The sequence below is a fragment of the Vreelandella sp. H-I2 genome, assembly GCF_052959335.1.
This window is the reverse complement of sequence record NZ_JBRAMC010000009.1, coordinates 1-57671: the sequence shown is the minus strand read 5'-3', so window position 1 is coordinate 57671 and position 57671 is coordinate 1. Positions and strand designations below refer to the sequence as shown.

53 protein-coding genes (1 of these 53 running past the window's edge) are annotated in these 57671 nt (G+C 52.3%); 19 read left to right on the top strand and 34 right to left on the bottom strand.

What is annotated here, in order from left to right; all coding sequences use genetic code 11:
* Both ACUVOF_RS19810 and ACUVOF_RS19805 read right to left on the bottom strand, forming a co-directional pair.
* On the bottom strand, window positions 1-751 hold the 5' portion of the coding sequence (locus ACUVOF_RS19810; protein ID WP_447045978.1) for a c-type cytochrome. The gene continues 131 nt to the left of window position 1, outside the view; the window shows 751 of its 882 coding nt (coding positions 1-751); its start codon is at window positions 749-751; its stop codon lies beyond the left edge, outside the window.
* 190 nt (window positions 752-941) lie between these two features.
* Entirely contained in the window at window positions 942-1745 is an 804-nt protein-coding gene (locus tag ACUVOF_RS19805) for a GNAT family N-acetyltransferase (RefSeq protein WP_447045977.1), read from the bottom strand.
* A 288-nt stretch (window positions 1746-2033) separates the two neighbouring features.
* Between ACUVOF_RS19805 and ACUVOF_RS19800 the strand changes: the two genes are divergently transcribed.
* The 3 genes from ACUVOF_RS19800 (at window position 2034) to ACUVOF_RS19790 (ending at window position 4837) form a co-directional block, all read left to right on the top strand.
* A complete protein-coding gene (locus ACUVOF_RS19800; RefSeq protein ID WP_447045976.1) occupies window positions 2034-2714 on the top strand; it encodes a response regulator transcription factor in 681 nt (226 codons plus the stop codon).
* A complete protein-coding gene (locus tag ACUVOF_RS19795) occupies window positions 2711-4108 on the top strand; it encodes an ATP-binding protein (RefSeq protein ID WP_447045975.1) in 1398 nt (465 codons plus the stop codon). The genes ACUVOF_RS19800 and ACUVOF_RS19795 overlap by 4 nt, the downstream gene beginning before the upstream one ends.
* 129 nt (window positions 4109-4237) lie before the next feature.
* Window positions 4238-4837: a CBS domain-containing protein gene (locus tag ACUVOF_RS19790; RefSeq protein WP_447045974.1), complete on the top strand. Its 600-nt coding sequence runs from the start codon at window positions 4238-4240 to the stop codon at window positions 4835-4837.
* A gap of 104 nt (window positions 4838-4941) precedes the next feature.
* Here the strand turns inward: ACUVOF_RS19790 and nhaD are convergent, their stop codons facing one another.
* The 4 genes from nhaD to ACUVOF_RS19770 all read right to left on the bottom strand — a co-directional run bounded on the left by nhaD (window position 4942) and on the right by ACUVOF_RS19770 (window position 10047).
* A complete protein-coding gene (nhaD, locus tag ACUVOF_RS19785) occupies window positions 4942-6408 on the bottom strand; it encodes a sodium:proton antiporter NhaD (protein WP_447045973.1) in 1467 nt (488 codons plus the stop codon).
* A 224-nt stretch (window positions 6409-6632) separates the two neighbouring features.
* Window positions 6633-8009, bottom strand: coding sequence for a bifunctional UDP-N-acetylglucosamine diphosphorylase/glucosamine-1-phosphate N-acetyltransferase GlmU (gene glmU, locus ACUVOF_RS19780; protein WP_447045972.1), 1377 nt, complete (start codon window positions 8007-8009; stop codon window positions 6633-6635).
* Window position 8010: 1 nt separating this feature from the next.
* Complete coding sequence (locus ACUVOF_RS19775; protein WP_447045971.1) at window positions 8011-9153, bottom strand: FAD:protein FMN transferase; 1143 nt, start codon at window positions 9151-9153, stop codon at window positions 8011-8013.
* Between the two features lie 93 nt (window positions 9154-9246).
* The gene (locus ACUVOF_RS19770; protein WP_447045970.1) at window positions 9247-10047 is read right to left on the bottom strand and encodes an undecaprenyl-diphosphate phosphatase; all 801 of its coding nucleotides are present in this window, start codon (window positions 10045-10047) and stop codon (window positions 9247-9249) included.
* Window positions 10048-10250: 203 nt separating this feature from the next.
* Here ACUVOF_RS19770 and ACUVOF_RS19765 point away from each other — a divergent pair, with 203 nt between their 5' ends.
* Window positions 10251-11444: a cation diffusion facilitator family transporter gene (locus ACUVOF_RS19765; protein ID WP_113270191.1), complete on the top strand. Its 1194-nt coding sequence runs from the start codon at window positions 10251-10253 to the stop codon at window positions 11442-11444.
* Between the two features lie 31 nt (window positions 11445-11475).
* On the opposite strand, the gene mgtE is transcribed toward ACUVOF_RS19765, so the two are convergent.
* From mgtE to argC, 19 genes are all read right to left on the bottom strand, one after another.
* Window positions 11476-12852, bottom strand: coding sequence for a magnesium transporter (gene mgtE / locus ACUVOF_RS19760; RefSeq protein WP_113270192.1), 1377 nt, complete (start codon window positions 12850-12852; stop codon window positions 11476-11478).
* Window positions 12853-12989: 137 nt separating this feature from the next.
* Window positions 12990-13418, bottom strand: a complete 429-nt coding sequence (locus tag ACUVOF_RS19755; protein WP_447045969.1) for a F0F1 ATP synthase subunit epsilon — start codon at window positions 13416-13418, stop codon at window positions 12990-12992.
* Window positions 13419-13442: 24 nt separating this feature from the next.
* Window positions 13443-14822 carry a F0F1 ATP synthase subunit beta gene (atpD, locus tag ACUVOF_RS19750; protein WP_113270194.1) on the bottom strand — a complete coding sequence of 460 codons (1380 nt, stop codon included), beginning with the start codon at window positions 14820-14822 and terminating at the stop codon, window positions 13443-13445.
* 74 nt (window positions 14823-14896) lie between these two features.
* Window positions 14897-15784: a F0F1 ATP synthase subunit gamma gene (atpG, locus tag ACUVOF_RS19745; protein ID WP_447045968.1), complete on the bottom strand. Its 888-nt coding sequence runs from the start codon at window positions 15782-15784 to the stop codon at window positions 14897-14899.
* Window positions 15785-15852: 68 nt separating this feature from the next.
* On the bottom strand, window positions 15853-17397 hold the full coding sequence (gene atpA / locus ACUVOF_RS19740; RefSeq protein ID WP_447045967.1) for a F0F1 ATP synthase subunit alpha: 1545 nt from the start codon (window positions 17395-17397) through the stop codon (window positions 15853-15855).
* 16 nt (window positions 17398-17413) lie between these two features.
* Window positions 17414-17950 (bottom strand): F0F1 ATP synthase subunit delta, encoded by a 537-nt coding sequence (locus ACUVOF_RS19735; RefSeq protein ID WP_447045966.1) that lies wholly within the window; start codon window positions 17948-17950, stop codon window positions 17414-17416.
* Between the two features lie 11 nt (window positions 17951-17961).
* Window positions 17962-18432 (bottom strand): F0F1 ATP synthase subunit B, encoded by a 471-nt coding sequence (locus tag ACUVOF_RS19730; protein ID WP_447045965.1) that lies wholly within the window; start codon window positions 18430-18432, stop codon window positions 17962-17964.
* Window positions 18433-18508: 76 nt separating this feature from the next.
* A complete protein-coding gene (gene atpE, locus ACUVOF_RS19725) occupies window positions 18509-18736 on the bottom strand; it encodes a F0F1 ATP synthase subunit C (protein WP_022521051.1) in 228 nt (75 codons plus the stop codon).
* Between the two features lie 75 nt (window positions 18737-18811).
* A complete protein-coding gene (atpB, locus tag ACUVOF_RS19720; protein ID WP_447045964.1) occupies window positions 18812-19639 on the bottom strand; it encodes a F0F1 ATP synthase subunit A in 828 nt (275 codons plus the stop codon).
* A gap of 32 nt (window positions 19640-19671) precedes the next feature.
* On the bottom strand, window positions 19672-20064 hold the full coding sequence (locus tag ACUVOF_RS19715) for an ATP synthase subunit I (RefSeq protein ID WP_447045963.1): 393 nt from the start codon (window positions 20062-20064) through the stop codon (window positions 19672-19674).
* Between the two features lie 229 nt (window positions 20065-20293).
* On the bottom strand, window positions 20294-21223 hold the full coding sequence (locus ACUVOF_RS19710) for a ParB/RepB/Spo0J family partition protein (RefSeq protein WP_113270200.1): 930 nt from the start codon (window positions 21221-21223) through the stop codon (window positions 20294-20296).
* Between the two features lie 48 nt (window positions 21224-21271).
* Window positions 21272-22039 carry a ParA family protein gene (locus ACUVOF_RS19705; RefSeq protein ID WP_447045962.1) on the bottom strand — a complete coding sequence of 256 codons (768 nt, stop codon included), beginning with the start codon at window positions 22037-22039 and terminating at the stop codon, window positions 21272-21274.
* Between the two features lie 34 nt (window positions 22040-22073).
* Window positions 22074-22733 carry a 16S rRNA (guanine(527)-N(7))-methyltransferase RsmG gene (gene rsmG, locus ACUVOF_RS19700; protein WP_447045961.1) on the bottom strand — a complete coding sequence of 220 codons (660 nt, stop codon included), beginning with the start codon at window positions 22731-22733 and terminating at the stop codon, window positions 22074-22076.
* Entirely contained in the window at window positions 22730-24634 is a 1905-nt protein-coding gene (gene mnmG / locus ACUVOF_RS19695; protein WP_447045960.1) for a tRNA uridine-5-carboxymethylaminomethyl(34) synthesis enzyme MnmG, read from the bottom strand. Before mnmG ends, rsmG begins: the two co-directional genes overlap by 4 nt.
* Before the next feature lie 610 nt (window positions 24635-25244).
* Window positions 25245-26003 (bottom strand): amino acid ABC transporter ATP-binding protein, encoded by a 759-nt coding sequence (locus ACUVOF_RS19690; protein WP_447046049.1) that lies wholly within the window; start codon window positions 26001-26003, stop codon window positions 25245-25247.
* A 23-nt stretch (window positions 26004-26026) separates the two neighbouring features.
* Window positions 26027-26698 carry an amino acid ABC transporter permease gene (locus ACUVOF_RS19685; RefSeq protein WP_447045959.1) on the bottom strand — a complete coding sequence of 224 codons (672 nt, stop codon included), beginning with the start codon at window positions 26696-26698 and terminating at the stop codon, window positions 26027-26029.
* 118 nt (window positions 26699-26816) lie between these two features.
* Window positions 26817-27593 carry a transporter substrate-binding domain-containing protein gene (locus tag ACUVOF_RS19680; protein ID WP_447045958.1) on the bottom strand — a complete coding sequence of 259 codons (777 nt, stop codon included), beginning with the start codon at window positions 27591-27593 and terminating at the stop codon, window positions 26817-26819.
* Between the two features lie 149 nt (window positions 27594-27742).
* A complete protein-coding gene (gene erpA / locus ACUVOF_RS19675) occupies window positions 27743-28096 on the bottom strand; it encodes an iron-sulfur cluster insertion protein ErpA (RefSeq protein ID WP_113270206.1) in 354 nt (117 codons plus the stop codon).
* Between the two features lie 103 nt (window positions 28097-28199).
* Window positions 28200-29234, bottom strand: a complete 1035-nt coding sequence (gene argC / locus ACUVOF_RS19670; protein WP_447045957.1) for an N-acetyl-gamma-glutamyl-phosphate reductase — start codon at window positions 29232-29234, stop codon at window positions 28200-28202.
* Between the two features lie 207 nt (window positions 29235-29441).
* Between argC and ACUVOF_RS19665 the strand changes: the two genes are divergently transcribed.
* The 5 genes from ACUVOF_RS19665 (at window position 29442) to ACUVOF_RS19645 (ending at window position 34285) form a co-directional block, all read left to right on the top strand.
* Window positions 29442-31277 carry a chloride channel protein gene (locus ACUVOF_RS19665; protein WP_447045956.1) on the top strand — a complete coding sequence of 612 codons (1836 nt, stop codon included), beginning with the start codon at window positions 29442-29444 and terminating at the stop codon, window positions 31275-31277.
* A gap of 9 nt (window positions 31278-31286) precedes the next feature.
* Window positions 31287-31718 carry a protoporphyrinogen oxidase HemJ gene (hemJ, locus tag ACUVOF_RS19660; RefSeq protein ID WP_113270209.1) on the top strand — a complete coding sequence of 144 codons (432 nt, stop codon included), beginning with the start codon at window positions 31287-31289 and terminating at the stop codon, window positions 31716-31718.
* Window positions 31718-32527 carry a bifunctional hydroxymethylpyrimidine kinase/phosphomethylpyrimidine kinase gene (gene thiD, locus ACUVOF_RS19655; RefSeq protein ID WP_447045955.1) on the top strand — a complete coding sequence of 270 codons (810 nt, stop codon included), beginning with the start codon at window positions 31718-31720 and terminating at the stop codon, window positions 32525-32527. Before hemJ ends, thiD begins: the two co-directional genes overlap by 1 nt.
* Window positions 32528-32562: 35 nt before the next feature.
* Entirely contained in the window at window positions 32563-33843 is a 1281-nt protein-coding gene (hemL, locus tag ACUVOF_RS19650) for a glutamate-1-semialdehyde 2,1-aminomutase (protein WP_447045954.1), read from the top strand.
* 172 nt (window positions 33844-34015) lie between these two features.
* Window positions 34016-34285, top strand: coding sequence for a hypothetical protein (locus ACUVOF_RS19645; RefSeq protein ID WP_447045953.1), 270 nt, complete (start codon window positions 34016-34018; stop codon window positions 34283-34285).
* Between the two features lie 87 nt (window positions 34286-34372).
* Here ACUVOF_RS19645 and ACUVOF_RS19640 read toward each other — a convergent pair whose 3' ends face one another.
* On the bottom strand, window positions 34373-35062 hold the full coding sequence (locus ACUVOF_RS19640) for a LuxR C-terminal-related transcriptional regulator (RefSeq protein ID WP_447045952.1): 690 nt from the start codon (window positions 35060-35062) through the stop codon (window positions 34373-34375).
* 278 nt (window positions 35063-35340) lie between these two features.
* Here ACUVOF_RS19640 and rdgB point away from each other — a divergent pair, with 278 nt between their 5' ends.
* From rdgB to ACUVOF_RS19620, 4 genes are all read left to right on the top strand, one after another.
* A complete protein-coding gene (rdgB, locus tag ACUVOF_RS19635; RefSeq protein ID WP_447045951.1) occupies window positions 35341-35949 on the top strand; it encodes an RdgB/HAM1 family non-canonical purine NTP pyrophosphatase in 609 nt (202 codons plus the stop codon).
* Window positions 35942-37126 carry a radical SAM family heme chaperone HemW gene (gene hemW / locus ACUVOF_RS19630; RefSeq protein WP_447045950.1) on the top strand — a complete coding sequence of 395 codons (1185 nt, stop codon included), beginning with the start codon at window positions 35942-35944 and terminating at the stop codon, window positions 37124-37126. Before rdgB ends, hemW begins: the two co-directional genes overlap by 8 nt.
* 47 nt (window positions 37127-37173) lie before the next feature.
* Complete coding sequence (locus ACUVOF_RS19625) at window positions 37174-37848, top strand: OmpA family protein (protein WP_447045949.1); 675 nt, start codon at window positions 37174-37176, stop codon at window positions 37846-37848.
* Window positions 37849-37936: 88 nt separating this feature from the next.
* Window positions 37937-38782, top strand: coding sequence for a 23S rRNA (adenine(2030)-N(6))-methyltransferase RlmJ (locus tag ACUVOF_RS19620; protein WP_447045948.1), 846 nt, complete (start codon window positions 37937-37939; stop codon window positions 38780-38782).
* Window positions 38783-38831: 49 nt separating this feature from the next.
* Here ACUVOF_RS19620 and mnmE read toward each other — a convergent pair whose 3' ends face one another.
* From mnmE to rpmH, 4 genes are all read right to left on the bottom strand, one after another.
* Window positions 38832-40202: a tRNA uridine-5-carboxymethylaminomethyl(34) synthesis GTPase MnmE gene (gene mnmE / locus ACUVOF_RS19615; RefSeq protein WP_447045947.1), complete on the bottom strand. Its 1371-nt coding sequence runs from the start codon at window positions 40200-40202 to the stop codon at window positions 38832-38834.
* A 136-nt stretch (window positions 40203-40338) separates the two neighbouring features.
* A complete protein-coding gene (gene yidC / locus ACUVOF_RS19610) occupies window positions 40339-42030 on the bottom strand; it encodes a membrane protein insertase YidC (RefSeq protein ID WP_447045946.1) in 1692 nt (563 codons plus the stop codon).
* A gap of 121 nt (window positions 42031-42151) precedes the next feature.
* The gene (gene rnpA / locus ACUVOF_RS19605) at window positions 42152-42544 is read right to left on the bottom strand and encodes a ribonuclease P protein component (protein ID WP_113270222.1); all 393 of its coding nucleotides are present in this window, start codon (window positions 42542-42544) and stop codon (window positions 42152-42154) included.
* A 13-nt stretch (window positions 42545-42557) separates the two neighbouring features.
* Window positions 42558-42692, bottom strand: a complete 135-nt coding sequence (rpmH, locus tag ACUVOF_RS19600; RefSeq protein WP_008959105.1) for a 50S ribosomal protein L34 — start codon at window positions 42690-42692, stop codon at window positions 42558-42560.
* Window positions 42693-43226: 534 nt separating this feature from the next.
* On the opposite strand from rpmH, the gene dnaA reads away from it, so the two are divergent.
* From dnaA to gyrB, 4 genes are all read left to right on the top strand, one after another.
* A complete protein-coding gene (gene dnaA / locus ACUVOF_RS19595; protein ID WP_113270223.1) occupies window positions 43227-44693 on the top strand; it encodes a chromosomal replication initiator protein DnaA in 1467 nt (488 codons plus the stop codon).
* A 64-nt stretch (window positions 44694-44757) separates the two neighbouring features.
* A complete protein-coding gene (dnaN, locus tag ACUVOF_RS19590; protein ID WP_447045945.1) occupies window positions 44758-45861 on the top strand; it encodes a DNA polymerase III subunit beta in 1104 nt (367 codons plus the stop codon).
* A gap of 129 nt (window positions 45862-45990) precedes the next feature.
* A complete protein-coding gene (recF, locus tag ACUVOF_RS19585) occupies window positions 45991-47094 on the top strand; it encodes a DNA replication/repair protein RecF (RefSeq protein ID WP_447045944.1) in 1104 nt (367 codons plus the stop codon).
* Between the two features lie 51 nt (window positions 47095-47145).
* Window positions 47146-49566, top strand: a complete 2421-nt coding sequence (gene gyrB / locus ACUVOF_RS19580) for a DNA topoisomerase (ATP-hydrolyzing) subunit B (protein WP_447045943.1) — start codon at window positions 47146-47148, stop codon at window positions 49564-49566.
* Window positions 49567-49682: 116 nt separating this feature from the next.
* Here the strand turns inward: gyrB and gmhB are convergent, their stop codons facing one another.
* The 3 genes from gmhB to glyQ all read right to left on the bottom strand — a co-directional run bounded on the left by gmhB (window position 49683) and on the right by glyQ (window position 53451).
* Complete coding sequence (gene gmhB, locus ACUVOF_RS19575; protein WP_447045942.1) at window positions 49683-50240, bottom strand: D-glycero-beta-D-manno-heptose 1,7-bisphosphate 7-phosphatase; 558 nt, start codon at window positions 50238-50240, stop codon at window positions 49683-49685.
* A 173-nt stretch (window positions 50241-50413) separates the two neighbouring features.
* Window positions 50414-52480, bottom strand: a complete 2067-nt coding sequence (gene glyS, locus ACUVOF_RS19570; RefSeq protein ID WP_447045941.1) for a glycine--tRNA ligase subunit beta — start codon at window positions 52478-52480, stop codon at window positions 50414-50416.
* Window positions 52480-53451 carry a glycine--tRNA ligase subunit alpha gene (glyQ, locus tag ACUVOF_RS19565; protein ID WP_447045940.1) on the bottom strand — a complete coding sequence of 324 codons (972 nt, stop codon included), beginning with the start codon at window positions 53449-53451 and terminating at the stop codon, window positions 52480-52482. Before glyQ ends, glyS begins: the two co-directional genes overlap by 1 nt.
* Before the next feature lie 109 nt (window positions 53452-53560).
* Here glyQ and rfaD point away from each other — a divergent pair, with 109 nt between their 5' ends.
* A complete protein-coding gene (gene rfaD, locus ACUVOF_RS19560; RefSeq protein WP_447045939.1) occupies window positions 53561-54517 on the top strand; it encodes an ADP-glyceromanno-heptose 6-epimerase in 957 nt (318 codons plus the stop codon).
* Entirely contained in the window at window positions 54510-55553 is a 1044-nt protein-coding gene (gene waaF, locus ACUVOF_RS19555; protein ID WP_447045938.1) for a lipopolysaccharide heptosyltransferase II, read from the top strand. Before rfaD ends, waaF begins: the two co-directional genes overlap by 8 nt.
* On the opposite strand, the gene ACUVOF_RS19550 is transcribed toward waaF, so the two are convergent.
* Entirely contained in the window at window positions 55543-57198 is a 1656-nt protein-coding gene (locus ACUVOF_RS19550) for a sulfatase-like hydrolase/transferase (protein WP_447045937.1), read from the bottom strand. The genes waaF and ACUVOF_RS19550 overlap by 11 nt on opposite strands.
* Window positions 57199-57671 lie beyond the last annotated feature (473 nt).

Sequence of the window (57671 nt, the reverse complement as noted above, 5' to 3'; positions counted from 1 at the left end):
TTTCCAAACGCGCCGCCCAGGCTTCAGAATCACCTTTGGTCGGTGCACCGGCAACGCCATTATCGTGGCACACCGCACAACCAGAGCTTGCGTAAAGCGCTTCACCGTCCAGGTCGCTTCCACCACTCGCTGCTTCGTCACTTGTGGACGCCTCTTCTTCACTAGCGGCGTCTTCGCTTGCCGCCACTTCTTGCTCAGCAGTAGCACCCTCTTCAGAGGCAGCGCCATCTTCAGCGGCTGCAGTCTGTTCCGCAGTTTCCTCTTCAGATGCTGCCTCTTCTGAAGCGGCTTCATCGCCGCCGCCTAACTCAGGCACGTCCATTACCGGCTCGACCAAGTGCGCTACCGCGGCTTCAACCTCTTCATCAGAGAGGTTAGGATTGCCACCTTTAGGGGGCATTGCGCCAATACCGTTAATAGCATGCTCTAACAGCGTGGCAAAGCCTTGCTCGGTACGCTCAGCCCAAGCTTCTTCGTTACCGCGAACAGGCGCACCCGCAGCGCCGGATTCGTGACAGGCACTACATACATTGCCGTAGATACCTTCACCATCGATATCACCGCCACTGCTAGCGCTATCGCCTGCTGGTGCCGCCGCCGTTCCACAGTCTTGGCCCTGTAAACAGAGTTGACCTACCGGCGCTAAACGCTCGGCAATCGCATCACGTGCTGCGTCCTGAGCGTAAGCACCTGTTGTGCCCGCCATGACGCCGAGGGCCGCCAGCCCACTCATGATCAGCTTAGCTTTCACTCTCACCACCTCTTGAGTATTGTCATCAAACGTTTTCCCTCAACCCCTGTGCGCGGCAGCGCCAACATCAACGATGCACCGCCGAGACGCCAAGACATGCGTATTGGTGCTAGTATAACGGCAACGCAAAGCGCAAGAAAATGCTACTAAGCGCGCCTATGTCACTAATGGCTGCTATTTAGGCCTTCTCTTAATGCTTCGCCCCTTGCTCCATCCCTTTCCATGCTAATAAATGCTGCTGTGCATAGCGCACAAAACCAGCCTGCTGGTACAGCCGTTTGGCCGGTAGATTGACGTCATCAACCGCCAGCACAACGTCAGGCGCTCCTGCCTGTTGGGCAAGCTCCAGAGCTTTATTTAACAGCGAGCGGCCTAAGCCTTTACCACGCCAGTCAGGCGTCAGCCCCATTAACATAAGCTCCCAGCGCTCTAAGTCCTGACGGGGAGCCATCAACAGAACGCCCACGGTAACGCCTTGATAACCCACGGCGTACCAATGTTGAGGCGCTTGGGGAGCCTGCTGATAAAAGCCGACTAATAACTCATTCTCTGAGAGTACGTTACGCAGAGCACGGCTATCCAGCGAATCGTGTCCCACGGCGGCCAAAAGGGCCAACTGTTGCGTTTGAGTTAACGCAGCAAACGGCTGCAGTGACAATGGTCTCGTTTCATTCATTGCTAAACGGCGGTGACTGCTGCCAGTTAAATGTTCCAAGCAGACCAAGCGCTGCATGCCGTGCTCACTCAACAGTGCTTCTGTTTCAGTAGCCTGGGACGATAGCGTCAGGTGGCAAAGGCGCATATTCTGCGTTGTTACCCATTGGTATGCCGCACGCAACAGCGCGTGGGTATGTTCAGCCGCTACGCTGGGTAACGGCAACCATAATTGGGCCATTTGTCTGGGTAAGCACTGCACCCAGATGGCGCCACACAGTCGCCCAGCCGTGTAACTTACCCACAATCCTTCCCAGGCTTCTTCTGGTGCGTTCGTCATTGTTTTCAAAGCACTACTGAGCGATGACTGTAATGCAGAATCATGCGCTGCTGCTAAGTAGAGCAATGCTTCGCGCCGCTGGCTTGGCGGGCAGGGAATAGCAGATAAGGAGTTTAAAGGATGCTGATGCGCTTTAACCAATGACGAGACTCCGAAGCAGTGATAAAGCATGCTACGTTATTAACCTACCGCCCATCCTGACGGTCTGACCCTTCTAATGCTACTTTTTCAATGTCTAACGGTTTAAGTACCAAGCGACAGCAGCCCCATAGGAGTGAGCACCCTGCCATGCGTATATTGCTAGTCGAAGATGATCCCAGCTTGGCCGCGGGCATTCGCTTGGCATTAAAACCCGAACACTTCACGGTGGACCACCTTAGCGATGGCGTTACCGCCTTGGCTGCATTAAAGGAGGGCGAGCCCTTTGATGCGGTTATTTTAGATCTGGGGCTGCCACGCATGGATGGCATGCAAGTGTTGGAAGCCGTTCGACGGCAGGGCAATCGCGTACCCATTTTGGTATTAACCGCTAGGGATGCCGTCGATGAACGTATCGCCGGGTTAGACGCAGGTGCAGACGACTACTTAACCAAGCCGTTTGAAGTCGCTGAATTAAAAGCACGCCTGCGTGCCCTGTTGCGCCGCAGTAGTGACCAGGTAAATAGTGCCCTGGAGTGTCGCGGTATTCACCTAGACCCGCTAACCATGCGTGTTAGTTACCACGGTCAACCCGTGGTGTTATCACGTCGTGAACTGACATTACTGCAAGAGTTTATGAGCCACCCTGGACGAGTGTTCACCCGCGATACGTTAACGCGCTTGGTTTATGGCTGGGACGAGGACGTCGAAAGCAACACTATTGAAGTACATGTGCACCACCTACGACGAAAATTCTTTCCTGACCTAATTCGCACGTTGCGCGGCATTGGTTACGTCATGGATAAAGCGGATCAGGACAGGCACTCATGAGTTCCATTCGCCAACGAACGCTAGGGCTGGCGCTGTTGGTGTTTGGAATTAGCATGCTGATGATTGGCTTTATCAGCTATCGCTACGCTGCCCATGAAATTGAAGCGTTGTACGATGCCAGCCTTGAGCAAAACGCACGTTTATTAGAGGGCTTATTGCAAGCCCCGCTGCCGGAGGAATCGCGTAGTGTATTACTCAATAGCCTTGAAAACGCCTTAGGGGATGCGAATACGACGAAATCTGATCGACGCTTGGCAGGACAACAAGAAGATAGCCAGTTGGGATTTCAGTTATGGGAAGGGGACAGCCTCCTTCTGCGCTCAGCCAACGCCCCCGTGTCGCCGCTAATCAATCCCCCTCACGGGTTCACTAGTCAGCTTATCGATGGGTACGAATGGCGCCTTTATGTACTTGAAGTAACAGGCACCGCTCAGCGAATTGTGGTCAGCGAGCGTGAAGATATGCGCGGCGACATTATAAGCGCGGTTGCACTGCGTACATTGATGCCCGACTTGATTGGCCTGCCGCTACTTACCATGCTGCTATGGTGGTCTATCGGTTGGGGGCTAGCCCCTCTCTCGCGTGTGGCCGAGCAAATACGCAGTCGTGATCCACATAATTTGCAGCCCTTAACGCTTAACCCACTACCCCGAGAATTAGCCACTATTGCCGGAGCGCTTAACCGCCTGTTAGAACGTATCCGGATAATGCGCGTGCGCGAGAAACGCTTTATTGCCGACGCCGCCCATGAACTGCGCACCCCTTTAGCGGTACTTGACCTACACGCCCAGAATGCACTGACCGCTGACAATGTTAAAGATCGCCAAGAGGCTCTCAACCACCTGCGCGATGGCGTCGCACGGGGCACCCGTTTGGTTACCCAGCTGTTAACGCTTGCTCGCCTGGAGCCTGAAGAGGAGTCACAACCTGAGTACCGCACCACCAACCTACTGAGTGAAGTGCGTGAGATGTTGGCCAAAATTTCGCCATTGGCTGCTGAACGTGAACAGCAGTTGCTGCTAAACGCTGATGAACAGGCAAATTGGTTGCTGTTGGAAGAGCCAGGCGCTATTGAAACCCTGGTACAAAATCTGGTGGGTAATGCTATTCAGCACTCGCCGAATCAGAGCGTGATCAGCATTACGCTAGCGACGACGCCACACTACTTTCAATTAATAGTGGATGATCAGGGCCCCGGCATACCGATCAATGAGCGCAAAAAAGTAATAGAGCGCTTTCAGCGAGCAGGCCCTAGCGCTGGTTCAGGGCTAGGGCTTTCTATCGTTGAGCGGCTAGCTATGCGCCATAACGGCACGCTACAGCTTGATGATGCCCCCAACGGGGGATTACGCGTACAAGTTGCTCTACAGCGCCCAAAGGAAGAATCTAAATAATACGCCTGTTCTTTGTACACTCGCGTTTTATGGGTCTCTTAAGGTTGCGGTAAGAATTGCATGCAACTGTGGGGTTGCATGGTGAGCCAGACAACAACGGCTCTCCTTTTCTCCACATGGAGGTCCCCGATGAACCAAGTAACCTTTTCACCTAAGCCATTAATTCAACTAAGCTCAACGCCGCTACTAGCCATGCCTGCACCGCGGCGTCTGCTGCCCACTAGCCCTGCGATGACCGTGCTTACCGATTTTTCTCAGGTAGTACCTCAATCTGTAGGTGCCGAGACGCCCATCGACGAGGCGCACCTTAAGATGCGTTATGGTGGCGTTCGTTTGCTGTTTGTCATGGATAAACAGGCCCACTGTATTGGCGTTATAACCTCGAAAGAAGTCATTGGCACTCGGCGAATTAACCTAGCCATGCAGCAGCGTAATCTCACGCGTGCGGAAGTCACGGCTGAAATGGTGATGACACCATGGCACAAGCTCAGCGCCATGCCCGTTGCACAGCTAGCGTCACTGACTATTGAAGATTTAGTGTTGTCGATAGACACGGTTACCGATCAGCACCTATTAATCACTGAGCAAAACGATAACCACGAGCTTAGAATTCGCGGCATTATCTCCACAAGCGATATACAGAGCGCGGTGGGTAAAGAAGCTAACCCAGTACCTATGGCAAAGAGTTTCGCCGATATTTGCCAGGTCATAACCGGCCACGACTTATAACGTTTCAGCGTTGATAAGCCTTTAAAAAAATTTGGTAGGCCTTTAAATAAAAACGCCCCTCACCGATTTCTCAGTGAAGGGCGTTCTAATTTAGAAGAAGGTGTTTAAAACATCGACGCATTAATCCACAGGTGCGTGGCGATACTCGCCGCATAGCCTAATAAAATGGCCGGCATCCAGCGCAGGTGCACGGCAAAGGTATAGATCCCGCGCGCTTGGCCCATCAGAGCGACGCCTGCAGCGGAGCCCATCGAAAGCAAACTGCCGCCCACGCCTGCCGTCAGCGTCACCAACAGCCAGTTACCTTCCGACATATCTGGGGCCATGGAAAGTACCGCAAACATGACCGGAATGTTATCCACTACCGCCGAAATAAGACCCAACACCACGTTCGCCCACACGGGATTCCAGCTGCCGTAAAGCGTTTCAGAGAGCAGGCTGAGATAGCCCATAAAGCCAAGGCCACCCACACACATTACCACCCCGTAGAAGAACAGCAGCGTATCCCACTCGGAGCGCGCAATACGGCTGAAAATATCAAACGGCACCACGCTACCGAGCTGCTCAAGTTTTTTCCAATCGCCCCGGCGCGAGTAGCGCTCGCGCTTGCGTTCCAGCGAGCGCGGCAGGCTGCGGCGCAGGTAGTAACCAAAGAACTGCAGCAGGCCTAGGCCAAACATCATGCCCATGGCAGGCGGTAAGTAAAGGATCGAGTGGCACAGCACTGAAATAGCGACGGTGATCAAAAACAGCACGATAATCCGCCGGGCACCTCGCTTGAGCCAAACATTCTCTTGTAAAGCCGCTGGCTGGCGATTCGCGATAAAGAAATTCATGATCACCGCAGGCACCATGAAATTGACTATCGCAGGAATCAGCAGCGCGAAGAAACCTTCGAACGGTACTTGGCCCGCCTGCCACACCATCAGGGTGGTGATATCGCCAAACGGGCTGAACGCACCTCCAGCGTTGGATGCCACCACCACGTTCACACAGCACAGGCCGATAAACTTGTTATCGCCTTCGGCCACTTTGAGCACTACGGCACACATCAACATGGCAGTGGTCATATTGTTGGCGATCGACGAAATACCAAACGCCATCACCCCTGTGATCCAGAACAGGCTGCGATAGCTGAAGCCTTTGCGCACGAGCCAAGAACGCAACGCATCAAACACGCGGCGCTCTTCCATGGCATTGATATAAGTCATCGCGACCAGCAAAAACAGCAGTAGCTCGGCGTATTCAAGCAGCGTTTCGCGGAAGGCGGTTTCTGCCTCTTCCGGCATGCCCGCTTGTACATAGACCCAGGCCACAAGTGCCCAGATAAGGCCTGCGGCGACCAATACAGGCTTAGACTTACGCATGTGCAGTAACTCTTCACTCATCACCAACGCGTAGGCGAGCACGAAGATCACGACAGAAGAGATACCGGTTAGCGTGAGGGTAAGATCAAGTGGCCCGGCGGCAGCATAAGAGAGAGATGGGAGTAGAAAAAGCGAGCAGGCGAGCAACAACCAAGCGACCCGGCGAGCGACATGCCGAGTTACGAGGGCGTTTGGTGGTTTCATGGTGATATTATCCAATCAGGGGGGAGAAAGACCGCCACGATCATAAGCACCCTAACGAAATGCTGCAACGCAACGGTTGCGCATAAGATGCGACGTATTGCCGCATCTTGTAAAGGCTTTTTTATTAGTTTAACTACGCATAAAGTTTGGTGTGTTTATCATTACACTGCCACGCTTTTGGCTGGGTTACGTGGCAGGCCTACAGTGAGAATAGATATACAGTTTTAAGTACTAGGCTTCGTCTCTTTACTGGGGCGCAGCCAGTCAATTTTTTCTATCTGGCGACTGCGCGTTACTGCCAAGGCGCAGTCGGTGACGTCTTTAGCAATCGTTGAACCAGCCCCCACCGTAGCACCTTTGCCTACCGAGACAGGCGCAACCAAGGCTGTATTAGAGCCGATAAAGGCGTTATCACCAATGTTTGTTTGGTGTTTATTGGCACCATCGTAGTTACAGGTAATCGTGCCTGCGCCCACATTCACGTCACGCCCTAAGCGTGCATCACCTACGTAACTTAGGTGATTAATTTTACTGCCTTCACCTACATCGGCATTTTTGGTTTCAACAAAATTGCCTACCTTGGCTTTTATCGCCAACCGTGTTCCAGGGCGTAGCCTTGCAAAAGGGCCTATCTGATTTAGGCCGGCCGCGACCGTACCTTCTATCACACTGTGGGTATCGATTACGCTTTCTGCGCCAATGGTGCTGTTTTTGATCACGCAGTAGGGGCCAATACGCACGCCTTCGCCAAGCTCGACCTCACCTTCAAAGACGCAGCCTACATCGATAAAGACATCATGACCGCAGCTCAAACGTCCGCGAACATCCAAGCGTGCGGGGTCGGCAAGCGCCACTCCCTCTGCCATCAATTTATCGGCATACTGCTGTTGGTAAGCGCGTTCGAGTCGAGCCATTTGCGCTCGATTATTGACCCCTTCCACTTCTACCGCGGTGGCCGGTTGGGCTGTACATACTTTAATTCCCTCATCTGCAGCCATGGCAATCACATCGGTAAGGTAGTACTCGCCCTGCGCATTTTCTGCGGAGAGCTGCGGTAACCAGCGTTTCAGTTGGGCACTGGTCATCGCCATAATACCGGTATTACATTCGCTGATCGCAAGTTGTGCGCTGCTGGCATCTTTCTGCTCAACTATTGCCACTGCATCGTCTGCGTCATTGCGCACTATCCGTCCATAGCCCGCAGGATCCTCTAGCGTGACCGTTAACAGCCCCATATGCTGCTCATCTACTTGGGCCAACAGCTCGAGTAGCGATTCCCGCCTCAATAGCGGTACGTCGCCGTATAGGATTAACACCTTGCCGCTGCCCAACTGCTCAAGCGCTTGAGCTACCGCATGCCCGGTGCCCTTCTGTTCAGTCTGAACAGCAAATTGAACAGCATTTTCTGCCAACGCCTCGCGCAACTGCTCAGCCCCATGGCCTATCACTACATGGGTGCGATCCGGCTGCAGCCCTGAGGCTGTATCCAGTACATGCTGCACCATGGGTTTGCCAGCCAAGGTATGCAGCACTTTGGGAATTTGGGAACGCATGCGGGTACCTTTACCTGCTGCGAGAATGACGATATCCAGTTCTTGCATATTATTCCCCTGTTACCGGTTGTTCGGCGGGCATGGTCGTTTGCGGGATGGCGGTTGGCGATGAAGGAGCGGGTAATTGTTCAATGCCTAACTCATTAACCAGCGTTTCACCAAAATAATTAACGAATTCTGGTGTGGCGATGCTGCGCCACTGTTCGCCTTCACGAACGAGCAAAAGTGCCTTGAGATTGTGCTCAATAGCCATCTGCATAGCGTCTTGTTCGCCCACTACCAACAGCGCTGTTGCCCAAGCATCTGCCCAAGCGTTTGAAGGATGAAAAATAGACACCGAAGCAACTTGGTGAGTCACTGGCCGCCCAGTACGCGGATCAATGGTATGGGAGAAACGCTCTCCCTCTACTTCAAAATAGTTGCGATAATCGCCTGAGGTGGCCACCGACATGCTCTCTAGCGGAATAATATGCTGGGCACGCTGCTGCCCATCTTCAGGCACCTCAATGCCAATCTGCCAGGGCGTTTGTTCTTCCTCATCACGCAGGCCGCGGGCGATTAGTTCTCCGCCAATATTGACTAAGTAGTGCTCCAGCCCTTGCTGCTCTAGGTAAGCAGCGACTCGGTCAGTTCCATGACCTTTGGCCACACCGGAAAGGTCGACAAACACATCGCGGGTACGGCGTGCCTGCATATTTTGAGTATCGACCTCTACCGCATCAAAGCCTACCTGAGCAAGTTGCTGGGCCAGAGCGCTATCAGAAGGCGCTTCTTCTGGCCTTGCGCCAGGCCCGAAACTCCATAGATTAACCAAGTCGCCAACGGTAATATCAAAGGCACCGTGGCTGGCTTCAGCGACTGTCTGGCTGATCGCCAATACCTCTATGAGTTCATTGGAGAGTGGCTGCCACTCTTCTAAAGGCGCCTCGTTAAAGGCGATTAGTTCGGAATCGTCGCGGTAAGTGGACATCGACTGGTCAACGCTCTCCAGCTCTGCCAAAAAACCCTCTTTCAACTCAAGGGACTCACCCTGAGTGAGCGGATCCATAATGGTCACCTGATAAAAGGTACCAAATATATTTCCCTCAAAGCGCACGGGAGGTTCCAGCGGGCGGTCGTTCTCTGAACAGCCTGCGATACCTATTAGTAAGCCCAGCATAGCGACTATTAATAAGCTTCTTCTCCTGACCATACTCCCACCATGCATATACCCACCAGACTTGTTTCTAACAGTCTTTTCCATAGCTGCTTTGCCTTAAAAAAATAAAGCTTTAAGAATGAAGCCCTAGAAATGAAAGAACCATAGCAGCCAGGCGCCGAACAGCACCCGATAAATAACAAAGGGCTGCATGCCTATTTTTTGGATAATTACCAAGAAATAATGGATGCACAAATATGCACTAATACCCGACAGTAACGTACCGACTAACATTGCGACCCAATCTATCGACTGCTGCGTATTAAAAAGCCCCACGGCTTCTAACCCGCCTGCCAGCACAATGACCGGAATCGACAGTAGAAACGAGAAGCGAGCGGCCCCTTCTCGGCTCATCCCCACCATCAAGGCCGCCGTAATGGTGATACCCGAACGCGACGTGCCTGGTATTAGCGCCAGCGCCTGGGCACCACCTATGATCAGCACATCCTTTAAACGTAGTTGGTATTCACTACGTGTTCCCCGCATACGCCAATCGGCATAGCCCAACAACAGCCCGAAAGCAATTAAGCTGATGCCGATAATCAACGTAGAACGCATGTAGTGCGAAATAATATCGTGCAGTAGTAAACCCACTAACCCCACGGGAATGGTCGCTAACGTCACCCAAAATGCCAAGCGCGCATCTTCATTCACGCCTTTCCCGCTGATCGCGGCTAGGCTATTGATAACCATCTGCCAAATTTCCCGGCGGAAATAGATAATGACCGCTGAGAGGCTGCCTAAATGCAGTGCCACATCAAAGGCTAAGCCTTGATCTTGCCAATCTGTCAGCACAGGCACCAAGATCAGGTGGGCAGAGCTGGAAACGGGTAAAAATTCTGATATCCCTTGCACAACCGCCAACACCACCACCTGTAGCCAATCCATAGGTAATCCTGTGTGTAAAAATTAATGTGTTCGTTTGTAAAGACGCTTAAGGATACACATCCGCAATTTTTTTGTCCGCTCTTACCGGCATTAACGTTAAAAAGCAGCGTTTTAACGGCCGAAAGAAGTTGAGACTGTAGAGGGACAAGCGTAGTGCGCTACAATAGGCCACTAATGAAAGCGTGCGTCCTTGTAAGGTACCCATGACTCAGACCATCGAAACGCCAGTGGTTCACGACCAAGAGCGACTTAGCCAAGAGGCCAAGCGTGTCACCTATATAGGCGCGTGGCTGGATGCATTGCTAAGTATCGTCAAAGTCACCATTGGTTTTATGGTCGGTTCAGCGGCGTTGATCGCCGACGGTATTCACTCTCTATCAGATTTAGTCACCGACGGTTTTGTCCTGGCGGCGATTCATTACGGGCGTCAGGAACCCGATAAAGATCACCACTACGGTCATGGCAGAATCGAAACCCTTACCACCCTACTGTTGGGCAGCGTACTGATCTTCGTAGCGGGCGGCATTGCCTGGTCTAGTATTGATCGTCTGATTAGCGGTACCGATGTTAATGCACCTGGCATGCTGGCGATCGTCATTACAGTGATCGCGCTATTTAGCAAAGAGTGGATTTTTCGCTACACCATGCGGGTTGCCAAGCGGGTAAAGTCCAAGTTACTCGAAGCTAACGCGTGGCACTCGCGCAGCGATGCCTTATCCACTGCCGTGGTACTGGTGGCATTAGTCGGCGCCCAGTTTGGTTTGGGTTGGCTGGATGCCGTCGCTGCCATCATCGTCGGGTTATTGGTCGGTAAAGTGGGGTTGGATCTGCTGTGGGAATCAGCGCGAGAGCTGGTCGATACCGCGCTGCCGGTCGACGTACAAAATCAAATGCACGATGTGGCCTGCAGCGTGCCGGGGGTGGATAGCGTTCACGACCTGCGTACGCGCCAGTCAGCTGGTTGGGTGATGGTCGATTTGCACGTGGTGGTGGGACCTAAAATTACCGTCTCCGAAGCCCATGAAATTGGTAATGAAGTCAGCCGCCGCCTGCGCCATGAATTCCCCGCGCTTACCGATGTGATTTTTCACGTTGACCCGGAAGACGATGCTGGTGCGGGCGATCCCAGCCGCCTGCCTGGGCTACCACTGCGGCCTGAAGTGGAGGCTGCCCTGGATGCGCGTTGGTATAAGCATCCGGTGTGGCGCACGCTGAATGAGCTACAGCTACACTATCTGGATGATAAGGTCTCGGTATCGCTGATCATTGCTGATGCGGTACATCAACCGCCCCAGTGCCTCGCTAGCCAGTTAAAAGCGCTGGCTAGCGATATCGAATGGCTGGGTCACGTGGAAGTGCTGTTTATAACCCGCGCCGCCAGCAGCTCTATGCGCTAGGGCTTCGAGCTTTTAAGGACAAGCATGGACTTTATGAGAGCAACAGCGTCGCTATGCTGAAGTAGATCACGACCCCAGAAGCATCAATAAGCGTGGTCACCAGCGGTGCCGAGGCCGTGGCAGGGTCGACCTTAAAGCGCTCTAATACAAACGGCAGGCACATCCCCAGCAGGCTACCGAATAGCACAATAGTGACCATGCTAAAGGCAACCACCATCGCCAGCGCCTCCCCCCCGCGCATAATGCCAATCGGCGTTACCGCGATGGCCATTGTGATACCCAGCGACCCGGCGACAAGTAGCTCGCGGCCCAGTAGTTTGCCCCAATCTTTGACACCCACGTCTCCGGTCGCCATACCGCGCACCATCAGCGTGGCTGCCTGGGCCCCGGCGTTACCGCCACTGCCGATCAGCAGCGGTAAAAAGAAGACCAGCGCTACCTGAGCAGCAATGGTCTCTTCAAAATAGGCAATCCCAGCGCCCGAAAACAAGTTGGCGAAGACCAGCAAAACCAGCCAAAACACCCGTTTACGGTAAAGGCTCCAGAGCGGCACACGGCTAACGCCATCCTCCAGTTGACCAATCGACATCCCTTTATGGAAATCCTCTGTTGCCTCGGACTCAGCGACATCCATTGCATCATCGTGGGTGACAATGCCGACCATGCGGTCATCGGCATCAATCACCGGCAGCGCTAACAGGTCGTACTTCGCCACAATTCGGGCGACATCTTCCTGGGCGTTATCGACCCGGGTGCTGATAACATCTTTGATCATAATGTCATCTACAATGGCACCCGGACGCGCCACCATCAGTTGGCGTAATGACATGGTACCAATCAGTTCACCGTCGCTATCCAGGATATACAGCTGGTAAACCGTTTCCGCATCGGGGGCCGTCTGGCGTACCCGCATCATCGCTTGCGACACCGTCATGCCACTGGCTATGGAGACATAGTCAGAGGTCATGATGGCGCCTGCAGTACCCTCTTCGTAACTGGCAAGCCGCTTTAGATCTTCGCGCTCGCGGTGGGCCATGCGACGTAATAACGCCTCACGGCGGTCTTCGCTGAGTAGATTAAACAAGTCGGCACGTTCGTCCGAGCCCATCTCTTCCAGCAACTTGAGTACCTGACTGTCGTCCAGCTCCCTGACTACCTCAAGCTGGCTTTCACCAGGCAAATAGCCCAGCACGTTAGCGGCGCGCTCTGCAGAAAGGATATCCAGCAGCGTGAGCGCAGCAGACAGTTCTTCATCATCCTCGATCATCTCTTCGAGCACTTCACCGATATCCGCTGAGCGGGTTTCGGCTAAGCGCAAAGAGAGTACTGATTTACTAGGCACTTCCTTGGCCAACTCATCGAGCAGTTCGGCTTTTAATTCCTGTAGGCTTTCATCATTCAGTGCCATGGCTCTCTCCTTCACGCTAACAAACGACGTGCTGCTGACTTACTGCCAACTAACTATATTACCAGACAAAAAAAACGCCCCTTAAACCCTCTTTAGCGGGTTTAAGGGGCGTTGGATGCACGCCAAGCGCGTGAGAGTTAGCCTTTACCCGCCTTTTTACGCAGCTGCTGGATCGTTCGCAGCTGAGCAACGGCTTCGGCAAGTTCAGCGGCAGCTCGGGTATAATCGAGCTCCGATGATTTCTCATTAAAGGCTTTCAGCGCTTGCTGACGCGCTTCTTCGGCAGCAGCCTCATTGAGGTCGCTGGCACGCGATGCAGAATCGGCCAGAATCGTCACGACATCCGGCTGAACTTCCATGAAACCGCCCGTGACGTAGAAATTTTCTTCTGCGCCACCATCATAGATCACGCGAACCGGACCCGGCTGAAGCTCGGTCAGCAGCGGAGCATGACCCGGCAAAACGCCTAGGTCACCCATAATCCCGGAAGCAATCACCTGCTCAACAGTACCTGAGAAGATGGATGCTTCAGCGCTGACGATATTGCAAGTAAAGCTATTCGCCATAGCGAATCCCCCTAATGGACGGGATTACTTCTTCATCTGGTTGGCTTTCTCGACAGCTTCGTCGATTGAACCGACCATGTAGAAGGCCTGTTCCGGCATATCGTCGTATTCACCCGCAAGGATGCCCTGGAAGCCACTGATCGTGTCTTTCAATGAAACATACTTACCTGGTGAACCGGTGAATACCTCAGCAACGAAGAACGGCTGCGACAAGAAGCGCTGGATTTTACGCGCCCGGGAAACGGCCTGCTTGTCTTCATCAGACAGCTCATCCATACCCAGAATGGCGATAATATCCTTGAGTTCCTTGTAGCGCTGAAGAACGTTCTGCACACCGCGAGCAGTCGCATAGTGTTCTTCACCGACCACCAGCGGGTCCAACTGGCGCGAGGTGGAATCGAGCGGGTCGATCGCCGGGTAGATACCCAATTCGGCGATAGAGCGCGCTAATACCACGGTAGCGTCCAGGTGCGCGAAGGTGGTCGCTGGCGATGGATCGGTCAAGTCATCCGCAGGGACGTAAACGGCCTGTACGGAGGTGATTGAACCGGTCTTCGTCGAGGTAATACGCTCTTGCAGAACGCCCATCTCTTCAGCGAGTGTCGGCTGGTAACCTACTGCTGATGGCATACGACCCAGCAGGGCTGATACTTCGGTGCCGGCCAGGGTGTAGCGGTAGATGTTATCAACGAATAGCAGAACATCGCGGCCTTCATCACGGAATTTCTCAGCGATAGTCAGACCGGTCAATGCAACCCGCAAACGGTTACCTGGGGGCTCGTTCATCTGACCGTAAACCAGCGATACCTTATCGATAACGTTGGATTCAGTCATTTCATGATAGAAGTCGTTACCCTCACGTGTACGCTCACCTACACCGGCAAATACAGAGTAGCCGCTGTGCTCGGTGGCGATGTTACGGATAAGTTCCATCATGTTAACGGTTTTACCGACACCGGCGCCGCCGAACAGACCAACTTTACCACCCTTAGCAAACGGGCAGACCAAGTCGATAACTTTGATGCCGGTTTCCAGCAGCTCGTTAGACGCTGCTTGGTCGGCATAGCTCGGTGCTTTACGGTGGATCGGCATGCGCTCTTGCTCGCCGATTGGTCCTGCTTCATCAATCGGCTCGCCGAGTACGTTCATAATACGGCCCAGCGTTTCCTTACCTACCGGTACGGAAATAGCGGTACCTGTGCTGGTCGTTTCCATGCCACGCTTCAAGCCCTCAGTGGAGCCCATGGCAATAGTGCGCACCACGCCGTCACCCAGCTGCTGCTGGACTTCGAGGATAGTCTCTACATCAGAGACCTTCAGCGCGTCGTAGACCTTGGGCACAGAGTCCCGCGGAAACTCTACGTCAATCACCGCGCCGATGATTTGTACGATACGTCCGCTCATCTTGGTTCCTCTCTAAAACCTGCAAATGAAACCTGTCTGCCGGGAGCCCGCTAGCAATGATGGCTCCCTAGGCGTTATACGGCAGCTGCACCGCCGACGATCTCAGAAATTTCCTGGGTGATGGCGGCCTGACGAGCCTTGTTATAAACCATCTCCAGATCGTCGATCAGGCCGCCTGCGTTGTCAGTGGCACTTTTCATAGCGATCATTCGGGCAGCTTGTTCACAAGCGCCGTTTTCCACTACCGCCTGATACACCTGCGATTCGATGAAACGAACCAGCAGGCTATCAAGCAACGCCTTGGCATCCGGTTCATACAGGTAGTCCCAGCTTCCGGGACGGGCGTTTTCTTCGTCTTGCTCAGTGTCTTCGCCTATATCAGACGACAGCGGAAGAAGCTGACGAACCACTGGCTTTTGCGTCATGGTATTCACAAACTCATTGTGCACCACGTAAACCCGGTCAAGACGTCCTTCATCGTACGCTTCGAGCATGACCTTGATGCTGCCAATCAACGCCTCAACCGTTGGGGTTTCGCCTAAACCGCTCTTCGCCGCCACCAAATTGCCACCGTAGCTGCGGAAAAAGTTGCTGGCCTTGGCGCCCAGGGCGCAAAAATCCTGCTCCACGCCCTGCTGCTTCCAGCCTACGGATTCTTTTAGTAAGGCTTTGAATAGGTTGTGGTTCAAACCACCGCACAGGCCACGGTCTGTGGATACCACAATGTAACCTACACGCTTAACCTCGCTACGCTCGACCATGTAGTCGTGCTTGTATTCGGGGTTCGCGTTGGCAAGGTGGCCAACCACATTACGGATCTGCTTAGCGTAAGGCTGACTAGCTCTCATCAGATCTTGCGCTTTACGCATTTTCGATGCAGCTACCATTTCCATGGCGCTGGTGATCTTCTGCGTATTTTTAATGCTCCCAATTTGGGAGCGTATCTCTTTTGCAGCTGCCATAGCGATCTACCCTTCGTTCGTGGCTCTCAGAAAGCATGCAAACCCGCCCATCACAGGCGGGCCAGACATTACCAGCTCTGAGTCGCCTTGAACTTCTCGAGACCCGACTTCAGGCTGTCTTGAATCTCACCGTTGTAGTCACCGGTCTGGTTGATCTTGTCGAGCAGATCAGCGTGTTCAGACTTCATGTAATCGTGCAGAGCACGCTCAAAGTCCAACACTTTGTTCACGTCAACATCATCCAGGTAACCTTCGTTGGCGGCATATAGAGAGAGCGCCATTTCCGCTACCGACATCGGCGAATACTGATTCTGTTTCATCAGCTCAGTAACACGCTGACCGTGCTCAAGCTGCTTACGTGTGGCTTCATCAAGGTCAGACGCAAACTGCGAGAACGCCGCCAGTTCACGGTACTGAGCCAACGCCAGACGTACACTACCGCCTAGTTTTTTGATGATTTTGGTCTGTGCCGAACCACCTACACGCGAAACCGACAGACCCGCGTTAATCGCCGGACGAATACCGGAGTTAAACAGGCTGGTTTCCAGGAAGATCTGACCATCGGTGATCGAAATCACGTTGGTCGGAACGAACGCAGAAACGTCGCCACCCTGGGTTTCGATGATTGGCAGGGCGGTCAAGGAACCGGTTTTGCCTTTCACTTCACCATTGGTGAACTTCTCAACGTAGTCGACGTTAACGCGCGCAGCACGCTCCAGAAGACGCGAGTGGAGATAGAACACGTCACCAGGATAGGCTTCACGGCCAGGCGGACGACGCAGCAGCAGCGATACCTGACGATAGGCAACGGCCTGCTTGGAAAGGTCGTCATACACAATCAGCGAATTCTCGCCGCGGTCGCGGAAGTATTCGCCCATGGTGCAGCCAGAGTAGGGTGCGAGGAACTGCATCGGAGCAGGATCAGCAGCACCGGCAGCCACTACAATGGTGTGTTCCATGGCGCCATGTTGTTCCAGCTTGCGTACTATGTTGGCAATGGTCGACTGCTTCTGACCAATGGCAACATAGACACAGGTCACGCCTTTGCCTTTCTGGTTGATGATCGCATCAATGGCAATGGCTGACTTACCAATCTGGCGATCACCGATAATCAACTCACGCTGACCACGGCCGATCGGCACCATCGCGTCGATTGATTTCAGACCGGTTTGAATCGGTTCATCAACGGATTGACGGGTGATAACGCCCGGCGCCACTTTCTCTACGGCGTCCGTCATGGTGGTGTTGATGTCGCCTTTCCCATCGATGGGGTTACCCAGCGCATCGACGACACGGCCAATCAGCTCAGGCCCCACCGGCACTTCGAGAATACGACCGGTACACTTGGCGGTCATGCCCTCTTCAAGCAGCAGGTAGTCACCCAATACCACGGCACCTACGGAGTCGCGCTCCAGGTTCAGTACCATGCCAAAGATGCTGTTGGGGAATTCAATCATTTCACCGAACATCGCGTCTTCGAGGCCGTGAATTTTCACGATACCGTCGGAAACAGTGACGATGGTGCCCTGATTATGGGCTTCGGATGCGACGTCAAGCTTTTCAATTCGCTGCTTGATGATGTCGCTGATCTCGGAAGGATTCAGTTGCTGCATGCCATGTCCCTCAGACTCAAGCGGTTAGCGCTTCGGAAAGGCGGTTCAATCGACCACGTACCGACCCGTCAATAACGGTGTCGCCAGCACGCAGGATGACACCGCCGATAAGCGACTTGTCCACCTGAGTAGTAATAGAGATTTCGCGATTCAGACGTTTCTTAAGCGCGTTCGCTAGCTTCGTTTTTTGCTTACTATCCAGCTTGTAAGCAGACGTGACGTTAACTTCAACTCGCTGTTCGTGTTCGGCACGCAGGTGCTCAAACTGATCAGCGATTGATGCCAGCACCATCAAGCGACCTTGGTCAGCTAAAACAGTCAAAAACCGCTGTAAAGCTTCATCCTGTTGCTCAGGAATCAGTTCGACAAGCAGCGACACTTTTTGGCCGCTATCTAATTTTGGACTGCTTAACCGATGGCGAACGTTAACGTCTGCTACCGCAAAGCTTAAAAAACTCAGCGCTTGTGACCAGCTATCAAGCGCCTCATGATCACGCGCGTATTCAAACGCTGCCTTAGCGTAAGGACGAGCGACGGTCAGTAATTCCGCCATGATTCACCTCCTTACAGTTCAGCAGCAAGCTCATCGAGTAACTTGCGATGTGCTTGTTCGTCGACCGACGCTTCAAGAACACGCTCGGCACCCATAACAGCGAGAGTAGAGACCTGGGCACGAAGTTCATCCTTAGCGCGATTCACTTCTTGCTCAATCTCGGAACGTGCACTCGCTACTAGGCGTTCGCCTTCGGCGCGGGCCTGTTCGCGGGCTTCTTCAACTATCTGGGCAGAGCGCTTATTGGCCTGCTCAAGGATTTGAGAAGCTTGCTCCTTGCTTTCACGCAGCGTCTGCTCCGCCCGTTCTTGAGCAAGCTCAAGATCACGGTTAGCACGGCTGGCTGCATCCAAGCCATCAGCAATTTTTTTCTGACGCTCATGAAGCGCGTTGCTGATCGGAGGCCACACATACTTTGTGCAAAACCAGACAAAGATCGCGAAGGCGATCGTCTGCCCGATTAGCGTCATGTTGATATTCACAGGAATGTACCTCTGACAAGTTCGTGGCAACCGGAGTGAAACAAAACCGAGCGTTTAGCGCTCGGCTGAGCAGTCATTAACCGGCAACAACGAAGATCAGGTACATTGCGATACCAACACCGATCATCGGAACGGCATCCAACAAACCTGCCATTAGGAAGGTTTTGGTTTGCAGTTGGTCGCCCAGTTCCGGTTGGCGTGCAGTGGACTCCAGCAATTTACCGCCCAAAATTGCGAAGCCAATGCCGGTACCTAGGGCGCCGAGACCGATCATGATGGAAGCGGCAATGTAGATAAGTTCCATGGTAATGCTCCTAGTTTTTCAAGTTTAAGGTCGAGGGTTGAGGTTAAGGGTTAATGAAGTGCAAGCGTTGCTTAATTAGTGATGCTCGTGTGCGTTACTAAGGTACACGACGGACAGCACCGTAAAGATAAAGGCCTGTAGAGTAACCACCAGAATGTGGAAGATCGCCCATGGCACATCCAGCACCCAAATAGCCCAGAAAGGCAGCATCGCAATCAGGATAAAGATCACTTCACCAGCAAACATATTGCCGAATAGACGCATGGCCAGACTGAAGGGTTTTACCAATAGCGCGACAATTTCCAACAGCAGGTTAAAGGGAATTAGCGCCCAATGGTTGAACGGCGTCAACGAGAGTTCTTTGGCAAAACCACCTACCCCTTTGACTTTGAAGCTGTAGTAAAGAATCAAACAAAACACCCCCAGCGCCATGCCTAAGGTGACGTTAATATCGGTAGTCGGGACGATTTTCATATAGTCAACGCCGAGCTTGGCAAATAACACCGGGAAAAAATCCACCGGAATTATCTTCAGCGTGTTCATTAGCAAAATCCAAACGAACAGCGTCAAGGCAAGCGGCGCTATGAGCGGGTTGCGCCCGTAAAATGCACTACGCACCAGGGTTTCAATAAATTCGAACACCATTTCAACGGCATTCTGTAATCCACCGGGCACCCCGGTGGTGGCCATTTTACCGACTTTACGAAACAGCCAGATAAACAGCACGCCCATCGCGATGGACCAGCCCATAGAGTCTAAGTGAATAGCCCAGAACCCCATTTCACGGGCTTCTTCAGCAGAGTGTGCCAGCGACCAGCCATTTTCGGGATGGTTGCCAAAGGTCAAATTCTGCAAGTGGTGCTGGATATAGTAAGTCGGCGAGACTTCGTTTCCTGCGGCCATGGCTGTATCACCTCAATCAGTTGTGCAATTTTCTAGGCATTAGCATTTTTTGGCATTAACCAAGGCGTGAGCCAATGCGTAAGAACAACCGCAACATAAGCATAAAAAAAGAAAGTAGGGTTTGAGGGAGGCGCTGCAACAAACACTGCCACAAACAGTGCCACCGTCAAACCAAACTTGCCTGCTTCGGCGCGAAATAGGCGCATCGCTACCTGAGAAGACCTACTTGCGCGTAAAACACCCATTCGCTTGATAAAAAAGGCGTGGGGTAATAAGGCTACCAACGCTCCTTTAAAAACCGACGACATGCCTTCGGTGTCTGCGACTAGATAGGCTGCCAGCATACCTATCAGGGTAATCATCAGTTGCGCGATTGTGAGTCGAGCGATATACGCTTTTCGCCGCTGGGTTTCGTATCGCTGCATAACACGTGGGAAAACACCCAGCCTCACTGATGAAAGCCAATCTTCGGCAAGCCCATAGTTCGATGTAAATAATTCGATGAATCAGGGCAACCTACACAAATCTTGCGCGATTATAGGGAAGCGCTATCACACCTTCAACCGAAGTCGCACCGATTTTGCCCGTTTAAGGGCTGATTTGCGACCAAAGAGGGAAAACGTGTGCGCTTCTTACGCGATATTGCATAGCCTGCTATTTAATATGATTTAAGATGCCGTCCAGTTCTTCCAAGCTCGTGTAGCGTATCGTTAATTTCCCTTTACCTTTTTGGCCATGATCAATGGAGACAGGCGCGCCGAGCAGTTCACCGAGATGTGTTTCAAGCTTCGCTACATCGGGCTGTTTATTTTGGCGGGTTGAAGGTTTGGTTGGCACTTGGCTGGTTTGCACTTTTTTCACCAGCGCTTCGGTTGCCCGCACCGTCATGTCGTTGTTTACCACTTCATGGGCAACTTGCCGCTGCTGAGTACTGTTCAATGTCAGCAGGGCACGCGCATGGCCCATATCAAGATCACCTCGTTCGAGCAGTGTTTGCACTTCGGGATCTAGCGCCAGCAGGCGTAACAGATTGGCCACCTGGGTGCGCGATTTACCCACCGCGTCGGCAATCTGCTGCTGAGTAAGCTCAAACTCTTCGCCAAGGCGCTTAAGCGCTAGGGCTTCTTCGATAGCATTGAGGTTTTCACGCTGGATATTCTCAATTAACGCGAGTGCCAACGCGACTTCATCGCTGACTTCACGAATCACCGCGGGAATTACGTCCAACTCAGCAAGCTGAGCCGCTCGCCAGCGGCGCTCACCGGCGATGATCTCGTAGCGATCCACACCGATTGGGCGTACCACAATTGGCTGCATAACGCCCTGGGCGCGAATAGAGTCCGCCAGTTCTTCTAATGCTTCAGGCTGGATATCTCGACGTGGCTGATACTTACCACGGGTTAATTGACCTAATGGCAAACGTTCAAGACGATCTTCGCTGACTTCATCGGTTGCCGCGCTACGCGTTGCATCAGTGTGCGCCAAAGGCGTACCGCTACCGGCAAGTTCCAAGCTGTCACGGCGACGGGCACCGGCACCAATCAGGGCATCCAGGCCACGTCCCAGCGCGGGTTTACGCGTCATTCGCTTTCCCTCATTTTTACAGCGCGTCGGTTATGAAGTGAATAGTATTTAAAGTGAAAGACGACGAATCATCTCTTTTGCCAACACACGATAGGCCTGACTACCCCGGGAGAACCGAGCATATTGCGTAACGGGTAATCCATGGCTCGGCGCTTCAGCGACTTTAACATTGCGCGGAATGGTAGTTTTTAACACCATATCGCCAAAATAGTCACGCAGTTGCTTATCTACTTCCCGCGTTAGGCTGGTTCGCTTGTCGTACATGGTGCGCAAAATGCCTGCAACCGCCAGGGCAGGATTCACATTTTGCTTAATCTGCTCAACGGTATCGAGCAGTGCCGATAATCCTTCTAGCGCATAGAACTCACACTGTAGAGGGATCAGCACGCTGTCGGAAGCCGTTAACGCGTTCACGGTTAGCATATTAAGCGAGGGCGGGCAGTCAATCAGTACCACATCGTACTCATCCGCTACCGACGCCAGCGCTTTCGTCAAACAGCTTTCACTACGCTCGCGATCCAATAGTTCGACTTCGGCGGCGGTGAGATCTCCATTGCCTGGCAGCACGTCGTACTTGACCGCCAGCTTTTTGACAATCGTTTCAGCTGCCGTTGCGTCGCCCAGCAGTACATCAAGTACGCTTTTTTCAAGCTCATACTTGTCGATGCCGCTGCCCATGCTGGCATGCCCCTGGGGGTCAAGATCCACCAACAGTACGCGACGGTCGAGCGCAGCGAGACTGGCCGCCAGATTAACGGCCGAGGTGGTCTTGCCCACGCCGCCTTTTTGGTTGGTCAGGGCAATGATCTGGCTCACTTGCTCAACTCCTTCTGGGGGTCAGAATCAACATTCAGCTTTTAACACGCAAAACCAACAGCTGCCGCTTTGCCGTTTCAAAGGGGACTTCCAGCAGGTGACGCTTTTCTAAACGAATACTGGCAGACAGATCGCGTAGTTCATCGTCTGCCCCCGGGCCTTTCATGGCTAACCACTGGCCATCGGCGCTGGGTAGCTGGCGAGTCAAGGTGACAAAATCGACCAAGCTGGCAAATGCCCGGGAAATCACCTGATCAAAAGCGGCGGCTTCAAACTGTTCCACCCGCGCCTGTACGGGAGTTACGTTTTCAAGCCCTAACTCCATTACCGCCTGGCGCTGAAAGCGCACCTTTTTGCCATTGCTATCCAGCAGTGTCACATCAAGCTGGGGGGCTAATATCGCTAATACGATGCCAGGAAGTCCAGGGCCCGCGCCCACATCCAGTAGCCGCGGCCCCTGCACATAGGGCAACACAGCGGCGCTATCCAACACATGGCGCGACACCATGTCATCCACCTCGCGTACCGCTGTGAGGTTATAAGCCCGGTTCCACTTGTGCAACAGTGCCAATAAGCCTAGCAGCTGTTGGCGTTGATGTTCGTCAACGGCGATGCCTAACTGGCTAAGCCCTTGATCGAGCCGTGGCGCGACGCTTGCAGGGAGAGAGTTTACCAATGGGTTTAACGAACTCATCCGTTAACCACCTCAGCCGCTACCACCAATCGACGCTTTTTCAGATGCACCAGCAATATGGAGATAGCCGCCGGTGTAACCCCTGAAATCCGCGCCGCATGGGCAAGCGTTTCCGGCCGCGCTTCAGCCAGTTTCTGGCGAATTTCGTTAGACAAGCCTTCCACTTTTAAATAATCCAACTCAGCAGGCAGTGGCGTGGCTTCATGGCGCTTGAGCTTATCGATCTCATGCTGCTGGCGATCGATATAACCTTGATACTTAGCCTGAATCTGCACCTGCTCAGCGACGGCAGGATCGGTGACCAGGGTGCCCTCGATACCGGGTAGATTGGCCAAATCGCTGTAATTCAATTCAGGGCGTTTAAGCAGATCGCTCAGGCAATACTCGCGAGTGAGCGGTGCCCCGGTTTTTTCGGCCACTTGCTCAGCCGCTGGGCTTCCCGGTTGTATCCACAGGGTGCTTAGCCGCGCGCTCTCTTGTTCGATAGCCTCGCGTTTTTGGCTAAACGCTGCCCAGCGCGTGTCGTCGACAAGACCCAATTTCCGGCCCGCTTCGGTTAAGCGCAAATCCGCGTTGTCTTCCCGCAACAGCAGGCGGTACTCCGCACGGGAAGTAAACATCCGGTAGGGCTCCTTGGTGCCCATGGTGATCAGGTCGTCAACCAGCACACCGAGATAGGCCTCATCGCGGCGGGGGTACCAGGCATCCAGCTCTTGAGCGCGGCGGGCAGCATTCAGGCCTGCCAGCAAACCTTGTGCACCAGCTTCTTCGTAGCCGGTGGTGCCGTTGATCTGTCCAGCAAAAAACAGGTTGTGGATAAATTTTGTTTCCAGCGAGTGTTTTAAATCCCGCGGATCAAAAAAGTCGTACTCAATAGCGTAGCCAGGCCGGGTGATATGGGCGTTTTCCAAACCTTTGATGGAACGCACCACCTGAATCTGCACGTCAAAGGGCAGCGAGGTCGAGATGCCGTTGGGATAGAGCTCATGGGTATCCAAGCCTTCGGGTTCGATAAACACCTGGTGGCTGGATTTATCGGCAAAACGATGCACTTTGTCTTCAATCGATGGGCAGTAACGCGGCCCGATGCCTTCGATGACACCGGAGTACATCGGTGAGCGATCAAGGTTGGCCAGAATGAGATCGTGGGTCTGTTGATTGGTGTGAGCAATATGACAACTCACCTGCCGAGGGTGCATCTCCCGCGATCCCAGGTAGGACATCACCGGCGTTGGGCTATCGCCTGGCTGCTCTTCTAACTGAGAAAAATCAACGGTTTTGGCATCGATACGCGGCGGCGTTCCGGTTTTTAAGCGGTCAACGCGAAACGGCAGTGCGCGCAGACGTTCGGCCAGCGCGTTGGACGGCGGATCGCCTGCTCGGCCACCTTTGCTTTGATCCAAACCAATGTGAATCACGCCCCCCAAAAATGTCCCGGTACACAGAACGACGCTTTCAGCATGAAAGCGAATGCCGGTTTCCGTCACCACGCCACGGACGGTGTCGTTATCCACAATGAGATCACCAGCGGCCTGCTGGAAAATCGTCAAATTGGGTTGGTTTTCCAGCAGGCCGCGGATCGCTGACTTGTAACGAATGCGGTCAGCCTGGGCACGGGTGGCCCGAACGGCGGGCCCTTTGCTGGCATTGAGCACGCGAAATTGAATCCCACCTAAATCCGTGGCAAGCCCCATAGCGCCGCCGAGTGCATCAATTTCCTTGACCAAATGACTTTTGCCGATGCCGCCAATGGCGGGGTTACACGACATTTGGCCGAGGGTTTCGATGTTGTGGGTGAGCAGCAGGGTCTGACAGCCCATGCGAGCAGAGGCCAATGCGGCTTCGGTTCCCGCATGGCCACCGCCGATGACAATCACGTCAAAGCGGTCGGGATAATTCAAGAGACACCTCGTCTTGTGCCTATCGGCACGGATGATGTGGTCAGCGTCGGCAATTTCTGACGGCGCTACCTTAGATCAATGAGCCAGCAAGTATAAACCCCCTGTGGGTAACCGTCAGGTTTTTCCACACCCGGATTACTCAGAACAACTCTATTAATAACAACATAAATATAAAATAAGAGAAGTTCTGTAAATGTTGTAATTACTAGTGTGGACAATTTCTGTGCATAAACAATTTATCATTAATAATTTCAAGAGTTTATATTGTTGACTTCTACGTGTTTGAAGGCGGGATTCCCTGGGTAGAAGGGGTGCTAAGCCTGTGGATGGAATAGTGCCTTATCCACCGATACAACTAGGCACTGCTTATCCACCGGCCAGTACCTGGGTTGTTACCGCACCTGTGAACAACGCTAGACTGGTGTGGAACTAACGCTTAGCGACGTCCATGGCAGGCCTTACAGAGATAAAGTCGCACAATATAAAAAACTTTATCCACAGGCAAAAAAAAGCCTGTCGTGTCGACAGGCCAGTAAAAAAGCGCCATTCAGTGAAAATTAATGCTTATTTTAAAGCGCTAACAGGGTTCAATTTAGTGTTTTAGCACGCGTTAGTGTTTTAGCACGCGTGCAAGGAAGGATTGAGTACGTTCATGTTGAGGCGAATCGAACAGTTGTTCAGGCGGCCCCTGCTCGGTAATTTCACCTTTATGGATAAAAATAACCCGGTCGGCGACTTCGCGGGCGAAGCCCATTTCATGGGTAACAATCACCATGGTCATGCCTTCTTTAGCCAGCTCGCGCATGGCATCCAGTACTTCCCCTATCATTTCCGGGTCAAGCGCCGAGGTGGGCTCGTCAAACAGCATTAAGCGCGGTTCCATCGCTAAGGCACGGGCCAGTGCCACCCGTTGCTGTTGGCCGCCTGAGAGCTGGCTGGGATACTTATCGGCCTGATCGGCGATACCCACTCGGTCTAGTAGTCGCTTAGCGTTACTAACGGCGTCATCACGACTTAAGCCACGGACTTTCATGGGGGCCAGGGTGACGTTGTCAATCACGCTGAGATGGGGAAATAGATTGAACTGCTGAAATACCATGCCCACTTCGGTACGGATGGTTTGCAGCGCTTGAGTGCTCTTTCCGTGTGGTAACAGTTCATTGTTATCGACGACCAAGTTGCCTGTTTGGAACTCTTCCAAGCCGTTAATACAGCGTATCAGCGTGGATTTACCTGAGCCACTGGCACCGATAATCACCACCACTTCGCCAGGTACAATTGTAAGGTCAATGTCGTTGAGTACGTGCAGGCTGCCAAAGTGCTTATTGAGCTGCTGCATACGCACAATAGGTTGCGTTGTGCTGTTCATTGTATCGCTCATTGCGCGTGTCCTTATTGTCCTGCCAGGCCTCTGCGCTCAAGTTGGCGCAGGATGATGGAGAGCGTCCAGGTAATGGCTAGATACATCAGGGCGACCATGAAGTAGACCTCTAACGCCGTGAAGGTGGTGGCGATATAGATCTGACCTTGACGCACCAGCTCTCCGACGCCAATGACTGAAAACAGCGACGTGTCTTTAATACTGATAATGCCTTGGTTACCGAGCGGTGGGATCATGCGCCGAAACGCCTGGGGCCAGATAACATAGCGAAATGCTTGAGTGCGCGAGAGACCCAGCGAGAGTGACGCTTCCCCTTGGCCGCGTTCAATGGACTGCACACCGCCGCGCACGATTTCTGAAATATAAGCACCGGAGTTGACCGCTATGGCGGCAATACCTGCGACAAGGGCATTGATTGGACCTCCTAGGAGCTGGGGTAAGCCGTAAAAAATAAACAGGACCTGCACCAGAATAGGCGTGCCACGGAATACTTCGACGTAAACGATGGCCGGCCAACGTAGCCAGCGCAGGCGGCTAATACGTAAAAGGCCAAAGAAAATACCGATAAAAAAACCGATGGCGAGGCCGCCAAACGAAATAAGTAACGTCCAGGGGATACCCGGCAGCAAGTAAGGGATAGACCCAAACGCTGCTGACCAATCAAACTGAAAATTGACGTCCACGCGTAGACTCCTGAAACAAAAAAGAAGATGAGAAAAAGTGGATGACAAACGCAGCAGGGCCGGGGGTTGTGGCCGCCCGGCCCTGTAACGACGTTACGCTATTAGTAAGTCTTTACGTTCATTCTTCGCTGGGAGCTTCGCCAAACCACTTGGTATAGATTTCGTCGTAAGTACCGTCTTCTTTCATAGCGGCGAGTGCTTCATTGGTAGGTTCTACCCATTCGCTACCTTTATGAAACACGATGCCGTATTGCTGGCCTTCATACAGCGGGCCAACGACCTTGGTGCGGCCTTCACCGCGGGTTTGCGAGAAGTAAGCAACGTTAGGTGCATCATAGAGCACGGCGTCAACGTTACGACCTAAGAGCGCCATGTACATGTCGGCGGTGCCGGGGAAGGGCGTAATATTGGCATCTTCACCTAGCTCTTGCTGTAGATAGTCATAGCTGGTGGAGCCAATTTTGGTGCCAATGGTGAGTTCTTGAAGGTCTTCTAGCGTCTCGACGCTATCATTATCGGCGCGAACAATAATGCGCAGGCCTGAATCGTAGTAGGGGTCGGAGAAATCAACGACTTCTGCACGCTCGTCGGTAATAGTAGTACCGGCAATAGCGATCTCTTGGCTACCCGTTTGCACGGCGGGAATGATGCCAGAGAATTCCATGGTAGTCAGGTTGACTTCAAAGCCTGCACGTTCGGCGACTTCGTTGATGATGTCCATGTCGAAGCCGACCATCTCGCCGGTTTCTTGATCCATCATTTCAAAGGGCACAAAGCTTGGGTCAGTGGCCACGTTCACTGATGGCATTTGGGCCATCGCAGCAGTGGCACTGCCTAACCCTAGTGCGATAGCCAGTGACATTTTTGTTAGGCTAACTGGTAATGCTACTTTCATAAGTTTCCCCGTGTTTTATGTGGGCTAGTAGCGGGTTGCAAAGCGGTATATACCGTTTGATAGACCCAATAAGCCGTTATTGACCTATTAACCTTGGCGAGAAACCGTCAGGGCGTCAAGTCACGGGGAGCGTCATCGTCCAACGCTGTTTAGACCATAAAGGAAGCGCCACAGCCGCAGGTGGTGGTGGCATTAGGGTTTTGAATACGAAAACGCGCGCCAGCCAGGCCTTCTTCGTAGTCGACAGTGGAACCTACCAAATATTGGTAAGAGAGAGGATCAACCACTAACGCAGCGTTACCAAATTCAATAACGGTGTCATCATCGGCGACGTTTTCTGCAAAATCGAAGCCGTACTGAAAACCAGAGCAGCCGCCACCGGTCACGTAAACACGCAGTTTTAAGGATGGGTTATTTTCTTCTGCAATCAGCGCATTAATACGTTTGCGTGCACTGTCAGATAGTAGTAATGGAGTAGGAACAAAGGCTTCTGCACCGCTCATGGGTACCTCCCGCGAGCTTTAAGAACGAATAAATCGGCATTGGGGGGTGATTATGAGTAATTCCCAGCAAATTGGTCAACTATTGCTGGGAATTAGTGGAGTGTTAAGGCATCAGCGCAGGCGCGGTTAGGCCGGTGTTTTCTTCGAAGCCAAACATCAAATTGAGATTTTGAATCGCTTGGCCGGAAGCGCCTTTGACTAAATTATCAATCACCGATAGCACGACCACAGTATTGCCATTGCCAGGGCGATGCACCGCTAGACGGCAAGTATTGATGCCTTTCACACTGCGTGTCTCGGGATGACTCCCTGCAGGCATGACATCAACAAACGGTTCATCGGCATAGCGCTGCTCAAACAGCGCCTGTAGATCACCCGGCTCAGCGGTTAGCTGGCCGTATAGGGTGGCATGGATACCGCGAATCATTGGCGTTAGGTGGGGGACAAATGTCAAACCAACCGGTGCCTGCTGGATATCTCTTAATCCCTGACTAATTTCTGGCAGGTGGCGGTGGCCAGCGGCACCGTAGGCTTTCATCGACTCACTGACTTCGGCGAGCAATGAACCGACTTTAGCGCCACGACCTGCACCGGTGACACCCGATTTGCAATCGGCAATTAACTGCTGGGGCTCAATCAGACCGGCTTCCAATAACGGTAGATAACCTAGCTGAACAGCGGTGGGGTAGCAGCCGGGAACGGCAATCAACCGTGCGGTTTTAATTTTCTCCCGGTGCATTTCCGGGAGACCGTAAACCGCTTCTTCCAATAACGCCGGGGCGCCGTGGGCCTGGTCATACCAACGGCTCCATTCATCGGCATCGCGCAGCCGAAAGTCGGCAGATAGATCAATCACTCGAGTGCCATTTTCAAGTAGCTCACCGGCTAGGGCATGAGCAACGCCATGGGGCGTCGCGAAAAATACGGCATCCATAGCACCCAGCTGTTTAGCATCTGGCTCGCTAAATGCCAGTGTGTCGTAATGGCCGCGCAGGTTAGGGTACATATCGCACACTTTGACGCCTGTTTCCGAGCGCGAAGTAATCGCGGCGACGCTAACGTGGGGGTGTTGGGCGAGTAGCCGTAGTAATTCAACGCCGGTGTAACCGGTACCGCCAACAATGCCGACCTTAATCACAACTAACTCCTTGCGGATTACGCAGAACAGTTTTTTAAACATTTTATTAAAACAGCCCTAAGAAACAGCCCTAAAAATCAGTTTTTTACGGCAGCTCTCTAGAATACAGCGTAAGCGGATTACTGCAGGCTGTCGAAGTGTATCGGGCTATGATACACAAGAGGATAAAGAGACAAGAACACTAAGACCAAAACAAGGAAGGTCGCTGTGGCGCGTTTTTCCCGATCAGATTTTACCTTAGAGAGCTTTCGTCGCCAGTTGGCTAATGTCGACGCTCTTCCTCAACTCTGTTTGTTGGGCCTTGTCTCGGGGGTTATTACCGGTGCAGTGATGGTGGCGTTTCGATTGCTGTTGGCAGCGGGGGCCTCGCTGTACATGACGGATGGCGATCCCGAAGCGTTTGAAAGTATGGTGCCCTGGCTACGCGCGTTGTTACCGATGCTGGCGGTGACCCTAGTGGGCGTGTTGCTGTATCGGCAAAAACCGGCAGCGCGCAAGCTAGGCGTAGGTCATGTTATTGAGCGACTCACCTATCACCAAGGCCGTTTTCCGTTACGCAACTGGTTAAATCAGTGGTGGGTCGGGGTGGTGGTGGTCTTAGGTGGCCTCTCTGCCGGCCGTGAGGGCCCAGCCATCCATTTGGGTGCGGCAGCGGCGAGTGGGTTGGGCCAGCAAATGCGCTTACCCAATAACAGCCTGAGAGTACTCGTGGCTTGTGGTACCGCTGCTGCTATTTCCGCCTCCTTTAATACGCCGATTGCCGGGGTAATCTTCGCCATGGAAGTGGTGATGATGGAATATACCTTGATGAGCTTTATGCCCGTCATTTTGGCTTCCACCATGGGCGCGCTGGTGGCGCAGTTAGCTTATGGTAATGAGCCGGCTTTTCGTATTCCTGAAGTGGCTCTTGGCTCGTTGATCAATTTACCTTGGATTGTGCTAACTGGGTTGATGATTGGTTTACTAGCCGGTTTATTCATCCATATTTCGCGTAGTCAGCGGATTATGGAATGGCCGCTTTGGTTTCGTCTTGGCCTCGTGGGGGTTACTACTGGAGTAGTTGCTTGGTGGTTCCCACAAGTGCAGGGCATTGGTTACGACAGCGTGGCGGCTGCACTCAATAACCAGCTTGAAATCAAAGTGTTAGTGGCATTGATGATTGCAAAACTGCTCCTTACAGCGTTAACCGTTGCTGGAGGTGTGCCGATTGGTATTATCGGCCCGGTGCTGGTGGTGGGGGCTGCTACGGGCGCGCTATTTGGTTTGCTGGGTGGTTGGCTATGGCCAGATAAAGCCGCCGACCCGGGAATTTATGCAATGCTCGGTATGGCTGCGATGATGGGGGCAGTCCTGCAAGCACCGCTTGCCGCGCTGATGGCCCTTTTGGAGTTAACCCACACGCCGAGTATTATGCTCCCCGGAATGTTGGCGGTGGTCGTTGCGTGTTTAACCTCGCGTCAGCTAACCGGCTGTGAGGGGTTTTTTATTAGCACGGTACGTTACGGACTGCACCCACTTCAGCAACCGTTGATGCAGGCACTCTCAAGAGTCTCGGTGCCAGCGGTGATGGAGCGCCAACTAGTGCGTACTGAGCGAATGATTACCCCCGATCAGGCGCGTCACCTGCTGGAAACGAACCCGGTGTGGTTAGTGATTGAGCGTTCAAGTGAAGAAAAACCGGTGCTGGCGCTCAAAGCCGTTGAACTGGCGCGTTGGCTACTTGAACACGATGAGACATTGCAGGGTAAAGAGCCGCCTGAGGATGAATTAATCGATTTGTTGGAGATTCCTGGGCAACGTTTGGAGCTGGCGCCGATTGGTCTGCAAGCCACGCTTTCGGAAGCGTTCTTAAAGCTTCAGGATAATGCGCTGGGGGCGCTCTACGTGGTACACGGTTATCGCCCTAAACAGCGGCGTATTTCAGGTATTATCACCCGTGGCGCTATTGAGCGATATTACCACTACACTGATCCTCGTGGTGCTGATACTCATGGCAACGATACACATGACCCTGATGCACGAGAGAAGAATTCATCAGTTTAAGGAGCGACAATGTACCTATGGGTGAAGGCTATTCACTTAATGGCAGTAGTCACATGGTTCGCCGCGCTGTTTTATTTACCTCGGCTGTATGTTTATCACGCCACCGCGCGTGATAACGGCGATGCACAAGCGATCACTTATTTCAAAACGATGGAGCGTAAGCTTTACCGTGGGATCATGACACCATCCATGATTGCGGTACTTATTTTTGGTGGCTGGATGCTCTATCTAGTGCCCGAATGGTTTAGCCAGGGCTGGATGCACGCCAAGCTGGCGCTAGTGATCCTGCTCATCGCCTATCATCACGTTTGTTTAATTTACTTAAAGCAGTTTGCCCAGGATCGCTGCACCAAAGGCCATGTGTTTTTCCGCTGGTTTAACGAGGCGCCGGTGATCGCTCTGGTAGCCATTATCCTGCTTGCCGTTGTGAAGCCCTTTTGATGCGCCAACCCCTTCCTCCCGTCGTGTTAGTACTCGCTGGGCATGATCCGACCGGGGGCGCAGGATTAGTGGCTGACAGCGAAGCCATCGCTGCCTGTGGTGGCTGGGCGGTGACGATTCCCACTGCGCTGACGGTACAGAATTGCCATAATGTCTCGCGAGTGATCCCCGTCGATCCTACCGTAATGCGTCAAATGACTGAGGTACTTAGCGAGATGCAGGTGGCGGCAATTAAAATTGGCTTGCTCGCCGATGAAGCGACGCTGCGCGCTGCGGAACAAATTATCCGCCGTTTTCCAGGGGTTCCCGTCGTCGCGGATCCGGTCTTTAAGGCGGGGGGCGGAACTGAGTTATCCACACCCGCGTTACGTCAATTATTTATTGATCGTTTACTACCACTTGTGGATATCTTAACACCCAATCGCGCGGAGCTTTCCCAACTTGCCCCTGACATCGTCACACCTTTCGATGATACAGCCCGTGCGGTGGCGCTAATGTCACAAGGGTGCCAATCCATTTTGGTGACAGCCACTGACGACCCTCTGCCCGGCAATGATCAACTGGTAGTGCACACCTTGCACTCGCCAGAGGCCACCCGCCAGTGGCAATGGCCACGTTTGCCAGAGCGGTTTCATGGTTCTGGCTGTACGCTGTCATCTGCCATTGCAGCTCGTCTGGCTGTTGGTGAGCGCTTGCTTACAGCATGCGAGCAGGCGCAGCACTTTACCTGGGAAAGTCTGTCACAGGGTTTCCAGCCGCCTAGTGGCCAGTGCTTGCCTAACCGTGTTTCACGGGTTGTCCATTTTTAATCCTTCTTCTACTTGCCCTTGACCGAGAGGATGCCATGACCACATCAGCTGAACTGTTTGATCTTGCCAGCCGCCATATTCCGGGCGGGGTGAATTCACCCGTCCGGGCATTTAAAGGTTTACATCGCCCGCCTATCTTTATGGAGCGTGCACAGGGCGCCTTTTTATTTGACGTCGAAGGTAATCGGTACGTGGATTATGTAGGTTCCTGGGGACCGATGATCACTGGGCATGCGGACCAGGACGTATTGGCCGCAGTGCGTGCACGGTTAGATAGTGGTCTGTCATTTGGTACCCCCACCGCGGTGGAAACCACCATGGCAGATTTAATCTGTGAGATGATCCCTTCCATGGACATGGTACGCATGACCAGCTCGGGCACCGAAGCGACCATGTCGGCGATTCGCTTGGCGCGAGGCACCACCGGCCGCGATAAGATCGTTAAGTTTGAAGGTAATTACCATGGCCACTCCGACTCGCTGTTGGTAAAAGCCGGGTCGGGTGCGCTCACTCATGGCGAGCCTAGCTCACCGGGCGTACCGGCTTCGCTGGCTGAACATACCATTACGCTGTCGTTTAACGACCCGGAAGGTGTAGAAGCGTGTTTCGCCGAAATCGGTGATCAGATTGCCTGCATTATCGTTGAACCCGTTGCCGGTAATATGAACTGCATTCCACCGCAGCCGGGATTTCTGGAAACGCTGCGTCGGGTCTGTAATGAGCATGGTAGCGTACTGATTTTTGATGAAGTAATGACCGGTTTTCGTGTGGCGCTGGGCGGGGCGCAGGCACATTACGGTATTGCGCCTGATCTCACCTGTCTGGGTAAAATTGTAGGCGGTGGCATGCCGGTGGGGGCGTTTGGTGGTAAGAAAGAGATAATGCAGAACATTTCACCTCTTGGGCCGGTATATCAAGCGGGCACGTTGTCGGGGAATCCATTGGCCATGGCGGCGGGTGTAGCGCTGCTTACCAAGCTAAAGGTGCCGGGTTTTCATGATGCGCTAACTCAGCGGGTTAATACGTTATGTTCCGGCCTTCAGGAGCGTGCCAATGCCGCACGAGTGCCCATGATCACGCAATCAGCAGGCGGCATGTTTGGGCTTTTCTTCACTTCTCAAAGCCGTGTGGATAACTTTGCCCAAGCCACGGCCTGTAACCCGGATGCCTTCCGCCGCTTCTTTGGCGCAATGATTGATCACGGCGTTTACCTGGCGCCTTCTGCCTATGAAACGGGCTTTATGTCTAGCGCACATACCCCAGAAGACATCCAATTCACATTGGACGCAGCGGAAAAAGCCTTTGCAGTGATGTAACGGCAAGTCGCTCATAGCCCTCTATACTGCAAGAGCCGCTCACTACGGGCGGCTCTTTGGTTAGGTAAGAGCCATGATCGTGAAAAGGCTAACAGCTTGGCGATGCGTGTTCTGTACAGTGGGGTTGCTCGCTGGCTTCCCCCTCTCTGCACAGTCGCCCCAGGAGCAGAATATGACCCAGATCCATATCACCATGAGCGGCTCGCCAGGTGCAGAATTTTCCGCCCACTGGCGCATCACCCATGAAGGTGAAACCACTGAACACATTGAAGAGCGCGGAACAGTGCCGGCAGAATACACGTTTACCGGTACTGAGCTTGAAGGCACCGTGAAGCTGCTAAGTGACGACGAACGGCTAGAAGTAGATATCCAAAAAGGCAGCAATCGCTCAAGTTCGTCGACTCAGGGGGCTGGAGGTACATTAACAGTGATGATCCGTTAACGAGTGCTCATATAACTAAGCTGCCCTCTGTAAGGGCGGCTTGCCAGCATTCATTATTAAGTTAGCTTAATAATTGCTTTTATTGTACTAGTGATTTTTTATGCTACGTTCGGCATCGATGTTGGGTAGGATTGGCCCAAGATTTTGATGAATCCAATTTAACGCTTGAATGCGATTATGGACGTTAATTTTCCGAAATATATTGTATAAATGCGATTTTACGGTGTGTTCACTGACGAATAGCTTTTCTGCTATTTGCTGGTTTGAAGAACCATTACTTAATAAAGAAATTATTTCCATTTCGCGATTAGTCAGCCCACAAGCTGGGCGAAAGGCGTTGCTTTGGTATTTCCGATAAAATAGGATCAAGCGAGCCATCAAATCACGCGACATCCAAAGCTCGCCATCTAATAAGGCATGAATACCCTTACAGATCACCTCTAGACTTTCGTTGCGGTAAAATACCCCTTTCAACTGAGCACTTGAAAGCGCTTCTAACGCGTGATCCATATCACGTATATTAATGGCTGCCAGCGGGGCTTTAGTCATAGCCTCAGGAAGCTGCTCTTGCCATTCCGGTAGTGCTTCAACACCGATATGATCAATGTCAATCAAAATCAGTACACGCCCTTCAACAGAAGTAGGTAGTGGAAGATTAGGCGAGTAAGTATGAACCGGGCAGCCAGTGTGTTCTTTTAAGTATTCAGCAAATAGCTGAACTTGAGGGCTTTTTTCGGTGACAATATATACTGTGCCAGTAGTTTTTTCTTGCGACATTAAAAAGGTCCTCATGAAAAGGAGAGTCAGCAAATGATCTTCATAGTGTTACCTATGAGGCACGATTCGTAAAGTTTTGTTATATAAATCCTACAAAAGTAAATGTTATTACTATATAATTAACGGTTATATATATTTTATACCATTGATATTATTAATTATATTGAGGTAACGAAAATCGATTCAATATGTAAGAATTACTTTACGTTACTTTTCATCTCTTTCTGATACGTTCAATGAGCGCGTAAACTGTTGCTCTACTGTTTGGAGTACGTGTCATGGCAGCTGTTAATACCCTTGTTCTTGCCAGCGGAAATGCAGGCAAGCTAAGAGAATTCAATGAATTACTTTCCCCATTCGGCTTCGACGTTCGTCCTCAAGCAGATTTTGGTGTCAAAGAGGTAGAAGAGACTGGGCTCACATTCGTCGAAAATGCGCTATTAAAAGCTCGTGAAGCGAGCCTTGTCAGTGGGTTACCGTCTCTGGCAGACGATTCAGGGCTTGAAGTGGATGCACTGAACGGCGCACCGGGTATTTATTCGGCGCGGTACGGTGGTGAGCCAAAAAGTGATGAGAAAAACAATGAAACGTTGTTAGCCGCACTTAGTGATTATGCTGAAGGGCAACGCAGTGGCCGGTACTGGTGCGTGCTGGTCTATTTACGCCATCCGAAAGATCCCGTACCGATCATAGTGCAGCGCAGCTGGGAAGGTGAAATTCTTGCTCATCCGAGGGGGGAGAAAGGCTTTGGCTATGATCCGCTTTTCTGGTTACCTGAGCAGGGCATGAGCGTTGCAGAGCTGCCGAGTGAAAGTAAAAACCGCCTTAGTCATCGTGGACGAGCGCTTCAAGGCTTGGTGGAACGACTGAAGGTGGCGCATGGCTGATACGCTACCGCCTCTTTCACTTTATATTCACACGCCTTGGTGTGTACGCAAATGCCCCTACTGCGATTTCAATTCTCATGAGCCAGGGACGCACGGTTTTACGCCTCGAGAATTGCCCGAAACCGCCTATCTTGATGCGTTGTTACAAGACCTGGATAGCGATCTTGCCCTAGCGGCTGGGCGGGAAATTCAGACCATTTTTATTGGTGGTGGGACACCCAGCCTACTGTCGCCCAGTTTTTATGATCGTTTATTGAATGAGATTAAAGCCCGTTTGGTTTTTGCTAGTGACATCGAAATCACGTTAGAGGCGAATCCTGGCACTACTGAGCAGGCGCATTTTACGGGTTACCGGAATGCAGGCATTAATCGTTTATCGCTAGGTATACAAAGTTTTCAACCTGATCAACTTCATGCGCTTGGGCGTATTCATAGCGGTGATGAAGCGATTACTGCAGTAACACAGGCGCGCCAGGCGGGCTTTACCAATATTAATATTGACCTTATGCACGGTTTACCCGACCAAACGCCCCAATTGGCGATGGATGATATTGCTCAGGCGTTGGCATTAACACCGGAGCACCTGTCTTGGTACCAACTTACTCTTGAACCGAATACTGCCTTTCACTCCCACCCACCGACATTACCTGAAGAAGAGGCGCTTTGGGATATTCAGGATAGTGGTCATCAGCTTTTGGAGCAGGCCGGGTTTAAGCGCTACGAAATTTCAGCTTACGCCACTGCAGGTCATCAAAGCCGACATAATCTTAATTACTGGCAGTTTGGTGACTACCTTGGAATTGGTGCCGGTGCCCATGGCAAGCTTAGTCATGTTGATTTAAACGGAGAATGGCATATTGAGCGGCGCTGGAAAACTCGGCAGCCAGATGCTTATTTAAAGCGCATGGATGACCTGCGAGGCTTTGTAGCGGGTAAGCAATTTATAAAAGCAGAAGAACTGCCGCTGGAGTTTGCTATGAACGCCCTGAGGCTCACAGAGGGGGTCACGCTTGATACCTGGAGCGCTAACAGCGGACAGCCCATTGATATGTTACTGGCACGTTTACAATCTGCCGAGAAAAAAGGACTTTTGATGCAAATGCCTGAAAAACTGCGTGCATCGCCTCAAGGTCTATTATTCTTGAATGAGTTGCTGGCTTTAATTAGTGAAGATTGACCAGTGATGAATAAATAGATGTTCCGAGCACAAACAAGGAGTGAGTGATGCGTATTTCTCGACTACTGACACCGCTGGCCGCCGCTATTTTATTGGCAGGTTGCGCCACCTCGGACCCTTACGGTGGCCAAACGCAGCGCTCTAGCACCGCGATGGGATCTGGGATTGGTGCCGCCGTCGGTGCAGCAGCAGGTGCGCTGTCTGGCGACGGTAGTACCAGTCGTCGCGACCGTGCCTTAATTGGTGCGGCCGTTGGCGCTGCAGCCGGTGCAGGCATTGGTGTCTATATGGATCGTCAAGAGCAGCAACTGCGTGAAAACTTGCAGGGGTCACGCATTGAAATTGATCGCCGTGGCGACGATATCGTGCTCAATATGCCTAGTGGCGTAACCTTTGGTTTTGACTCAGCTGACCTTACTAGCGAGGCGCGCGGCTCTCTAAACGAAGTGGCGAACGTTCTCTCCGAGTATCAAGATACACGTGTCAGTATTGCTGGCCACACCGATAGCACAGGTGATGCCAGCTACAACCAGCGCCTTTCTGAACGCCGTGCCGAAGCAGTCGCGAGCTACCTCTCACAGAACGGCGTTTCATCCACGCGTCTGAATACCTCGGGCTATGGTGCTACCCAGCCAGTGGCGAGTAATGATAATGAACAGGGCCGTGCCCAGAACCGTCGAGTAGAAATTACCTTAACCCCAACCGGCGACGGGCAAGGTTGATACTCTATTGAGTTAATCTAGCTATTACCGCCTAAAGCCCGCTATGCTTTCATAGCGGGCTTTTTTATTCACACGCCGATGAGTCTCTATGCTGTCGTACCAACATGCCTACCACGCCGGTAATTTTGCGGATGTACATAAACATCTGACGCTTTACGCGGTGATTGATTATTTATTACGTAAAAAAACGGCTATTACATATATCGATACTCATGCGGGTCGAGGGCTTTACCCTCTGGACGCTCAAGAGACTCAACGCTTGCAAGAGTATCGCGAGGGCGTATGGCCGCTGTGGCAGGCTCGTACTGAGCTAAGCGATCCGTTGCTAATCGCCTGGCAAAAAGCGTTAACAACTGCTCAAACTGCACCGTCAGCGCTAACCCACTACCCCGGCTCTCCTTGGTGGTTGAGTCACTCACTGCGTGAGCAGGATCATCTGCGGCTGTTTGAGCTGCATCCCGGTGAACATACACAGCTTTCCGCCCAGGGGTTATCCCCTCATGCGCAGCGCGTGTTTGGCGATGGGCTGGCGGGGCTTACGGCCATGCTGCCTGTCATAACGCCACGGTTGTGCGTTCTTATCGATCCTAGCTATGAGCGTAAAGCGGAATATCAGGAGGTTGCCGATACAACCATTTATACGCTAGAAAAGGCGCGTCACGCAGTGGTATTAATCTGGTACCCGCTGCTACCAGCAGGCAACCATCACACGCTATTGGCTGCCTTAAAAGAAAGCGGTGTGCGAAAAATCTGGCGCGGCGAGTTACTACTCCACGGACCCGGCGAGCAGGCCCATGGAATGTTCGGCAGCGGTATGTTGGTGATTAATCCACCCTGGGGGCTGGATCAACGCCTAGCTGCAGCAATGCAAGAGATCACACCGCTGCTCGGCACCCATAGCCGTTATCAGGCGGATTGGTGGGTAGGAGAGTAGTGTCTTAACGAATAGTTGTTGTAAATAGTTCTTGTAAAGAGTAGCTCTCTTATTTGCCGATACAAAAACTACCGAAAATCTCACCGAGTAAATCATCGGCGCTGAATTCGCCGGTAATTTCGCCCAATGCCTGCTGAGCGTCGCGCAGATCTTCTGCCAGCAGCTCTCCTGCGCCGTAGCCGTCTAATTGGGCGCGGCCAGTATTGAGTGCTGCCATGGCGCGATCAAGCGCGTCCAGGTGTCGCCGACGAGCAGAAAAGCGGCCTTCGGTTGTAGCGGCAAAGCCCATCACGTCCTTCAGATGCGCTTTTAAGTTATCCACACCCTCTCCGGTTTTAGCGGATAAACGCACGGTCGGTGGGACAGTGGATAAATCAAGTTCTGCCGATTCCGCGCTAGTGTCAATTTTATTGCGCACTAACGTCAAGCGCTGTTGGTCGGGCAGGCGCGCAACAAACTCGGGCCAGATGGCCATGGGGTCGGTCGAGTCGGTGGTGCTGGCATCCACCAGCAGCAATACTCGGTCAGCTTTTTCAATCTCGTCCCAGGCGCGGGCGACGCCGATCTTTTCAACGGCATCGGGCGTGTCGCGCAGGCCTGCAGTGTCAATGATATGCAGCGGCATACCATCAATGTGTATATGCTCGCGCAGCACATCGCGGGTCGTGCCGGCAATATCTGTCACAATGGCCGTATCTTGCTCAGTGAGGGCATTGAGCAGGCTCGATTTACCTGCATTGGGTCGTCCTGCAATCACCACGCTCATGCCTTCACGCATCAGTGCCCCTTGGCCTGCCGCCTGGCGTACATCGCTTAGCGCTTGCTGAACGCTGCTTAGATGTTCAGCCACGTGACCATCGGCAAGGAAATCGATTTCCTCCTCAGGAAAGTCGATCGCTGCTTCAACATAAACGCGTAGCTCGATTAGCCGCTGCAGCAATGCTGAAACGCGCTTCGAGAACTCACCCTGTAGCGAGCGCACGGCATTTTCCGCCGCAGAGCGTGAGGTGGCATCGATTAAATCGGCGATGGCTTCTGCCTGGGCCAAGTCGAGCTTGTCATTGAGAAAAGCCCGTTCAGAAAACTCGCCAGGGCGTGCAAGACGAGCGCCGAGTGACACGCAGCGCTCCAGCAGCATATCCATGATAATGGGGCCGCCGTGCCCCTGGAGTTCGAGCACGTCTTCACCGGTAAACGAGTGGGGGCCGTTGAAGAGCAAGGCGATACCTTCATCAATGCTGCCCTCAGCGCCCAGGAAACGGCCGTAGTGAGCGTAGCGGGGAGCAGGGCAGTGTCCAATCATGGCTTGGGCGATTTTCCGGCAGGCGGGGCCAGAGACACGGATAATCCCCACCCCACCGCGACCGGGTGGCGTCGCCAGTGCCGCAATCGTGTCAGGCGTATAGAGGCGTTCGGCCATGGTCAATCTCTTTATAAATGGCGGATAACGAAGTTGATCGGCCTAGTGTGAATTTGTTGGGTTTAAAACGCCAGACCCCCGCTCGGGGCGGGGGTCTGAAGGCGTCGATCTACATGGCAGGCTACTTCGTTTTTAACTACTTGGTTTTCATGCCTTTGCCGATGGTCGGATCATTCTCGATTTTGCGCGTAATGTAATACTGCTGCGCTACCGAAATGATGTTGTTGACCACCCAGTAGATGACCAGACCGGCCGGGAACCATAGGAAGAAGAAGGTAAAGATGATAGGCAGCATCTTCATTATCTTCGCCTGCATAGGATCTGGAGGCGTCGGGTTCAACATCTGCTGAACGAACATCGAAATGCCCATCAGGATTGGCAGTATGAAGTATGGATCCTTTACCGATAGATCCTGAATCCAGAAGATAAACGGTGCGTGGCGCAGCTCAACCGATTCCAGCAGCATCCAGTAGAGAGCGATGAAGACCGGCATCTGAATCACAATAGGTAGACAGCCCCCCAGCGGATTGATCTTTTCCTTCTGGTAGAACTTCATCATCTCTTGCGACATTTTTTGCCGATCGTCGCCATACATCTCTTTCAGGCGCTGCATTTCCGGACCGAGTTTACGCATCCGACCCATGGATTTATAAGCTTTGGCCGAAAGCGGGAACAGTACCGTTTTGACCAGAACGGTCAGCAGAACAATCGACCAACCCCAATTACCTACCACATCGTGGATTTTATCCAGTAACCAGAAGAGCGGGTTAGCGATAAACCACAGCCAGCCGTAGTCCACGGTTAAGCGAAGGTTGGGCGCGACTTGCTCTAGGTAGTCTTGCACCTTCGGGCCCATGTAAAGGGTGGCACCTAATGTGGCTTCACCTTCCGCCGCAATACTGTTGGTGGGACCCGCAAAAGCGACGACATTTCGATTACTTGAGTCGGTGGTAACGTAGTAGAGGTTTTGCTGATCCTGCTGAGGCGCCCATGCCGAGACAAAGTAGTGCTGGATAATCGCAATCCAGCCACCTTGCGCTTCGCGATTTTCAAAGTTACTGCCTTGAATATCCTCGAAGTCGATCTTCTCGTAGCGTGCATCCGGCGTTGAGTAAGCGGCACCCAAATAAGAATTCATACCCATTGAAACGCCACTTGATGGGTCTGGGCTATTGTCACGCGCTAACTGGCCAATAAAGCGTGCACTGACTGGCGCATCGGTATTGTTGGCTAGATAGTAATTGACGTTGACCGCATAGCTTCCACGCTCAAACGTAAGGCGTTTAATGACCTCAACGCCGTTAACGTCGGCGGTTAGGTCAACGTTGAGTTCTTCATCGTTATCGCCTAAACGATACTCTGTATTTTCAGGCGTAAACGCAATGCGGCTTGCCTGACCATCGAGCTGAAGGCCTGAGCGAGCGACGTAGCTACGGTTGCTGTTATCCGACAACAGAACATAGTTGCGTTCAGAGTCGAGAGATAGTTTGTGCTGCGGTAATGCGGCATAAACAATATCGCCACCGTGTGGATCGATGCGTACATCCAGGACATCAGTCGTCACGGCAATGAAGTCGCGACTTGATGTCTCGCTTTCAGTATCGTCAGGAATACCTTCTCCAACGGCATTTTGCGGTGAAGAGGTGCTTGGAACGGCCAAGTCACCGTCTCCATCTTCAGGATCGCGGGAAGGAGCCGGGTTGCTGCGTTGAGTTGTCTCGGGCACTGAATCGTAATTCGGCTGCCCGTAATCCTGATTCCACTGGACGACTAGCAAGTACGCAAGCACGGCTAGTGGAATCAGTAATAAAAGTCGTTTTACGTCCATGAGGGTTCTGCCCGCTGGGTGGTGAACATGCTAATGGCGCAGTGCCTTTTGCTCGACCCTTGACACACGAAAGCCTGCCAGGCGGCAGGCCGAGGTCGAGCGGAGAGGTGTGCACCAAAGGTCACGTGTCACGCGCTGACGTTGCTACTGCGATCACCGCCGGTGCGTCACGCTGCAGTCGCTTCCACATACCGTGTAACTGGCGATGCAAGGTGTCGTTATCGATGTCCTGAACACCGCGCTTGGCAAGCACCACGATATCCACAGAGGGTAAGTGATCTTGACGAAGACGGACGGATTCCCGAACGAGACGCTTGAAGCGGTTGCGATCTACGGCGCGTTTGACATTTTTCTTGCTGACTATTAATCCAAGGCGGGGATGTCCCCGTGTACTCAAGCGGACTAACGCCATCATACCTTTGCCATGCACTTTTAGATCAGCTTGCTCAAATACGTGACTAAAATCCCCAGCATTTAGTAACCGTAATTGCCGGGGAAAGCCTTGCTGCGGCACACGCAATCCGAGATCAGGCGCTCAGACGCTTGCGGCCCTTGGCACGGCGACGTGCGAGGACGGCGCGACCGTTTTTGGTTGCCATACGAGCACGGAAGCCATGCGCGCGCTTGCGCTTGAGAACGCTAGGTTGAAAAGTGCGTTTCATAACTCGTTATTCCCACGTGGTTTAGGACGGAAAATGAATTCCAAAAAGCCCGGTCCAGTGAGGAACTAGCCGGGGAGATTCAATTCAAGACCGGAAATTGTAGTGACTTCCTCTGCTGGGTGCAATTTTTCCTTGCATAAAAAGCTTCCCCCCGCCGTAGCGATCCGTTTGGCGTACTGGTAAGCACCGCTCTTGGCTATGACTATTATTACTAATAGGTATTTCTAAACCTGTTGTTATTAATAGTGGGGATACTATTTGTGGATAAGATGATTTATTTTCTAATTTTCAATTGCCTATGTATATAAAAAATCTGTGTGTAAGTCTCGTATAAGCGGTCCAAAAGGTGTTGGCTAGGTGTGGTTAAACTGCTAGAAAAGGGCATTGTGAAAAATTGTCCCCTTTCCTCCACACGGTTTTCCCATAGGCTCATGTCAAGTTGTCCACAGGCCAGTATTGAGGGCTAAACCCGTGTGGATAACCGAGGCTTTGGGCGCTACAATGGTCGACCGTTTTCAACCGATGGTGAGAAGAGTGTCACTGACGCTTTGGCAACAGTGCCTGGACAACCTGCAGGATGAGCTGAATTCACAGCAGTTCAATACCTGGATACGCCCGCTGCAGGCAGAAGAAGGAGAGTCCAACGAGTTGCGCTTATTGGCGCCGAATCGTTTTGTGCGCGATTGGGTGAGTGATAAGTATGCCAAGCGAATCAGTGAGCTGATGCGTGAACTCGCGCCAGCAAAACCGCCGAAAGTAAGTTTGACGGTGGGTAGTCGTCGCTTGGCAACACAAGCACCTCAGCATCGAGATTTAGGAAATCCTGTCTCGGCTTCTCCATCGCGACCTTCGGCACCCGCAGTGCATACCCCTCCGCGCGGTGATATCGCCGATGAGCGCGAAATCGACAAGCTGCGCGATGAAGCGCCAGGGCGACGTAATAATGAGCGTCAGGTACAGGTAGAGGGCAGTCTGAAACATGGTAGTGGGCTAAATCCAAATTTTACTTTCGATACCTTTGTTGAAGGTAAATCGAACCAACTGGCCCGCGCTGCCTCGCGACAAGTCTCAGAAAACCCTGGTGGTGCTTATAATCCATTGTTTTTATATGGTGGCGTGGGGCTTGGTAAAACCCATTTAATGCATGCCGTGGGCAACGCATTGGCAACCCGGCGTGAAAATGCCCGTGTGGTATATCTGCACTCAGAGCGTTTCGTCGCCGACATGGTCAAGGCGTTACAGCTCAATGCGATTAATGATTTCAAACGCTTTTATCGCAGTGTTGATGCATTACTTATTGATGACATTCAGTTTTTTGCTGGCAAAGAGCGTTCGCAAGAAGAATTTTTTCATACCTTCAACGCACTTTTGGAAGGCGGCCAGCAGATGATACTTACCTCTGATCGCTATCCTAAAGAGATTAGCGGTGTAGAGGAGCGTCTAAAATCACGCTTTGGCTGGGGCCTCACGGTGGCGATTGAACCGCCTGAGCTTGAAACCCGTGTCGCGATCTTGATGAAAAAAGCCGACCAAGCTAAGGTCGATTTGCCTCATGATGCCGCTTTCTTCATTGCCCAGAAAATTCGTTCCAACGTTCGCGAATTGGAAGGTGCATTGAAAAAGGTCATTGCTGATTCACACTTTATGGGCAAAACGATTACCCAGGATTTTATTCGCGAATCGCTGAAGGATTTGTTGGCACTTCAAGACAAACAGGTAGGCGTCGATAATATTCAGCGCACGGTCGCCGAGTATTACAAAATTAAAGTGTCAGACTTGCTTTCCAAACGGCGTTCACGGTCGGTTGCTCGGCCCCGACAGGTGGCGATGGCGCTTGCCAAGGAGCTAACCAATCATAGCTTGCCGGAAATTGGCGATGCCTTTGGTGGGCGCGACCATACAACGGTGCTTCACGCGTGCCGAAAAGTGAAATCACTGCAGGAAGAGAGCGCGGATATTCGAGAGGACTATAAGAATTTACTGCGCCTGTTGACCAGTTAATCAATCCATTTGAGGGACCTGTTTGTTATACCCAGGTCTTTCAGGATAAAGAACCGGAGTATTGATGAAATTTTCGATTTCCCGAGAGGCGCTGCTACGTCCGCTGACTCTGGTCGCTGGTGTTGTCGAGCGCCGCCAAACGCTACCTGTACTTTCTAACGTACTGATCCAAGTGGAAGGCGACCAAGTGTCGCTCACTGGCACGGATTTAGAAGTTGAACTCGTAGGGCGCACCGTGGCCAGCCAGGTTGATCAGTCAGGAGCTGCGACTGTGCCTGCTCGTAAGCTGATGGATATTTGTAAATCTCTGCCCGACCAGTCTGACATACAGCTAGCTGTCGAAGAGGGGCGTGCCGTACTACGCAGTGGACGGTCGCGTTTTACACTCTCCACTCTTCCGGTAGCTGAGTTTCCCAATATCGAAGATGCTGACGGTAGCCAGGAGATTAGTGTACCTCGCGGTACCCTAAAGCACCTGATTGAAGCGACTTCTTTTGCCATGGCGCAGCAGGATGTGCGTTATTACCTCAACGGTATGCTGCTGGAAATTCAAAGCAATTTACTGCGCACGGTCGCAACTGACGGGCACCGTTTGGCGATGTGCTCGCGGCCAATCGAAGTCTCTGTTAGTCAGTCTCAAAAGCTGATTGTACCCCGTAAGGGGATTTTAGAGCTGTCACGCTTGTTAGATGATAGCGACGAACCCGTCAGCCTGACGCTTGGTTCCAGCCATGTCCGTGCCCACACGGGCGATTTTACCTTCACTTCTAAGCTCATCGACGGCAAGTTTCCCGATTATGAACGTGTCGTGCCGCGCAATGGTGATAAAGTGCTGATTGCTGAGCGTGCTGAACTGCGCCAAGTGCTTTCGCGCACCGCCATCCTCTCTAATGAGAAGTATCGTGGTGTACGGCTTTACCTTGAAGAAAATAATCTTAAGGTTATGGCTAACAACCCGGAGCAGGAAGAAGCCGAGGAAAATATCGCCGTTGAGTATAATGGCGGTGCGATGGAAGTTGGTTTTAACGTTGGCTATCTCGTCGATGTGCTGACAGTGCTTAATGAAGACCGTGTACAGATTACACTGGCCGACCCTAATAGCAGTGCGTTGCTTGAAGAGCCCGGTGGTGGTGATGCGCTCTACGTCGTCATGCCGATGCGCCTGTAAGATACGTATCATTTTGAGAAACAGGCGGCTCAAAAAAGCTACGACAGCGGTGCTTCTGTTATCAGAAGCACCGCTTCCTTGTTGGGTGCAAGGCCCTTTATTTTTGTTTTTTTTAAGTGGTGATATGGCATGAGCCTGTCACTACTTAATTTCCACGGTCTGCGTAACCTCCTGCCAATCGTGATGACTCCCTCATCGCGAATTAATGTTATTAGCGGTGCCAATGGCAGTGGTAAAACCAGCCTGCTAGAGGGGATTCATATTCTTGGGATGGGACGCTCGTTCCGTACACGCCAGCTAAAGCATGCCATTCAAACTGACGAGCCACATATGACGCTTTACGGGCGTTTAAGTGGTGAGCCAGAGGTTACCCTTGGTGTGCGCCGGTTGCGTTCTCAGAGAGAGCTAGAGCTGCGTCTTAAAGGGGATAAAAATGCCCGTTTGGCCGAGTTGGTGGAAGCGATGCCGCTGCAATTGATTAACCCCGACGCTTTTAGGCTGTTGGAAGGCCCGCCGGCAGGGCGGCGTGAGTTTCTCGACTGGGGAGTGTTTCACGTGAAACATGACTTTTTGAGAATCTGGAAGCGTACCCGGCGTGCGTTGAAACATCGGAATGCACTGCTCAGGCGTGGTAGAATACAACCTCAGGAAATGGCGGTATGGGAGCAGGAGCTAGCCATTTGGGGCGAGCAGATGGATACATTACGCCTAGCGTGGTTTAGTGATTTTTTACCAGTCTTTGAAGAGACGCTTAAAGTTCTACTTCCACTGCCTGGGCTATCGCTTCATTACGCACGGGGATGGGATAAAGAACGGTCTCTTTCGACTGTATTACACGATAGCCGATTAACAGATCAACAAATGGGCTTTACACAACAAGGTCCGCAACGGGCAGATTTGCGTATCAGAATTAACAAACAGCCTGCTGTAGAAGTGCTTTCCAGAGGCCAGCAAAAGTTAGTGGTGAGCGCCTTAAAACTCGCCCAAGGGCGGTTTCTGGAAAGAACAGCACAGCGACAATGTATTTATCTTATCGACGATTTGCCGGCAGAGCTCGATGAAAAAAATCGGCATCGGTTTTGTGAATTGCTCGAAGATATGCAGTGCCAAGCATTTATTACCAGCGTCGAGCCTTCTGCGTTAAGAAGTACCTGGCAGCCTGACACTTTGGTGAAGATGTTTCACGTGAAACATGCCGAACAAGGGCTCAGCCAGTTAGTGCTGGCCAGCTAGCGCGAAAGGTAGACGATACGGAACGAGACAGACTTCACGACGGAGTGGTCAATGAGCGAGCAGGCTTACGATTCATCAAGCATTAAGGTGCTCAAAGGGCTGGACGCAGTGCGTAAGCGTCCAGGTATGTATATTGGTGACACCGACGACGGTACCGGGCTGCACCATATGGTCTTCGAGTTGGTGGATAACTCCATTGATGAGGCCTTGGCTGGGCATTGCAGCGAGATTCGCGTTGTCATTCACCCGGATGAGTCGGTGACCGTTAGTGATAACGGTCGTGGCGTACCCACCGAACTTCACGAAGGGGAGGGGGTATCCGCAGCTGAAGTTATCATGACGGTGCTGCACGCAGGCGGTAAATTCGACGATAACTCCTATAAAGTTTCCGGTGGGTTACACGGCGTTGGTGTTTCTGTCGTAAATGCATTATCCGCGGAGCTGCGCTTAACGATTTGGCGCCAAGGCGAAGTGTTTGAGCAGATGTACCGTCACGGTGTGCCACAAGCGCCACTGGGCGTTGTCGGCAAAACGGAAAAGAGCGGTACGCGAGTGCATTTCCGTCCTTCTCCTGAAACCTTTGGTAATATCGAGTTCCATTTCGATATTCTAGCCAAGCGGCTGCGCGAACTTTCCTTTTTGAATTCCGGCGTGGCGATACGCCTGCTAGATGAACGCAGTGGCAAAGAGGAGCTGTTCCACTACGAAGGCGGTTTAAGGGCCTTTGTAGATCACCTCAATACCAATAAAAGCGTGATTAACCCAGTCTTTCACTTTAATGCTGTTCGTGATGATGGGGTTGAAGTGGAGGTGGCGATGCAGTGGAGCGAAGCCTTCACTGAAAACATCTTCTGCTACACCAATAATATTCCCCAGCGTGACGGTGGCGCCCACTTGGCGGGCTTCCGCGCGGGGCTTACGCGTACGCTCAATAACTATATTGAAGCTGAAAATCTGCTCAAAAAAGCCAAGGTAAATACCACGGGCGATGATGCGCGTGAGGGCTTAACGGCTATTATTTCAGTAAAAGTCCCGGATCCTAAGTTCTCGTCGCAAACAAAAGATAAGCTTGTCTCCAGCGAAGTGAAGACGGCGGTCGAGCAGGAAATGAGCCGTCTCTTTTCTGATTATCTTATTGAAAAGCCAAACGAAGCTAAAGCAATCGTTAATAAGATGCTGGATGCGGCGCGGGCGCGTGAAGCCGCCCGCAAGGCGCGAGATATGACCCGCCGCAAAGGCGCTCTGGATATTGCTGGCTTGCCTGGCAAGCTGGCAGATTGCCAGGAAAAAGATCCAAGCCAGTCCGAACTCTACTTGGTGGAAGGTGACTCGGCAGGTGGTAGTGCCAAGCAGGGGCGCGACCGTCGTACCCAGGCGATTTTGCCGCTCAAGGGTAAAATCCTGAACGTCGAAAAAGCACGTTTTGATAAGATGCTCTCATCAGCTGAAGTGGGCACGTTGATCACTGCACTGGGCTGCGGCATTGGCCGCGAAGAGTTCAACCCCGATAAGCTGCGTTACCACTCGGTTATTATCATGACCGATGCGGATGTCGATGGCTCCCACATTCGTACGCTGCTATTAACGTTCTTCTTCCGCCAAATGCCGGAACTGATCGAGCGTGGCCATATCTTCATCGCCCAACCGCCGCTGTATAAAATCAAGCGCGGTAAGCAAGAGCTTTATCTTAAAGATGAGCAGGCGATGGTGGACTACTTGACCACCACGGCACTGGATGGCGCTGGCCTGCACGTTAACGCCAATGCTCCCGGCATTTCTGGATCGCAGCTAGAAGCGCTGGTGAATCAGTACCGTAATGTCATGAAGCGTATCGACCGCTTGTCTCGGGTTTACCCCAATGAAGTACTCAAGCAGATTATTCATGCTTCGGCACTAAAAGGTGAGGAAAGCCTGAAAGATCGCGTGACCATGCAAAACTGGATTGATGAACTGCAGAAAACTATGGATGACATGGTGGCCTATGAAGGCGGTCCGCGTTATCACTTCCACCTTCAAGAAGATACAGAGCGTGGGCTCTTCCTGCCTACCGTATCGCTGGTAGCTCATGGCGTTACTACGGATTACTCATGGGGGCTCGACTTCTTTGAAAGCGCTGATTATCGAGGTATTGCGGAACTAGGCGAAACCTTGGATGGCTTCCTTGAGGAAGGCGCCTTTATCGCCCGGGGCGAGCGCCAGAAGCCCGTTTCTCACTTCTCCGAAGTGCTGGCCTGGCTGATGCAAGAGGGCCAGCGTGGTCTATCGGTACAGCGTTATAAGGGTCTGGGAGAAATGAACCCGGATCAGCTGTGGGATACCACAATGGATCCCGATAGCCGTCGTATGTTGCGTGTCACGATCGAAGACGCCGTGGCTGCAGATATGATGTTCAACACGCTGATGGGGGATGACGTTGAGCCACGCCGCGACTTCATAGAAACTAATGCGCTGGTGGCTAACCTCGACGTATAAGAGGCGTTTGCTACTACCGCCCTATGTTTCACGTGAAACAAAAGGCTATTATTAACGGCAGGCGCCGCTGGGAGAGAACTAGCGGCGCTTTTCTTTTATAAGATATAAGAGGGTATCTATTGCTTCGTAGTGATTAGCCAGTCTACAAATTGAGCTAAGTCATCAAAAGTATGTGTTTTTTCAAGCCCTTCGCCCTTTGCTTCTGTTTTAGTTCCTTTCCCCGTTCTAACCAGTACGGTACGACAGCCTACAGCTTCGCCCGCTTGCAAATCTCGCAGACTGTCTCCCACCATCCAGCTCCCTGTCAGGCTTGTCAGCCCCAACCGCTGCTGAATCTGATAAAGCATTCCAGGCAATGGCTTACGGCATTGGCACTTGTCGTCAGGCCCATGGGGGCAGTAGGCGATGTGAGCGATGTGTCCACCTTCCTTTTCCACCAACGCTAACAAGCGATCATGCATACTCTGAAGCGTTGCTTCATCATAATAACCACGAGCGATGCCCGACTGATTGGTCGCTACCACCACCGTAAATCCTGCACGGCAGAGGCGACCAATAGCGGCAATTGAAGAGGGGTAGGGCACCCATTCATTTAGAGATTTTATGTAGGCATCAGAATCATGATTAATGACGCCATCACGATCCAGAATGATAAGTTTTTCAGCATTCAGCATTCAGCATGGAAATCCTGTTGGGACAAGTTATCGGTGATACTTTCTGTTTGCTATTTGTATCGACCATCTTACCTCGGACTAACAAAAGTGTTTCACGTGAAACATGTGTTTGCAGTCAATAAAAAGCCCAGCCGTGAAGGCTGGGCTGGACTAGGCTTGGCCTTATCAGACGACTACTGCGGTAGAAGCGAGATATCGGCTACTTCTAAAAAGAGCGCTTGAAGGCTAGCGAGTAGCGCTAATCGATTGCGCTGAATAGCCGGATTATCCGCCATCACCATAACTTGGTCAAAGAAGGCGTCAACCGGCTCACGCAGGGTGGCAAGAGTGTCTAATGCTTGCTGGTACTCACCTGCAGCAAATAGCGGCGCCACCTGCGCCTGGCTTCCGGTCACTGCGTCGTAAAGTGCTCGCTCTGCATCTTCCTGCAGTAAGTTTTGATCGACCTGTGTGCGGCCGTCATGCTCCTGCTTGCTCAAGATATTAGAAACACGCTTATTAGCCGCCGCCAGCGCTGCGGCCTCGTCACGCTGCGCAAAGGCCTTGACGGCCCGTAGCCGGCGAGCGAAGTCGAGGGGGTTAGTCACAGGACGTGCACGCACCGCAAGGTACATTTCAGCACTGATGCCTTCTTCCTGGCCCCAGGCGCGGAAGCGATCAAGCATATAGGTCAGTACATCCTCAACCAGGCCATCAGCCTTGGGTAGGTCCTGGTGCTGCTCAACGGCCACCGTGAGGAGTTCGCGTAGATCAAGATTGAGCTCACCTTTGACCAGAATATTAAGCACACCAATCGAGGCGCGACGAAGCGCGAAAGGGTCTTTTGCACCGGTTGGGCGCTGGCCAATGCCGAAGATGCCTACTAGGGTATCTAGCCGGTCAGCCAACGCTAGTGCTTTCCCTGTCGCGCTTTGCGGAATGGTATCGGTAGCAAAACGGGGTAGGTACTGCTCTTCAAGCGCTTGGGAAACGTCAGAGGCTTCACCATCCTGCTCGGCGTAGTAACGTCCCATGGTGCCCTGTAGTTCGGGGAACTCGAGCACCATCTCCGTCACAAGGTCACATTTGGCAAGCGCCACAGCACGCTGGGCATGAGAAATATCACCATTGATGCGCTCGGCAATAAATGTCGCGATGGCGGTGCTGCGGTGTGCTTTGTCCGCCAGGGTGCCTAGTTGCTGCTGGAAGACAACGCTTTCTAGTTGGGGAATACGCGAAGCCAATGTGCGCTTACGGTCGGTGTCGTAGAAAAACGCTGCATCGGCTAGGCGTGGGCGAATGACTTTTTCGTTTCCGGCGATAACCTGATCGGGGTCGGCGCTGTCGATATTGGCAATGGTAATAAACAAGGGTTTCAGCTTGCCAGCGTCGTCCAGCAGGTGAAAATATTTCTGATTGGCCTTCATCGAGGAGATTAGGCACTCGGCGGGCACCTCCAGGAAGCGCTCATCGAAACTACCAGTAAGCGCTACCGGCCATTCAACCAGACCGCTCACTTCTATCAGAAGATCTTCATCAATGACGGCGGTAGCTTCCTGCACTTCAGCTTCGGCCAACACCTGCTCGCGGATGCGTTCGCGGCGTTGCGCACGATCGACCAGCACGTAAGCGTTTTCCAGCGTAGCCACATACTCATCGGCGTGGGTTAGCTGGATAGCATCAGGGGCGTGGAAGCGATGACCATAAGTGGTACAGCTTGCCTGTAGACCCAGAGCCTCAGCAGCTACGACGTCGCTACCGTAAAGTGCTACCAACCAGTGAACCGGGCGAGAGAATTCAACCCGTGAAGCTCCCCAGCGCATGTTTTTAGGCACAGGGAGGGTGCTGATGGTTTTGCGGATAATGTCGGGCAGCAGTGCCTGAATGGATTCTCCCGGCTGCTGCTCGCGAAAGCCAAGCCAGGTACCTTTCTCGGTTTCCAAATGAATCAGCTCGTCGACGCTGACCCCGCAAGAGCGGGCAAAGCCTTCCGCGGCTTTAGTGGCAACGCCATCCTTAAAGGCAGCTGCCAGCGCAGGGCCACGACGCTCAACGTCACGGTCAGGCTGTTTGTCGGCCAACTCAAATACTTGAACCGCTAAACGACGCGGGGTAGCAAAGGCGGCCATACTGGCGAAGGGAACGTCGGCGTCTTGCAGGCCTTTTTCAATACCTGCTGCAAATGCATCGGAAAGTGCATCGAGGGCGGAGGGGGGGAGCTCTTCTGCACCAAGTTCTAGTAAAAGCGTGTTAACAGCCATTAGTCGTCTCCCTGATCGGCGAGTAGCTCTTGTAACAGTTCTTGGCGAAGACTTTCTGGCGCCATAGGGAAACCTTCGGCCTTACGTGACTCAAAGTAGGCGTTAGCAACATCTCGCGCCATGGTGCGAACGCGTAAGATAAAACGCTGACGCTCAGTGACCGAAATGGCGTGACGGGCATCCAGCAGATTAAACGTATGCGATGCTTTCAGTACCTGCTCGTAGGCGGGCAGTGGTAGGCTCGCGGTGAGCAGCTTGCCACACTCTTTTTCCTGATGATCAAAGTTAGCAAATAGCTGATCAACATCGGCGTGTTCAAAATTGTAGGCAGACTGTTCGCGCTCGTTTTGCAGGTAAACATCGCCATAGGTGACCTTGCTGCCATCAGGGGCAATTGCCCAGACAAGGTCATAGACGCTGTCGACGTCTTGCAGATACATAGCGATGCGCTCAAGCCCATAGGTCAATTCACCGGTAACGGGGTAGCACTCAATACCACCGGCTTGCTGGAAATAGGTAAACTGGGTAACTTCCATGCCGTTTAACCAGATTTCCCAGCCTAGACCCCAGGCACCCAGTGTAGGCGATTCCCAGTTATCTTCGACAAAGCGCACATCGTGAACCAACGGGTCGAGACCGAGCCGCTTGAGTGAACCCAGATAGAGCTCTTGCAGGTTGCTTGGCGATGGCTTCATAACGACCTGGAACTGATAGTAATGCTGGAGGCGGTTAGGGTTCTCGCCGTAGCGGCCATCCGTTGGGCGCCTTGAAGGCTGCACATAAGCAGCGTTCCAGCTTTCGGGGCCAATCGCCCGCAAAAATGTCGCTGGGTGGAAGGTGCCTGCGCCGACTTCCATATCGAGCGGTTGAAGGATGACACAGCCCTGTTCTGCCCAGTACTGCTGCAGAGCCAGGATCAAGCCCTGAAAGGTCGACACATCAGGTGTCGATTGGTTTGTCGAGACACTCATCGCGGAAAGCACCGTTGGCCATGAATTCATAAGGCGTCAAGTATACAATCCTAGGCAGATGGGTTATAGGCACGTATGCCAACAAGCTGCTTTAGGCAAGGAGAACAGTATGATTGTAGTAACAGGCGGTGCCGGTTTTATCGGAGCCAATATAGTTAAAGCGCTGAATGCTCGCGGCCGAAACGATGTCATGGTGGTTGATGATCTGCGCGATGGCACCAAATTCATTAACTTGGCCGACTGTACGTTGGCGGATTATCTTGATAAGGATGATTTTCTCGCCAGAGTGAAAGCAGCCCTGCGCGGGGAAAGTGTCGACCTACCTAAAATTGACGCTATTTTCCATGAAGGCGCCTGCTCGGATACCACCGAGTGGGATGGACACTATATGATGGAAAATAACTTTGAATATTCTAAAGTCCTGCTTAATTACTGTGAGCAGCAGGGCATCCCCTTTCTGTATGCGTCATCGGCGGCGACTTATGGCGGCAGCGAGGTTTTCAAAGAGGTACCCGAGTGCGAAAAGCCACTCAACGTATATGGCTATTCCAAGCTGCTGTTCGATCAGCATGTGCGTGCGCGGTGGAGCGAGTTGACCACTCAAGTGGTGGGTTTTCGTTACTTCAACGTATATGGTCCGCGCGAGCAGCACAAAGGCAAAATGGCCAGCGTGGCGTATCACAACCATCTGCAAATTCGTAATGGCGAAACCCTGAAGCTGTTTGGTGCCTATGGGGGGTACGAAGCGGGGATGCAAAGCCGCGACTTCGTTTATGTCGGCGATGTGGTTGATGTGAATCTATGGTTCTTGGATCACCCTGATCAGTCGGGCGTCTTCAATTTGGGCACGGGGCGCGCAGAACCCTTCAAAGCGATTGGCGAGGCTGTCATCGACTTTTATGGTAAGGGCGAGATCGATTACATTGCCTTCCCTGAAGAGCTGAAAGGACGCTATCAGAGCTATACCCGAGCTGACATTAACCAGCTACGTGAGAGTGGCTGCGATGTTGAGTTTAAAACGGTTGCTGAAGGGGTCAGAGCCTACCTGGAGTGGTTAAATGGCTAACTCAGCTCAGCGTTTGCTGGTGATAGGCCCTTCCTGGGTAGGTGATATGGTCATGGCACAAAGCCTATTTATGACCTTAAAAGCCCGCCAGCCAGGCGCGACAATAGGCGTGGTTGCACCTGCGTGGTCACAGCCAATTTTAGAGCGCATGCCTGAGATAGACGAAGTGCTGCCGCTGGCAGTGGGGCACGGTGAATTTGGCTTGGCCAGCCGGCGTGAGCTCGCTAGCCAATTACGTGGGCGCTTTGATCGTGCCATTGTTTTACCGCGCTCCTGGAAAGCGGCGTTGGTGCCTTTTATGGCGCGCATTCCTGAGCGGGTTGGATTTGTCGGCGAGCATCGCTATGGACTCCTTAAGGAGCGCCGTAAACTCGACAAACAAGTGCTTGATCAAACGGTAAAGCGTTTTGTGTCTCTAGGTTTGCCTCTTGAAGAAGCGGCTAGTGGTGATTTTGCACTGCCCAAACCGCGGTTGCAGGTTGACCGCGATAATCTAGTTAATTTACGCCTGATGCATTCGCTTTCATCGCGCACGGCAATCGGCATGATGCCGGGTGCTGAGTACGGCCCCGCTAAGCAGTGGCCGATCAGTTACTTTCACCGTTTAGCAAAACGGTTGGTAAAAGAAGGCTTTGAAGTACGCGTGCTGGGAGGGGCTAAGGATCGTCCAGCGGGTGAGGAAATTACCCAGGGACTTGCCCATACCCATAACCTGTGCGGCAAAACACAGCTAGCAGATGCGGTTGATTTACTTGCGGACTGTCAACAAGTAGTTACCAATGATTCGGGCTTAATGCATGTGGCCGCAGCGGTAGGCGTTCGCATCCATGCCTTATATGGCTCTTCTTCGCCTGCCTATACACCGCCACTGACCGATAATGCAGTGATTCACTACCTAGGGCTCTCCTGCTCTCCTTGCTTTCAACGTACGTGCCCATTAGGACATACCAATTGTCTTAATCAGTTGAGTGTAGACCAAGTCTATCAACAAATGCACGCTGCTCCTCAGCGAGAGAACGTGATAGCTAATGGATGAGTTCGACTTCATCGGCTAGATCGGCAGGTGTCTCTACTGTTTGGACTTGAGATGATGGTATGTCGGTCTCACGGCGTTGAGGGGAGATGCCTTCCCAGAGGCGGTGCTGCAGCGCTGTCTCTTCCTGCAAACGCTCATTGAGTACTTCAATACCGTGAGCTTCCACCAGCGTTCGTTTATCGCTAAACAGTGATGCGCCCAGCCCGGCACGCTTCCCTTCTAAGCGAAAGCCCAGCGCATCGAGTATCGTAGGAAAAACGTCCAGCATGGTAGCATCGCGACGAATACGCTGTGGCTGGATATCGTCACCTAGCATAATAAGCGTATTGTCGCGGTCTAACGCCGTCAATTGATCCCACACCGACACCCGCATCGTCAGATGATCGCTGAGCACGACTACTAAGGTGTTATCGAGAAGACCTTCTGATTCAAGGCGATCAATCAAATTTCGGGCTAGCCATGTTGAGCACTTCACCGAGTAGAGAATATCCTGCCCATCGAATTCGCCCTGTTGTTCCACGCACGATTGAGAGGGGTAGCCGTTGGGTGCATGGCCTGCCAAGTTAAGGCTTACCACACCCCAGGGACCATTATTCTCTTTGTCTAATCGCCGTATCTCGTCGGCAGTGATGTCATAAAGCGTGTCGTCATACAGCCCCCAGCTATTGACGTATTCAGGATCCTCCAGCAAAGGCTCTAAATCTTCACGCCCTTTTACGGTATCGAAATGATGCCCACGGTAAAACAGCCCCTTACCCGCAAACTGGGTGCTGGCACCGCCTAAATAGCTAAGCTGGTAACCCTGCGCGGCGAGTATATCGCCAAGGCAGTCGACGCCCGGAACCACCTTTGAGAGAGGTTCAAACTGGCTGTCGTGGAGTAATCCTGCCGGCATCAGTGGCACGCCGCATTGGCTGGCTATCATGCCCGCCATTGTCCAGCCGGTGTTATCCATCTGACGGACACCCTCAAATACCGCACCTCGCTCACCTAGCGCATTGAGATCGGCATACGCATCTTCAAAAAGCTCGTTAGCGTAGGTGCGTTCAATGCTTTCTAAATACAGGAGAAGTAAATTAGGAGGTTTTCTTAGTTCTTCAATGGGAGGCGGCTGATAACGGCGATCCAACCAGGCACCATCGTCGGTAACGATTGCTGCGCTGCGCTGACCAAGGCCGTAAAGCAAGGGATTGCTAGCCAACAATACAATAGCGAAAAAGCGCTCCGATAACCGCCAGCGCTGGTCATGACGTGATAGCCATGTAACAGACGCCAGCACGCTGACCATTATTCCTGTATAGAGGAGGGCCATAAGCATTTTGCCAGCACCACCGTGCTCAGCCATGCCTGCCTGTAGATGAAAAAAAACCGCGCCTAGGTCGACAATACCGAAACTATCCGCCAAATAAACGTAAATACCCCAGAGGCTTAACGGTAAAAGCGACCAAGGCCACATTTTGCGGTAACGAGCATTGACAGGCTGCCCCCAGCGCAGCTTTAGGCCCACACCAATCCACACGGCCGCTACAAAAAAAAGCGTCCACCAAGGCAGTCGGGTCAGTACCGTGACGGTATAGCCTAGGCAGAGCCCGATTGTAACCAGCGGTAGCCAAGGGGTGCGTTTGAGTGACGGGAATGCAAGCATGCGGCTCCAAATGGTTCTACAGATACTAAGTAATGAATTTTGTAGTCTACGCCACGATCGCGCAAGCTGACTGTTATCCATTTCTATTTCTTGTAGTTTATCATTTCCTAAAATTAGCTGCTCTTGGTGCTTTTTAAAATGGTGGTAAATCGCAAAGCTCTAATTCTATATAGAGAAGACCTCTGCGTTTTTGGACTTTTCAATAAATTTGCTATTTATACTGCCGCCAAATTACCATCTCAATAGATAATCCTTGCAGATATAGGGTAACTTTTATCTATAGAAACCAAATCATCTAAAATGAAATTACTGCTTTTCGTTACTACTAATTTGTAAGAAGAGTGAGATAGTCTTACATTTCAATCGGTTTTAAAAATTATAAAGCAGGTTCGATCTGATAATAATATTCTTTTTCTTGGCTAAGTTAATAAAAATGCCAATATTTTGATCATACTTAGGAGGCAGAATAGCAA

What these genes read in the sequence shown, in the direction of transcription:
- thiD (WP_447045955.1), top strand. Translation starts at nt 31,718, where the DNA reads ATGCGCCAACCCCTTCCTCCCGTCGTGTTAGTACTCGCTGGGCATGAT.
- rsmG (WP_447045961.1), bottom strand. Translation starts at nt 22,733, where the DNA reads ATGAGTTCGTTAAACCCATTGGTAAACTCTCTCCCTGCAAGCGTCGCG.
- erpA (WP_113270206.1), bottom strand. Translation starts at nt 28,096, where the DNA reads ATGAGCGGTGCAGAAGCCTTTGTTCCTACTCCATTACTACTATCTGAC.
- hemW (WP_447045950.1), top strand. Translation starts at nt 35,942, where the DNA reads ATGGCTGATACGCTACCGCCTCTTTCACTTTATATTCACACGCCTTGG.
- gmhB (WP_447045942.1), bottom strand. Translation starts at nt 50,240, where the DNA reads ATGCTGAATGCTGAAAAACTTATCATTCTGGATCGTGATGGCGTCATT.
- hemJ (WP_113270209.1), top strand. Translation starts at nt 31,287, where the DNA reads ATGTACCTATGGGTGAAGGCTATTCACTTAATGGCAGTAGTCACATGG.
- ACUVOF_RS19795 (WP_447045975.1), top strand. Translation starts at nt 2,711, where the DNA reads ATGAGTTCCATTCGCCAACGAACGCTAGGGCTGGCGCTGTTGGTGTTT.
- dnaN (WP_447045945.1), top strand. Translation starts at nt 44,758, where the DNA reads ATGAAATTTTCGATTTCCCGAGAGGCGCTGCTACGTCCGCTGACTCTG.
- ACUVOF_RS19775 (WP_447045971.1), bottom strand. Translation starts at nt 9,153, where the DNA reads ATGGTCAGGAGAAGAAGCTTATTAATAGTCGCTATGCTGGGCTTACTA.
- atpB (WP_447045964.1), bottom strand. Translation starts at nt 19,639, where the DNA reads ATGGCCGCAGGAAACGAAGTCTCGCCGACTTACTATATCCAGCACCAC.
- atpA (WP_447045967.1), bottom strand. Translation starts at nt 17,397, where the DNA reads ATGCAGCAACTGAATCCTTCCGAGATCAGCGACATCATCAAGCAGCGA.
- ACUVOF_RS19645 (WP_447045953.1), top strand. Translation starts at nt 34,016, where the DNA reads ATGACCCAGATCCATATCACCATGAGCGGCTCGCCAGGTGCAGAATTT.
- rfaD (WP_447045939.1), top strand. Translation starts at nt 53,561, where the DNA reads ATGATTGTAGTAACAGGCGGTGCCGGTTTTATCGGAGCCAATATAGTT.
- rpmH (WP_008959105.1), bottom strand. Translation starts at nt 42,692, where the DNA reads ATGAAACGCACTTTTCAACCTAGCGTTCTCAAGCGCAAGCGCGCGCAT.
- waaF (WP_447045938.1), top strand. Translation starts at nt 54,510, where the DNA reads ATGGCTAACTCAGCTCAGCGTTTGCTGGTGATAGGCCCTTCCTGGGTA.
- ACUVOF_RS19765 (WP_113270191.1), top strand. Translation starts at nt 10,251, where the DNA reads ATGACTCAGACCATCGAAACGCCAGTGGTTCACGACCAAGAGCGACTT.
- glyS (WP_447045941.1), bottom strand. Translation starts at nt 52,480, where the DNA reads ATGGCTGTTAACACGCTTTTACTAGAACTTGGTGCAGAAGAGCTCCCC.
- recF (WP_447045944.1), top strand. Translation starts at nt 45,991, where the DNA reads ATGAGCCTGTCACTACTTAATTTCCACGGTCTGCGTAACCTCCTGCCA.
- ACUVOF_RS19710 (WP_113270200.1), bottom strand. Translation starts at nt 21,223, where the DNA reads ATGACGCGTAAACCCGCGCTGGGACGTGGCCTGGATGCCCTGATTGGT.
- ACUVOF_RS19680 (WP_447045958.1), bottom strand. Translation starts at nt 27,593, where the DNA reads ATGAAAGTAGCATTACCAGTTAGCCTAACAAAAATGTCACTGGCTATC.
- rdgB (WP_447045951.1), top strand. Translation starts at nt 35,341, where the DNA reads ATGGCAGCTGTTAATACCCTTGTTCTTGCCAGCGGAAATGCAGGCAAG.
- ACUVOF_RS19800 (WP_447045976.1), top strand. Translation starts at nt 2,034, where the DNA reads ATGCGTATATTGCTAGTCGAAGATGATCCCAGCTTGGCCGCGGGCATT.
- ACUVOF_RS19735 (WP_447045966.1), bottom strand. Translation starts at nt 17,950, where the DNA reads ATGGCGGAATTACTGACCGTCGCTCGTCCTTACGCTAAGGCAGCGTTT.
- atpE (WP_022521051.1), bottom strand. Translation starts at nt 18,736, where the DNA reads ATGGAACTTATCTACATTGCCGCTTCCATCATGATCGGTCTCGGCGCC.
- nhaD (WP_447045973.1), bottom strand. Translation starts at nt 6,408, where the DNA reads ATGAAACCACCAAACGCCCTCGTAACTCGGCATGTCGCTCGCCGGGTC.
- mgtE (WP_113270192.1), bottom strand. Translation starts at nt 12,852, where the DNA reads ATGGCACTGAATGATGAAAGCCTACAGGAATTAAAAGCCGAACTGCTC.
- hemL (WP_447045954.1), top strand. Translation starts at nt 32,563, where the DNA reads ATGACCACATCAGCTGAACTGTTTGATCTTGCCAGCCGCCATATTCCG.
- atpG (WP_447045968.1), bottom strand. Translation starts at nt 15,784, where the DNA reads ATGGCAGCTGCAAAAGAGATACGCTCCCAAATTGGGAGCATTAAAAAT.
- gyrB (WP_447045943.1), top strand. Translation starts at nt 47,146, where the DNA reads ATGAGCGAGCAGGCTTACGATTCATCAAGCATTAAGGTGCTCAAAGGG.
- ACUVOF_RS19690 (WP_447046049.1), bottom strand. Translation starts at nt 26,003, where the DNA reads ATGAACAGCACAACGCAACCTATTGTGCGTATGCAGCAGCTCAATAAG.
- mnmE (WP_447045947.1), bottom strand. Translation starts at nt 40,202, where the DNA reads ATGGCCGAACGCCTCTATACGCCTGACACGATTGCGGCACTGGCGACG.
- ACUVOF_RS19625 (WP_447045949.1), top strand. Translation starts at nt 37,174, where the DNA reads ATGCGTATTTCTCGACTACTGACACCGCTGGCCGCCGCTATTTTATTG.
- glmU (WP_447045972.1), bottom strand. Translation starts at nt 8,009, where the DNA reads ATGCAAGAACTGGATATCGTCATTCTCGCAGCAGGTAAAGGTACCCGC.
- glyQ (WP_447045940.1), bottom strand. Translation starts at nt 53,451, where the DNA reads ATGAGTGTCTCGACAAACCAATCGACACCTGATGTGTCGACCTTTCAG.
- ACUVOF_RS19550 (WP_447045937.1), bottom strand. Translation starts at nt 57,198, where the DNA reads ATGCTTGCATTCCCGTCACTCAAACGCACCCCTTGGCTACCGCTGGTT.
- ACUVOF_RS19715 (WP_447045963.1), bottom strand. Translation starts at nt 20,064, where the DNA reads ATGCAGCGATACGAAACCCAGCGGCGAAAAGCGTATATCGCTCGACTC.
- ACUVOF_RS19755 (WP_447045969.1), bottom strand. Translation starts at nt 13,418, where the DNA reads ATGGCGAATAGCTTTACTTGCAATATCGTCAGCGCTGAAGCATCCATC.
- ACUVOF_RS19620 (WP_447045948.1), top strand. Translation starts at nt 37,937, where the DNA reads ATGCTGTCGTACCAACATGCCTACCACGCCGGTAATTTTGCGGATGTA.
- ACUVOF_RS19770 (WP_447045970.1), bottom strand. Translation starts at nt 10,047, where the DNA reads ATGGATTGGCTACAGGTGGTGGTGTTGGCGGTTGTGCAAGGGATATCA.
- ACUVOF_RS19640 (WP_447045952.1), bottom strand. Translation starts at nt 35,062, where the DNA reads ATGTCGCAAGAAAAAACTACTGGCACAGTATATATTGTCACCGAAAAA.
- ACUVOF_RS19790 (WP_447045974.1), top strand. Translation starts at nt 4,238, where the DNA reads ATGAACCAAGTAACCTTTTCACCTAAGCCATTAATTCAACTAAGCTCA.
- ACUVOF_RS19805 (WP_447045977.1), bottom strand. Translation starts at nt 1,745, where the DNA reads ATGACGAACGCACCAGAAGAAGCCTGGGAAGGATTGTGGGTAAGTTAC.
- atpD (WP_113270194.1), bottom strand. Translation starts at nt 14,822, where the DNA reads ATGAGCGGACGTATCGTACAAATCATCGGCGCGGTGATTGACGTAGAG.
- yidC (WP_447045946.1), bottom strand. Translation starts at nt 42,030, where the DNA reads ATGGACGTAAAACGACTTTTATTACTGATTCCACTAGCCGTGCTTGCG.